This window comes from Asaia siamensis (assembly GCF_014635085.1).
In the GTDB taxonomy this organism is placed as follows: domain Bacteria; phylum Pseudomonadota; class Alphaproteobacteria; order Acetobacterales; family Acetobacteraceae; genus Asaia; species Asaia siamensis.
Map to the genome: position 1 here is coordinate 1 of NZ_BMCH01000010.1, position 57,256 is coordinate 57,256.

54 protein-coding genes and 1 tRNA gene (1 of these 55 cut by a window edge) are annotated in these 57,256 nt (G+C 57.9%); 26 read left to right on the forward strand and 29 right to left on the reverse strand.

The window, feature by feature from the left end; all coding sequences use genetic code 11:
* Window positions 1-102: 102 nt before the first annotated feature.
* From IEV53_RS14200 to IEV53_RS14225, 6 genes are all read right to left on the reverse strand, one after another.
* Window positions 103-309: a helix-turn-helix transcriptional regulator gene (locus tag IEV53_RS14200; RefSeq protein ID WP_188427494.1), complete on the reverse strand. Its 207-nt coding sequence runs from the start codon at window positions 307-309 to the stop codon at window positions 103-105.
* Window positions 310-444: 135 nt separating this feature from the next.
* On the reverse strand, window positions 445-1,605 hold the full coding sequence (locus IEV53_RS14205) for a hypothetical protein (RefSeq protein ID WP_188427495.1): 1,161 nt from the start codon (window positions 1,603-1,605) through the stop codon (window positions 445-447).
* Entirely contained in the window at window positions 1,589-2,755 is a 1,167-nt protein-coding gene (locus IEV53_RS14210) for a tyrosine-type recombinase/integrase (protein WP_188427496.1), read from the reverse strand. Before IEV53_RS14210 ends, IEV53_RS14205 begins: the two co-directional genes overlap by 17 nt.
* Before the next feature lie 349 nt (window positions 2,756-3,104).
* Window positions 3,105-3,659, reverse strand: coding sequence for a recombinase family protein (locus IEV53_RS14215; protein WP_188427497.1), 555 nt, complete (start codon window positions 3,657-3,659; stop codon window positions 3,105-3,107).
* Between the two features lie 145 nt (window positions 3,660-3,804).
* Entirely contained in the window at window positions 3,805-6,636 is a 2,832-nt protein-coding gene (locus tag IEV53_RS14220; RefSeq protein WP_188427498.1) for a TrlF family AAA-like ATPase, read from the reverse strand.
* A 438-nt stretch (window positions 6,637-7,074) separates the two neighbouring features.
* Entirely contained in the window at window positions 7,075-7,635 is a 561-nt protein-coding gene (locus IEV53_RS14225; RefSeq protein WP_188427499.1) for a recombinase family protein, read from the reverse strand.
* A gap of 199 nt (window positions 7,636-7,834) precedes the next feature.
* Here IEV53_RS14225 and IEV53_RS14230 point away from each other — a divergent pair, with 199 nt between their 5' ends.
* The 4 genes from IEV53_RS14230 (at window position 7,835) to IEV53_RS14245 (ending at window position 9,811) form a co-directional block, all read left to right on the forward strand.
* Window positions 7,835-8,467 (forward strand): hypothetical protein, encoded by a 633-nt coding sequence (locus tag IEV53_RS14230; protein WP_188427500.1) that lies wholly within the window; start codon window positions 7,835-7,837, stop codon window positions 8,465-8,467.
* A 71-nt stretch (window positions 8,468-8,538) separates the two neighbouring features.
* Window positions 8,539-8,931 (forward strand): hypothetical protein, encoded by a 393-nt coding sequence (locus tag IEV53_RS14235; RefSeq protein WP_188427501.1) that lies wholly within the window; start codon window positions 8,539-8,541, stop codon window positions 8,929-8,931.
* Window positions 8,928-9,278, forward strand: coding sequence for a hypothetical protein (locus IEV53_RS14240; protein WP_188427502.1), 351 nt, complete (start codon window positions 8,928-8,930; stop codon window positions 9,276-9,278). The genes IEV53_RS14235 and IEV53_RS14240 overlap by 4 nt, the downstream gene beginning before the upstream one ends.
* Before the next feature lie 14 nt (window positions 9,279-9,292).
* The gene (locus tag IEV53_RS14245) at window positions 9,293-9,811 is read left to right on the forward strand and encodes a hypothetical protein (RefSeq protein ID WP_188427503.1); all 519 of its coding nucleotides are present in this window, start codon (window positions 9,293-9,295) and stop codon (window positions 9,809-9,811) included.
* A gap of 8 nt (window positions 9,812-9,819) precedes the next feature.
* Here the strand turns inward: IEV53_RS14245 and IEV53_RS14250 are convergent, their stop codons facing one another.
* Together IEV53_RS14250 and mobC are read right to left on the reverse strand one after the other, a co-directional pair.
* Window positions 9,820-11,652: a relaxase/mobilization nuclease domain-containing protein gene (locus tag IEV53_RS14250; protein ID WP_188427504.1), complete on the reverse strand. Its 1,833-nt coding sequence runs from the start codon at window positions 11,650-11,652 to the stop codon at window positions 9,820-9,822.
* Window positions 11,649-11,951, reverse strand: a complete 303-nt coding sequence (gene mobC / locus IEV53_RS14255) for a plasmid mobilization relaxosome protein MobC (RefSeq protein WP_188427505.1) — start codon at window positions 11,949-11,951, stop codon at window positions 11,649-11,651. Before mobC ends, IEV53_RS14250 begins: the two co-directional genes overlap by 4 nt.
* Window positions 11,952-12,173: 222 nt before the next feature.
* On the opposite strand from mobC, the gene IEV53_RS14260 reads away from it, so the two are divergent.
* From IEV53_RS14260 to IEV53_RS14270, 3 genes are read left to right on the forward strand one after another with little or no spacing between them, the layout of a single operon-like run.
* Entirely contained in the window at window positions 12,174-12,764 is a 591-nt protein-coding gene (locus IEV53_RS14260) for a VOC family protein (RefSeq protein ID WP_229719921.1), read from the forward strand.
* Window positions 12,761-12,988, forward strand: a complete 228-nt coding sequence (locus tag IEV53_RS14265) for a hypothetical protein (RefSeq protein ID WP_188427506.1) — start codon at window positions 12,761-12,763, stop codon at window positions 12,986-12,988. Before IEV53_RS14260 ends, IEV53_RS14265 begins: the two co-directional genes overlap by 4 nt.
* Window positions 12,985-13,278 carry a DUF7673 family protein gene (locus IEV53_RS14270; RefSeq protein ID WP_188427507.1) on the forward strand — a complete coding sequence of 98 codons (294 nt, stop codon included), beginning with the start codon at window positions 12,985-12,987 and terminating at the stop codon, window positions 13,276-13,278. The genes IEV53_RS14265 and IEV53_RS14270 overlap by 4 nt, the downstream gene beginning before the upstream one ends.
* Here IEV53_RS14270 and IEV53_RS14275 read toward each other — a convergent pair.
* The 6 genes from IEV53_RS14275 to IEV53_RS14300 form a co-directional block, all read right to left on the reverse strand.
* Entirely contained in the window at window positions 13,215-14,705 is a 1,491-nt protein-coding gene (locus tag IEV53_RS14275) for a rolling circle replication-associated protein (protein WP_188427508.1), read from the reverse strand. The two genes, IEV53_RS14270 and IEV53_RS14275, sit on opposite strands and share 64 nt — an antisense overlap.
* Before the next feature lie 157 nt (window positions 14,706-14,862).
* A complete protein-coding gene (locus IEV53_RS14280; protein ID WP_188427509.1) occupies window positions 14,863-16,401 on the reverse strand; it encodes a tyrosine-type recombinase/integrase in 1,539 nt (512 codons plus the stop codon).
* A 90-nt stretch (window positions 16,402-16,491) separates the two neighbouring features.
* Window positions 16,492-16,582 (reverse strand) — tRNA-Ser (locus tag IEV53_RS14285).
* Window positions 16,583-16,599: 17 nt separating this feature from the next.
* Entirely contained in the window at window positions 16,600-17,244 is a 645-nt protein-coding gene (locus IEV53_RS14290) for a phosphoribosylanthranilate isomerase (RefSeq protein ID WP_188427510.1), read from the reverse strand.
* On the reverse strand, window positions 17,241-17,945 hold the full coding sequence (gene pyrF, locus IEV53_RS14295; RefSeq protein ID WP_188427511.1) for an orotidine-5'-phosphate decarboxylase: 705 nt from the start codon (window positions 17,943-17,945) through the stop codon (window positions 17,241-17,243). Before pyrF ends, IEV53_RS14290 begins: the two co-directional genes overlap by 4 nt.
* A gap of 42 nt (window positions 17,946-17,987) precedes the next feature.
* Window positions 17,988-18,329, reverse strand: a complete 342-nt coding sequence (locus tag IEV53_RS14300) for a LapA family protein (protein ID WP_188427512.1) — start codon at window positions 18,327-18,329, stop codon at window positions 17,988-17,990.
* A gap of 180 nt (window positions 18,330-18,509) precedes the next feature.
* Between IEV53_RS14300 and IEV53_RS14305 the strand changes: the two genes are divergently transcribed.
* The 6 genes from IEV53_RS14305 to IEV53_RS14330 all read left to right on the forward strand — a co-directional run bounded on the left by IEV53_RS14305 (window position 18,510) and on the right by IEV53_RS14330 (window position 25,590).
* On the forward strand, window positions 18,510-18,800 hold the full coding sequence (locus IEV53_RS14305) for a hypothetical protein (RefSeq protein WP_188427513.1): 291 nt from the start codon (window positions 18,510-18,512) through the stop codon (window positions 18,798-18,800).
* A gap of 154 nt (window positions 18,801-18,954) precedes the next feature.
* A complete protein-coding gene (locus IEV53_RS14310; protein ID WP_188427514.1) occupies window positions 18,955-19,455 on the forward strand; it encodes a protein-export chaperone SecB in 501 nt (166 codons plus the stop codon).
* Between the two features lie 18 nt (window positions 19,456-19,473).
* Complete coding sequence (locus tag IEV53_RS14315) at window positions 19,474-22,461, forward strand: glycosyltransferase family protein (protein WP_188427515.1); 2,988 nt, start codon at window positions 19,474-19,476, stop codon at window positions 22,459-22,461.
* Complete coding sequence (locus IEV53_RS14320) at window positions 22,454-23,845, forward strand: M20/M25/M40 family metallo-hydrolase (protein WP_371869893.1); 1,392 nt, start codon at window positions 22,454-22,456, stop codon at window positions 23,843-23,845. Before IEV53_RS14315 ends, IEV53_RS14320 begins: the two co-directional genes overlap by 8 nt.
* A gap of 33 nt (window positions 23,846-23,878) precedes the next feature.
* Window positions 23,879-24,862: a 4-hydroxythreonine-4-phosphate dehydrogenase PdxA gene (gene pdxA, locus IEV53_RS14325; RefSeq protein WP_188427555.1), complete on the forward strand. Its 984-nt coding sequence runs from the start codon at window positions 23,879-23,881 to the stop codon at window positions 24,860-24,862.
* Window positions 24,859-25,590 carry a pyridoxine 5'-phosphate synthase gene (locus tag IEV53_RS14330; protein ID WP_188427517.1) on the forward strand — a complete coding sequence of 244 codons (732 nt, stop codon included), beginning with the start codon at window positions 24,859-24,861 and terminating at the stop codon, window positions 25,588-25,590. Before pdxA ends, IEV53_RS14330 begins: the two co-directional genes overlap by 4 nt.
* Here the strand turns inward: IEV53_RS14330 and IEV53_RS14335 are convergent.
* Window positions 25,571-26,161 (reverse strand): hypothetical protein, encoded by a 591-nt coding sequence (locus IEV53_RS14335; protein ID WP_188427518.1) that lies wholly within the window; start codon window positions 26,159-26,161, stop codon window positions 25,571-25,573. The two genes, IEV53_RS14330 and IEV53_RS14335, sit on opposite strands and share 20 nt — an antisense overlap.
* Window positions 26,162-26,272: 111 nt before the next feature.
* A complete protein-coding gene (locus IEV53_RS14340) occupies window positions 26,273-26,752 on the reverse strand; it encodes a hypothetical protein (protein WP_188427519.1) in 480 nt (159 codons plus the stop codon).
* 162 nt (window positions 26,753-26,914) lie between these two features.
* On the opposite strand from IEV53_RS14340, the gene IEV53_RS14345 reads away from it, so the two are divergent.
* Window positions 26,915-27,139: a DUF3126 family protein gene (locus IEV53_RS14345; protein ID WP_188427520.1), complete on the forward strand. Its 225-nt coding sequence runs from the start codon at window positions 26,915-26,917 to the stop codon at window positions 27,137-27,139.
* A 214-nt stretch (window positions 27,140-27,353) separates the two neighbouring features.
* Window positions 27,354-28,502, forward strand: coding sequence for a glycosyltransferase family 2 protein (locus IEV53_RS14350; RefSeq protein WP_188427521.1), 1,149 nt, complete (start codon window positions 27,354-27,356; stop codon window positions 28,500-28,502).
* Window positions 28,503-28,530: 28 nt separating this feature from the next.
* Here the strand turns inward: IEV53_RS14350 and IEV53_RS14355 are convergent, their stop codons facing one another.
* Window positions 28,531-29,106, reverse strand: coding sequence for a DUF2939 domain-containing protein (locus IEV53_RS14355; RefSeq protein WP_188427522.1), 576 nt, complete (start codon window positions 29,104-29,106; stop codon window positions 28,531-28,533).
* Between the two features lie 210 nt (window positions 29,107-29,316).
* On the opposite strand from IEV53_RS14355, the gene IEV53_RS14360 reads away from it, so the two are divergent.
* The 4 genes from IEV53_RS14360 to pyk are packed head-to-tail and all read left to right on the forward strand — an operon-like array spanning window position 29,317 to window position 32,982.
* Window positions 29,317-30,093 carry a HesA/MoeB/ThiF family protein gene (locus tag IEV53_RS14360; protein WP_188427523.1) on the forward strand — a complete coding sequence of 259 codons (777 nt, stop codon included), beginning with the start codon at window positions 29,317-29,319 and terminating at the stop codon, window positions 30,091-30,093.
* A 2-nt stretch (window positions 30,094-30,095) separates the two neighbouring features.
* Window positions 30,096-30,470 carry a hypothetical protein gene (locus IEV53_RS14365; RefSeq protein WP_188427524.1) on the forward strand — a complete coding sequence of 125 codons (375 nt, stop codon included), beginning with the start codon at window positions 30,096-30,098 and terminating at the stop codon, window positions 30,468-30,470.
* A 49-nt stretch (window positions 30,471-30,519) separates the two neighbouring features.
* Entirely contained in the window at window positions 30,520-31,467 is a 948-nt protein-coding gene (locus IEV53_RS14370; protein ID WP_188427525.1) for an SH3 domain-containing protein, read from the forward strand.
* Window positions 31,468-31,509: 42 nt separating this feature from the next.
* Window positions 31,510-32,982: a pyruvate kinase gene (gene pyk, locus IEV53_RS14375; protein WP_188427526.1), complete on the forward strand. Its 1,473-nt coding sequence runs from the start codon at window positions 31,510-31,512 to the stop codon at window positions 32,980-32,982.
* A 167-nt stretch (window positions 32,983-33,149) separates the two neighbouring features.
* On the opposite strand, the gene IEV53_RS14380 is transcribed toward pyk, so the two are convergent.
* Window positions 33,150-34,031: a prephenate dehydrogenase/arogenate dehydrogenase family protein gene (locus IEV53_RS14380; RefSeq protein ID WP_188427556.1), complete on the reverse strand. Its 882-nt coding sequence runs from the start codon at window positions 34,029-34,031 to the stop codon at window positions 33,150-33,152.
* A gap of 2 nt (window positions 34,032-34,033) precedes the next feature.
* On the reverse strand, window positions 34,034-35,092 hold the full coding sequence (locus IEV53_RS14385; protein WP_229719922.1) for a lysylphosphatidylglycerol synthase domain-containing protein: 1,059 nt from the start codon (window positions 35,090-35,092) through the stop codon (window positions 34,034-34,036).
* A 255-nt stretch (window positions 35,093-35,347) separates the two neighbouring features.
* Between IEV53_RS14385 and hpnA the strand changes: the two genes are divergently transcribed.
* From hpnA to hpnC, 3 genes are read left to right on the forward strand one after another with little or no spacing between them, the layout of a single operon-like run.
* Window positions 35,348-36,349 carry a hopanoid-associated sugar epimerase gene (gene hpnA, locus IEV53_RS14390; protein WP_188427527.1) on the forward strand — a complete coding sequence of 334 codons (1,002 nt, stop codon included), beginning with the start codon at window positions 35,348-35,350 and terminating at the stop codon, window positions 36,347-36,349.
* Complete coding sequence (locus IEV53_RS14395) at window positions 36,346-37,500, forward strand: glycosyltransferase (protein ID WP_188427528.1); 1,155 nt, start codon at window positions 36,346-36,348, stop codon at window positions 37,498-37,500. The genes hpnA and IEV53_RS14395 overlap by 4 nt, the downstream gene beginning before the upstream one ends.
* Window positions 37,500-38,375, forward strand: a complete 876-nt coding sequence (hpnC, locus tag IEV53_RS14400) for a squalene synthase HpnC (protein ID WP_188427529.1) — start codon at window positions 37,500-37,502, stop codon at window positions 38,373-38,375. Before IEV53_RS14395 ends, hpnC begins: the two co-directional genes overlap by 1 nt.
* Before the next feature lie 137 nt (window positions 38,376-38,512).
* Here the strand turns inward: hpnC and IEV53_RS14405 are convergent, their stop codons facing one another.
* Both IEV53_RS14405 and IEV53_RS14410 read right to left on the reverse strand, forming a co-directional pair.
* Entirely contained in the window at window positions 38,513-39,694 is a 1,182-nt protein-coding gene (locus IEV53_RS14405; protein ID WP_188427530.1) for a pyridoxal phosphate-dependent aminotransferase, read from the reverse strand.
* Window positions 39,695-39,786: 92 nt separating this feature from the next.
* On the reverse strand, window positions 39,787-40,242 hold the full coding sequence (locus IEV53_RS14410; protein ID WP_188427531.1) for a cupin domain-containing protein: 456 nt from the start codon (window positions 40,240-40,242) through the stop codon (window positions 39,787-39,789).
* A 137-nt stretch (window positions 40,243-40,379) separates the two neighbouring features.
* On the opposite strand from IEV53_RS14410, the gene hpnD reads away from it, so the two are divergent.
* Genes hpnD through IEV53_RS14430 form a run of 4 tightly spaced genes read left to right on the forward strand, consistent with a single transcriptional unit; the run spans window position 40,380 to window position 45,190 of the window.
* On the forward strand, window positions 40,380-41,249 hold the full coding sequence (hpnD, locus tag IEV53_RS14415) for a presqualene diphosphate synthase HpnD (protein WP_229719923.1): 870 nt from the start codon (window positions 40,380-40,382) through the stop codon (window positions 41,247-41,249).
* 3 nt (window positions 41,250-41,252) lie between these two features.
* Window positions 41,253-42,539, forward strand: coding sequence for a hydroxysqualene dehydroxylase HpnE (gene hpnE, locus IEV53_RS14420; protein WP_188427532.1), 1,287 nt, complete (start codon window positions 41,253-41,255; stop codon window positions 42,537-42,539).
* A gap of 37 nt (window positions 42,540-42,576) precedes the next feature.
* Window positions 42,577-44,559 carry a squalene--hopene cyclase gene (gene shc / locus IEV53_RS14425; RefSeq protein ID WP_188427533.1) on the forward strand — a complete coding sequence of 661 codons (1,983 nt, stop codon included), beginning with the start codon at window positions 42,577-42,579 and terminating at the stop codon, window positions 44,557-44,559.
* Window position 44,560: 1 nt separating this feature from the next.
* The gene (locus tag IEV53_RS14430) at window positions 44,561-45,190 is read left to right on the forward strand and encodes a nucleoside phosphorylase-I family protein (RefSeq protein WP_188427534.1); all 630 of its coding nucleotides are present in this window, start codon (window positions 44,561-44,563) and stop codon (window positions 45,188-45,190) included.
* A 455-nt stretch (window positions 45,191-45,645) separates the two neighbouring features.
* On the opposite strand, the gene IEV53_RS14435 is transcribed toward IEV53_RS14430, so the two are convergent.
* From IEV53_RS14435 to IEV53_RS14470, 8 genes are all read right to left on the reverse strand, one after another.
* Entirely contained in the window at window positions 45,646-46,824 is a 1,179-nt protein-coding gene (locus IEV53_RS14435; protein WP_229719924.1) for a M20 aminoacylase family protein, read from the reverse strand.
* 135 nt (window positions 46,825-46,959) lie between these two features.
* On the reverse strand, window positions 46,960-48,318 hold the full coding sequence (locus IEV53_RS14440) for an NCS2 family permease (RefSeq protein ID WP_188427536.1): 1,359 nt from the start codon (window positions 48,316-48,318) through the stop codon (window positions 46,960-46,962).
* Window positions 48,319-48,414: 96 nt separating this feature from the next.
* On the reverse strand, window positions 48,415-49,656 hold the full coding sequence (locus IEV53_RS14445) for an alkaline phosphatase family protein (RefSeq protein WP_188427537.1): 1,242 nt from the start codon (window positions 49,654-49,656) through the stop codon (window positions 48,415-48,417).
* A gap of 61 nt (window positions 49,657-49,717) precedes the next feature.
* The gene (locus IEV53_RS14450) at window positions 49,718-51,829 is read right to left on the reverse strand and encodes an AsmA family protein (protein ID WP_229719925.1); all 2,112 of its coding nucleotides are present in this window, start codon (window positions 51,827-51,829) and stop codon (window positions 49,718-49,720) included.
* Between the two features lie 142 nt (window positions 51,830-51,971).
* Window positions 51,972-53,477 (reverse strand): glycosyltransferase family 2 protein, encoded by a 1,506-nt coding sequence (locus tag IEV53_RS14455; protein ID WP_188427538.1) that lies wholly within the window; start codon window positions 53,475-53,477, stop codon window positions 51,972-51,974.
* A gap of 60 nt (window positions 53,478-53,537) precedes the next feature.
* Window positions 53,538-55,340 (reverse strand): translation elongation factor 4, encoded by a 1,803-nt coding sequence (gene lepA, locus IEV53_RS14460; RefSeq protein WP_188427560.1) that lies wholly within the window; start codon window positions 55,338-55,340, stop codon window positions 53,538-53,540.
* Window positions 55,341-55,439: 99 nt separating this feature from the next.
* A complete protein-coding gene (locus IEV53_RS14465; RefSeq protein ID WP_188427539.1) occupies window positions 55,440-56,447 on the reverse strand; it encodes a peptidoglycan -binding protein in 1,008 nt (335 codons plus the stop codon).
* A 15-nt stretch (window positions 56,448-56,462) separates the two neighbouring features.
* Window positions 56,463-57,256 carry the 3' portion of a flagellar motor protein MotA gene (locus IEV53_RS14470; protein WP_188427540.1) on the reverse strand. 379 nt of this gene lie beyond the right edge of the window, so the window shows 794 of its 1,173 coding nt (coding positions 380-1,173); its start codon lies off the right edge, out of view; it ends in the stop codon at window positions 56,463-56,465.

The following is a 57,256-nucleotide window of genomic DNA, read 5'->3' on the forward strand; positions in this document are numbered from 1 at the left end:
AGATCCTTTTCGCGTTCAGGGACGCAAACTCAGAGAAAGGGAGAAATGTCTGGGAGGGCTGATCGGCGCGGCGTTGAACGAGGCAAGCGCCGCCTCAGGCTGTCAGCGGTAGGATTGGGTCGGGAGGCTCTGGAGCCAGTGCTCGATATCGCCGGAGCGCCATCGGACGCGGCCTCCGCCTACCATGATCGGCAGCGGGATCTGGGAGCGCTTCATCAGGCGATAAATGCTCGATCGGCTGCGGTAGCCCGTCATGCGGAGCACATCATCGATCGTGAGGAGGAAAGCATGGGGGCCGGATTTATGCATCGTGGTCTATCCTGTTTCGTTTGGAACGATGCCGACCCTATGAGGTGCAATCCGAGCTGTGTGAATTTAACCTTCCATTACCTCGTCAAAATAATAGTTAAATTATAAGTATTTGATTTTCAGATATTTTTTTGATTATTTTATCTCGCGAGAGCCGTTGAACCTGATGATTCCTTCATAAATCCAACCATAGTTTTTCTCGTTATGCACAAAGCCTTTTACCCACTCGGTCGATTGGGAGTCTGTATTTAGGCCCATTTCATTGATTCGGTTTTCAGCTTTGGCTTGGCTCAGTGCGGCCACACAGTCGGCAATCAGGCGACTTCCGACGGATCCGCCGTTCTCAGTGATCTTGGCGACCTCATGACAGGTTTGGAAGATGATCAGCCACTTCTCACGGTTTTCACCCGGCCACTTGCGTGACCGTTTTAATTGACGCGTTAAGTGAAGCCCTCGAAGGCTTTCAATCAGATCATTGCATTGCTCAGGAAAGATAGACCGAAATTCCTCAAGCAGCCTGCCTTCTCTCGTAACAATATCGCTGCCTTGAATTAATTCCGCAGCATAGGCGGATGATTCTATCGCCGTATCCGTGTCGCTGTGAGTTCCGTGACCTTCGAGTGCTACGTCCTCAAGAGCAATTTCAGTCGTCTCCTGCATGCCCTTCTGGACGTGTATCGAACCAATGTCTGGTCTATCTGTGGGATATTGACCACTAGGTATTTTGCGAACACGGATATCCCCAGAAAGCTTATCTCCAAATAGACACCAAAGCTCATGGCGTCGCTCTCTCACATCTGCTCCCCCGACAAGAAGCATGCGCCAAGGGCTATCCAACGGGTACGAGGGCATCTGCTTTCCGCCGATCGAAGCCTCCCACGAGCCATTTCTCAAGTCATCGAAAAGGCTCTCGATGACAGGGGGGATATTCCGATGTTCTGATAGTAGGCGCTTAGAAAGTGGAAATAAATATTGCGCAACTCTTCCGAAATTAAAGGAAATAAAGACCATGATTAAAAGGAAAAGTATAACAACTACGAAATATGGAGAAGAAATATTTTTGAATCTATTCTCCGTTAAGTGATCAATATATGCAAAAATAGAAAAAGACAGGGCGAATCCTAGAAAAATAGATACGGGAATATATTTAGATTTTAATTTCGTTATTTCTTTTAGTGTTTTTTCTGTGTATGTTTTTACAATCTTTTTCCCAGAAACAATGTCTCCCTGACCTACCCGCCTTGCAGCCTCGTTGTAGATATCATCTTCTTGATACTGATTATGCATGATCAGCATTTTCCGCTGTACCTGAGGCATAATCACCCCAAGCATCCATCATGACACGCCGTTTTTCTAACAAGTTTCCCCGGCGATAAGCGGCCTCAACTTTGTTTCCGATCGCATGAGCCAAGGCCATTTCGGCGATATCGCCATCAAAGGTGGTTTCTTCTGCAACCCAGTCGCGGAAAGACGATCGAAAGCCATGCGGAACGGCTTCGATCTTGGCGTCTCGACAGATTTTAGTCAGCGTCATATCCGACAGGGGCCTCGCCCCTCGTTGCCCTGGAAAGACCAGAGGACTCCGCGCCTCCCGATAGGTCGCAGCTTTCTGTAGCAGAGCAAGTGCCGGCGGCGAGAGGGGGATGACATGCACCCGGCCGGCCTTCATGCGCTCGGCCGGGATAGTCCAGAGAGAGTTCTCGGAATCAATCTCATCCCACGTTGCGCCCCGGATCTCGCCAGAGCGCGTTGCCGTGAGGATTGAGAGGGACAGCGCTAAGCGACCGATCGAATCACCGTCTTGGAGATAAGCCAGAAATTGCGGCACCTCAGCATAGGGCAATGCTGCATGATGAACGGGCTTGGATTTGATTCGCGGGAGAGATTTGTCCATTGCTGCGAGCGGCAACGGTAAGGTTCGGTAGCCTTTGCCAATAGCCCAATCCACGACGCTGCCAATGCGCTGACGGACCCGGCGCGCTGTTTCGGGCTTCTCAAGCCAGATTGGTGCAACAACATCGCGCGCATGGTGCCCGTCGAGCTCTGAAATGGAGAGGTCACCAATGATGGGAAAGGCATAGCGCTCCAGCGTGGACAACCACTGAGCGCGGTGTTTCTGATTTTTCCAGCTCGCCTTGTTCTCGGCGGAGACCAGAGAGACGGCTTCGCGGAATGTAGGAATCCCGGCCTCTTTTCGGCGCTCTGAGACAGGATCAATTCCGACCTCGACCTGCATCCGTGTTTTAACAGCACGCTCCCGAGCAAGAGCCAAAGGCACCTTCTTGACGCTGCCTAATCCGATATCCCGTCGCTTGCCGTTCTTCTGAACTCTGCAAACCCAAGATTTGCTGCCTGACGGCGTCACGACGAGATAAAGCCCATCGCCATCTCCGTAGCGTCCAGGCTCTTTAGTGGCTTTTACAGAGGTCGCTGATAACCGGCCCATCTATTCCCACACTCCATACCACGCGCGCTGTGGGATACGGTGCATTTTGATGAGTCGGGATGCAACACCAAATGAGAGGATATCCGCAGAAATCCGCTACTTGTGGTGCGAGTTCAAGCTAGATTGTAAAGGGGGGTGGCGGAGAGAGTGGGATTCGAATCGGTTCCGATTCGTTTTTTCTCCAGGTCACAAACTCGAAAAACGGCTGAAAACTGCGGCTTTCACAAAACCCTTCAAGTGGGTATGGGGTGGGAGTTTGGAGAAAGGTTGTGGGGAAATCAAGAGGTCTTTTTTGATGGTGGGGATTCTATCGAGTTTCCGAAAATCATGACCTCAATGCGCCACAACCTCAGGACGCTGTAACCCTTTGAATGGTTCTCAGGCCGACCCCATACTCTTTGGCTAAAGCAGTCCCGGTCTCTTCTCCGTAGCGTCTGCGGATAGCTTCCTGAGCTTGTCTGCTGAGCTTGGGTTTCCTGCCCATTTTGACGCCACTCTCCATGGCTCTCTTCCTGCCAGATTGGGTACGGTCGATGATGAGGGCGCGTTCGAACTCGGCGAAAGAGGCAAGGAGGTTCATCGTTAGGCTTCCCATCATGTCATCTCTGATGGTGCCAACCCCTTGGATGGTTATCGCGATACCCTGCTGTCTGATATTCTGGAGGACGGTCAGGATGTCGAGGGTGGATCTTCCGAGTCTGTCGAGCTTCATGACGACCAGTTCGTCACCTGTCTGGAGCTTCTTCAGCAATTTCGCGAATTGTGGTCTGTCGTCAGATTTCACGGCGCCGGAAATCTTCTCCTTGAAGATGTTGGTCCTTGAGACTCCCAAGGCCATCAAGGCGTCTTCCTGTTCCTGTAAATCCTGTCCTAAAGTCGATACTCTGCAATAGCCATATTTCATACAATTCCCCTTATAGTTTTGGCGGGGATTTATGGCGGTTCATTTTCGGCTGTTTTCTGCGGTTTTATAATACCGCCATATTTCCCAATCTATGGCGGTATTATAGCACAGTCTTAAGAAGGTATGTTGCTGAGCAAAAGCACGATCATTTTGCGTATTTGCGTGATCTCAAGGCGAAAGCGGACATACCACCTTCCATAATTTTTGTGATCTCGTCTCGAACAACTGGTGTTTCGATGGCGCCATCTATTTCTACTCTAATTTTGGCAGCGCTAGCTGGAGCTCGATCTTCAGGCGCAGTCGCTCTCATGACAATTATCTTGTCGGCGTCACCATTCACAACGAGATTTGAATTATGTGTGGCGAAGATTAGTTGGCGGGTGGTCTTTGATGTTCGAATTAAGCGCACAATTTCCATCATTACTCGATTGTCGAGATCATCTTCTGGTTGGTCGATGATAAGGGTTCCTGCTTCTTGCCGGAGCAGTAATCTTAATAATGCTGATGCTTGCTGACCTGGAGACGCTTTCTCGAATTGTATACTTTGGCCTTCATTTATGTACGTAAGTGTGATGCTGTCGCGAGGAGTTGCACAAATAACCGAGGTTAGTGTATTTTCATTGATATTAGAGTAGACCTTTGCTGCTTGTTGGTCTGTTAGTGTGCCTGCCCCATCAGAAAATACACGTTTGACTGCTTCCGCAATTGCGGGAGGGGCTTCGGGCGGACTGCCTGCCATAATTTTCAAATGGTATATCTCTAGAAGTTGCATGCACACTGTTTCCCAATTGGGAGCATCTACCTCCGCGTACATAGAAGCGACCCACTCCTTGCAACGTTCTTCTGGATCACGAAATCTACTGTTTTCCAAAAGTGCGCAGAGCGCTGCAATACAATCGGCTGGGCGTTTATCTCGAGAAGTACGTGCGTTTAACGCGCCGTCGGACTTCTCAGCAATTTGCATAGCAGAGCTTCTCAAAATCCCCAGGCGTTCGCCGACAAGTCGCATGAGTTCTTGTCTAGAGCTATCGAACTCTTCCTGAGCGAGGCTCTTATCCCGCACACTGTTAGCTGCCCGGGTTTGATTTTCGAGTGCTATCTTTAATTGTGAGGCTAGCTGCTCGTTTTCAGATATTAGCGCTTTATGCTGAAATTGGCGTGATTTATATTGCTCGTATTTGACATTGAAAGCAATCTTTTCTGTCGAAAACTGACTTTCGAATGCTTGTCTTACAGACTCAATGTTTCGCAGTTCTTGAAGGATGCCATCCGAGAACCCTTTTATTCTGTCCTGTAGCCCCCCGAGAGCCAAGAGCATCTGAGGTAGATTAGAAAACGGTAAAGTCTCATGTTCAGAGGTTATAAACTGGGGGGGGGTCCACTTGGAGATTCTTTCGATTTCTGCTGCTTGGGTAGAGATCGAGTTTTTGAGATCCGACAGATAATTTTGCCCCCGATCAAAACGCCTCGCATCTTCCATAGTGTCAATGTCTTCACGTTTAACGCCTTCTCTTCCGAGTTGGCTGGCGACCGATTCGATACGTCTTTGTAGATCGGATACTGTTATATCAGCATTTTCTAGCTCGACTAATGATTGCCAGTAGGATGCTAAGTTAATGATGGCAGCCGAAACTCGGCGCTTGGAACTGACGAGAGCAGAATCCAAGCGCTGTCTGGTCTCTATAGACTCGGCTGCGGCAATCATCGTGATGTTGTCGGCCGCCGTAGCGGGGTCTACCATAGTGGTGGACAACTCTTTTTGATGGAATGTCCGTGCAGGAAAGCGTTTCTGTGCCGAAGTGACAGTATAGTTTTCTGTAATTCCTGAGATTGTGACGGATATTTCTTCAGGCTTATCTCCACGCCTGAGCCAAATCTCTTGCACGCCTGAGCGTTCGATTGTCACGCGCACCCAGCCATTAGCTAGTGTATCGTGGATTAATGCAGCTTCGCGCTCACGACGTCGTGGCCCCTTGCTGTCGGAGCTGGTTCGATCATTTTCCGACTTGCCCAATCCAAAAGCAAGATATTCTAGTATGGCGCTTTTACCTGATCCACGTCCGCCAATGAAGCTATTGAATCCCTCATTAAAAACAATAGTTATTGGATCTGTGCCAGTCAGGGTCGATTTTACTTCAAGTTCAATTATCCGCTCAGAGGGGGTGTTGGGTCTCGAGTATGAAATGCGCGCCTCGTCGGCAAGAAATGCTTGCCTTAGTGCTTCTATCGAACGTTCGCCCAATCGCATCCAGCACTCATAAAGACCGAGCCGATCCCATGAGGCGCGTTTATTATCTCCAGTGACCACAATTGCCCTGCGTTTATCCCCCCAATCTGGTTGACGCCCTTGAATCTTGGCGAGAGTTCCTGCCGTTAGATCTTCGAACGGGCATTCGACGTACACAGCGTCGATGGGCAAATCTTTCGCTCGCGCAGCGAAACCTTGAGAGTTAAGCGATTTGTGCGCTGATTCATTGCTAAAATGAGGTAGTAAAATTAGATTCGAGGCGACTAATGTATCCTCTGATACACGCTCAAAGAGCTCGGCGACGGTAAGCCCGCATTCACGTGTCTGCGCTGTTTTTTCACTACTGTCAGCGCTGGCTGTCACTGAGCTCAGTTTAGTCAGAAATCTCTGAAGTATAGCATGGTCTGTATTCGGATCGAAAAGTGCCAAACATTGCACTGCATCTCGGCACGTCACCTCGATGCCCGGTAATACAAGCAGTCGTCCATCGGCCTCCGCGGCATCACGAATATACGGGAGGAATGCTATGTCATGATGGTCTGTTACAGCTACAATAGACAGAGAGCGCTCTATAGCGGCCGTCACAAAGCTTTGTGCCCAATCCCGCCGAGCTTGTTCACTCGCAGGATCTCCTCCTGGCAGTGCGGGTGAACCTGCCCACCCACGATCCCTCGGAGTATGGCATTGGAGATCGACTCGATGCCAAATGGCGCCAGGATGGGTAGACATTTTGATGCTCCGCACTTTCTCATGCAATGCGCTGTACTAAAGACTACAGTCTAAGACCGTGGCAATGGGTAGATGTTAGAGTCTGCTTGGAAAGTGCGTTTGAGTTTCTATAAATGGTCAAATGAGTCGTTTGGCTTTCGCGTGGAAGCATGAGTTGCAGTTATGTTGTGACGGTCAGCTGCACGATGGTTGCGCCGGGAATACTCATCAGGCGACTTCCCAAACAGGCTCCTAGGCGTCCCCTGCAGAAGGAGACCGCCAAGGTATTTCACCTCAATTGATCGAATTGTTGGAGATGAGAGTTCTGTATCTGAGTTCGAGCTTCAAACTAAGCCCGCCATTTTTCCGTCCCAAAAACACCTGTTTTGGGAATAGTCCATTTTTGCATGGCTGTGAATCCGGTCATGCACTTATGGGACGGGGTTTGTGATACGGTTTTCAGGAGTTCATCGCCCTCCATGCGGTCATCTTGGAGACGTGCAGGAGCTTCGCCACCTCTCGTGCTGACAGCCCCTGCGCCTTGAGGCGTCTGGCCTGAGCGAGGTCTTCCTCGGGCAGGGAAGGGCGCCTTCCTAGACGTGTTCCTTTCGCCTTTGCAGTCTCCAGTCCAGACAGCACACGCTCACGAATGATGTTGCGCTCGAACTCCGCAAAGCCTGCAAGAAGCAAGAGGAACAGCTTGCCTCCGGCGCCTGATGTGTCGATGCCGAGGTTGAGGATACGGACCGCCACGCCTCGCTTTTTCAGCACATCGATGAGAGTCAGCACGTCCAGTGCATTGCGCCCGAGCCTGTCCAGCTTGGCGACAATCAGCGTGTCTCCTGCATGAAGCTTTCGCACCAGTCGCTTGAGCGCCGGTCGTGTCTTCCATGAGGTCGCTCCCGAGATGGTCTCGGTTACGATGCTGTCTTCGCTCACGCCTTCACGGAGCAGGTCGCTCACCTGATTGTCTGTCTGTTGTCGCGATGTGCTTACCCTCGCATAGCCATATTTTCCCATATCCCCGTCCTGTCATTGCGGGACAGCTTTTCGGTACGTCTGCACCCGGTTTCGCCATCCTCCCATTATCGTAACAGAATCAGGTGTTTACGGGATATCCTGGGGGCAGGTTCAGCACTGCACAGGGTGTGTGACAGCCTCGTTCCCTCCGGAATGAGCGTCTGTTTTTCCCCTGTTTATCGGAGGGGATGCACCTGGCATGGATGTCGAGATTTTCGGTCGCAAGGTCTGGATTTACGGAATCCAGGGACGGGTCAGCGGTTTGCGGTCATGGACAGAGACCCACACCACAACCTCGGGAGGACAGGTCAGGGATTGCGGACCTGGCGGTCTTCAGGTGGATGCACCACGGGTCAATGTCCATACCACCCATCACCAGAGCTTCTGGGTCATCGCGCCCTCGGGCCGTGAGTGGCAGGGCAGGGGTAACTATCCCCTGCGAGAGGGGCAGGAAGTGCGTGTTCTCTGGGCGGGGCTCGATGGTCAAACCACGACGGGTCATGTCGTGATGCATAACCGGACGCTCCAGAAGTTCTGGACCAATCCGGTGGATTTACCTCGTGCGCTGACCTTCCATGGCATTAAGCGCCTGACCCTGAAATATCTCGCTGTGCTGGCTGTGGTGTTCGGCGTCTCGTTGTACTTTCCCCTCACATATAGCGACGCTGGTACTGGCGCCTTTTTCAAAGGTCTCTTCGTGTGTCTGGTTCTGGTCGCTATCGGCGCCATGCATCGCATGCGGATGATACGGGACAACCAGAGCGAAGCGCTCTCCGTCATTCAGAAAGCCGTCGCGAATGACCCCAAGCTTCAAGAGTCGCTCTCGGCCTGACGCACAGGGGTAGGCTTTGCCGTTCCGGCGCCTCGTCTTTTTCTTCCCCACCTCATAAGGACTGACATCTCATGAGACCTTTTGGTTCTCTGCTCTCTTTGCTCATGCTCGCGGGTCTCACGGCCTGTGCCTCTGCTGGTGATGCTTCCATGAAAAACCTCTCGGCATCGGAGGTCGATAGCGTCATCCATGATGGTGTCACGACTGGTGATGAGGTCCAGCGTCGTTTTGGTGCGCCCTCCGAAGTTTCTCAGGAGAACGGGGCGACCATCTGGAGCTACGCCTATACGTCTGGCCGGGAGGATAACCTTTCCCTGGCTCAGGAGGCTGTGGGTCTCGGTTTCATCGGCACACGGACCAATAATGAGAGCAAATTCCTCGATGTCACGCTGAGGAACAACATCGTTCAGTCCCATCGCTTTGCCGTCAAGCATATCAGCGGTGGTAGCGGGGTGAGACAATGAGCGTTTTCAGATATTCCCGTTTTGCTGTTGCTTCGGTTTTGCTCGGTCTGGCCTCCTGTAGTGGTGGCGCTCCATCCAAAGAGGAAGTCAAAGACTTTCTTATAGCTCAGCTTGTCGAGCAGGCAGTTTCCTTTCCATCCCTCAGTCCGGAAAAGAAGGCTGAACTGACAACCGCGCTCAAGAAGAAGACAGAGATTCAGGGGCTGGAATGCACAGCCACAAAAGGATTCAAGGATGTCTGGGATTGCACGATCAACGTTGTTGCCGGAAATGACCCGAGCGTCCTACAGTTTCGCTTTCACAGGGACCAGAACGGAAAGTTGGCAGGCCAGCAGAAGGCTGAGTAAATAGGAGATAGTGCATGAAAATAGTGAGTTTTGTGCTGACAGGCGTTCTGCTTCCCGTCGCCCCTTTCCTTTCTAGTGGTAAAGCCAGGGCGGATGATATCCACATGGCTCAGACCCGTTTCGGGCTGGCAGACGGATCCAGCAATGTTCTCAAAATCAATGGCCGTCTCACGACCCCGGAGATTGACGGCAATAGTGGCATGTTTGTCGAAAAGATTACCGAGGCCGATAATGCAGATTATCTGCTTGTGACAAGCATAGGAGGATCCGGCTGTCCTGCGTTTTACTCTTTCGTCAAGGTGACAAGAGATTCTGCAACCCCTACGGCTTATTTTGGTAATTGTAGTGACTTGCCAAAACGCAGTGTGGTGCCGGGAAAGAGCGTTACCTTGGTTTTTCCAGCCTATCGCCCCCTCCGTTCTACATCGGGAGGAGTGCCAGCAGAATCCTACGTCTACAGCCTCACGACGAATGTGCTTAAGAAGAATGGCAAGCCCATATCGACAGCCTGCAAGGGAGGAAAATGCGAGTAGTCTGCCTCTCACAGGGTCAAGGATGACGGTTGGTTCTGTCTGTTCCGGTTTTTCAGGATTGGCCTCGTTTGAGGTGGGTTTCCAAGACCGGCGTCTGGCATGTGAAGGGTATTTGCTAGACGTTTCATTGCTTCTTCTGGCCTCGTTTTTGCTATCAGAAGTAGCTCGACATCCTCTGTCCGTTTGAGGTGATCCATCAAACGGGCCATTTCGGCTTTCGATGTGAGGTAGGTTTTCACCTCCGGCAGGTTCATCCAGTCGCGGTGTTTGTGCTCGCGACTGCGGACAACCCAGTCCGCCATCCATTTCATCGCATATAAAAAATTGCTGTCATCGCTCATATCCAGCTTGCCGATATCGTGTCGGTGATAGCCGAGAGCGCTCAACGCCTCATCGAAGACAGCTCTGGCCTTGCGGGCTTCTGCTCTGTGCCATGGCGTCCACAAGGTGACACGGGCTTCTGCATCCAGCCAGTCCTGTCTCAATCCAGTCAGGCGCTTCTCATGGCCAGCTCTGATATACGCTGTATCACGCGATTTCGGGTCGGGATGAGGTTCGGCTGAGAGATGAGACCAGCGGGACTGGAAGCTCTCGGCCAGTTCGGTGAGCAGGTCAGCGAAACGCTGCTGGCCATGCAGTCGGTCGCGGAGTTGCTGTTCCTTCTCCGCCTGGGCCTCGTTGAAATCGATGACGGCCTGCACCTCTGATTGTGTCATGCCCTTGGTGATGCTGGCGCGTGTCTTGAGGGAAGATGCAGGTATGGCTCCAGTCCCAGCGACACTCCGAGTGTTAGCGCCGGTTCTCAGGACAGGCCCTGATATTTTTCTCTCTTTTGCTGGTCCAAGAGCAGTGCTGACGGAATCCTCAGAGGAGTTGCGTGGGTCCGGTGAAGGTGTTCCATCCTCATCAGCAGAGGGGTCAACGGGGGGTTCCCCCTTGCCGGTTGGGTCTCGTGATGTGTCACGAGGGCCAGGGCTGGCTATATCTTCCTTACTTCCCTGACGTATCGCGCTCTGTTCAGGTGTTTCGTGGCCAAGAACGAAGGCGCTGAACTCTGATTTGCGAACACCCAGCAAGCGGGAGAGTGAGCCCACGATGACGCCCTGCTCGTCTTTCAGCAGCACCACGTTGGGCTTTTTGTCTCCTGCCATCAGAGACCAGCCTTGTGAGGATATCGCACTCTGGAAGGCTTGCCAGTCTGTGCTTCCGGCATAGAGGTCACGCAGGACATATTTGATGTCGAAGGGGCTGGCGCCCTGTCTCTGACAGCGTCTGGATTGCGGGTCCGAGAGGACGGAGTTTGGAAGAGCCCCCTCACAGAGCACCTGTAATCTCTCGCGGTACTCTTCCGGGACTGCGTGATACACGGCCAGGTTGTGGCGTCCCTTGGTCAGCTCCAGCCCGTGCTTCAGTTCGAACAGACGGGCGACCTTCTCCTGTCTTTCGTAGCGGTGCGACACATCCAAAACCTTGCCTGTCTCCGGGTTCGTGGTGCGGACCAGAATATGACAGTGGCGGTTATCGGCCTCGGTATCGTGACGTGTCTTGGTGTGGATGACCGCAAGGGCAACATCGGACGCTTTGAATCCGAACTCCTGCGCCAGCATGGTGATGCAGTCTGCGAACTGCTCGGTCGTCAGTTTCTCGCGGGATGAGAGCTGGAAGTGCTGGACAGCATTGACGCGACCGAAAGCCGTGGCATCCGCGATGCAGTCCTCGATATCCTGTCGTCTGCCCTTCCATACGTGGATGCGTTCATTGTCGCCGGTCTTCTCGACGAGGTGATGATAGATGGCGCCGGAACTGGATGCGGTCTTGATGGGGTTGCTCTTGAGTATCATCTGACCCTCCCCAGCACGCGATTGATGCGGGCTTTGAGGTCATCAAGCTCAGGAAGCTTGGAGGCGATCTCCACCTGTTCGCCAGTATTCAGACGTTTTGCAATTTGGTTGAGGTTATTCCCTATGGCAGAGAGTTCCTGACGCAGGGCCAGAAGCTCCTGTGCAATCGAAATCCCTCCAGCCAGTTCGTCCAGCAGAACCCTGCGACACCAGACAGACAGTCTGCGTGGTCCTGCGATACGTCTTAATCTCTCCTGTTCCTCCGGACTGATCCGAATATGCACTGTTTCAGTTTTCATGATGCCCCTCGCGCGCGTGAGTCATTGTAGCTTGGGGAGATGCAGGGGAGAGAAAATCTCCTGGTGGCGTTATTGGGATTTCAGGGGCGGCATGAAGTAACTATATATACAGATTTGAGAAAATGAGATAGTTTGAAATCACCAAAAATAAATACTTGACAAAATACATCATATTGGCTATACGTCTTCTTGCCGCACAAATCGCGGTGAAGCACAGGAAACATGAAACATTATGGAAAATTAATAAAACAGCTCGAACTTACCGAAAAGAATGTAGTCGAGAGAAAGAAAGCCCTTGGAACGACAAGGCATATAGGCAATGCCTCTCTGTCAGTGACAGAAATCGAGCGCATTGTTTCCCTCATCAGGGCAGACCTGAAGGGACAAAAGTTTGCGACAGCAAAACGTGCGAATGCATATGCTGAAACTCTCAGAAAATCCGCGTATCTAAGAGATGCGAACCCTGCTCATCTGCTGAGCTTCTTTGTGGATTCACAGATTCCAGCAAGTGAAGTCAGTGCATTTGGCTGGGAGCAGGAAGATAGCAATGCCGAGCTTAAGGGCTTCGGAAATGCGCTCTTTGTCGCGCTGGGATTGCTGGTTTTTCGTGATTGGGAGCGTTATCACGGCCATAGCCTGGATTGTGAAATCCGGTATGTGCAATGGTTCGCCCGCTTTGCGCCAGATGAGTTCAATGCAGGGGCGTCGATTGCCTTGCATGCCCATTTCGATCTCGGGTTCTCGCTCCTGGCAGAGATGAAGGGCAAAAAACCTCTCCCTTGGTCTTATGAAGGACAGGGAGGCCAGCCATGACCCATCATGAAATTGCTATGGCTCAACTGGATGTGGCCAGCAGATTTGTCGAGTGGAGGATTTCCGCTCTGGATGCTCCCCTGAAAGCCCTGCAAGAGCAGGGCGATGAGGAAGGAGCCCAGGTACTGGTGGACCGACTCTGGATGCTGAAGAATCGCCTTCAGAGTATCGAGGATGTCGTAACGGTTTTGGAGATCATACAGGAAATGGGAGGTATGCCATGATTAATTCAGACGCCTTCAATCATCTCCTGAAAATGGCTCGTGGTACCAGCCGTGGCGAAATGATCGCTCGCGATTTCCTGCTCTGGTGGTGGAATGAACAGCTTTTCGGGGTGTTCGATTTTCATCGTCTGGTTCACCTCGATGGTGAATCATTCAAGGCTGTTATGGATCTTTCGCGGGAGATCTTTTCCTCGCCGACCACCTATCCGTCTTTAGGCTCCGAGGCTTACGGCGCTTTGCGCGAGCTTGTAGGCTGGGAGCTGGAACGTCGCAATCGCCTGAAGTCCTGATAGAATGGCCCTCCTGCACCTCTCCCCAAAAGGACGGGTGCGGGAAATATTTCCCGCAGGCTGGTCAGGGATATACAGTGCTTTGCCTTCTCATGAGGAGGAGGTTGCCCTCTGGAGCCCGTACATTCGCAAGGCAGACCGCAAGCTCGAACACCTTCTTGGTTCTTATATAAACAAGTTGGAACAGGACCAGAGTGAGAGACTGTGTTCTCCTGCTTCGGCGCCTTTGAAATCATGGAATCCCTGGGTGTGTTTGTCTCCCTGAAATCTTTCACGACCCTGAAATGAAGGGTATGCAGGAACATGGTTTGCAGTCTCTGGATATCACTTTCGGCATAATGGAAATCAGGATGGCGAGCTGACAGCCTGTTCAGTCTCTCATCAGCAAACCCACGCAAAAGCAGGAGAACAGCCCCGCCTGATGTCTTCTGCTTCATCAGTTGTCTGGCTCTGCTGACACGCCACTCAGAGAGAGCGCTGGTGTCCTTGCCCTCGTACACTCCCCGGTAACGGCGCTTGATGTCTTTCCTCAGTCCGATGAACGTCAGGCTGGTTTCAGGCTTGCCATGGTCCTTGGTCGTGTAACGCGAGGCTCTGGCGACATCACGGATATCCTTGATGGCTTCATTGCGTCTGTCGCATTCGTTGGGGAACGCATCGAGTATCTCTTCCTCGGCCCATGTCCTGTGTTCGGGTGAGACATAGAGCTGGATATGATAATGCGGTGTTTCATCTTCATGCAGTTCCAGCGCTGTCATGCCCAGCAGGAGAATATCCCTGTCCCGGGCTTTGCGTCTGACACGCTTCCAACGCCTGCTGATTTCAGTCTTGGCCTGTTCGTAGGAGCAGTTGCGGTATTCCCCCGGCAGAGTGAGGGTCAGGAACAATCCGGCGTGGTTGAGGAAGTTGACTGCGAGGTCGTGGATGCCATCTGCTATGGCAAGATTGACCGCATAGCTCTTGCGAAGATGGAACTGGCGCAAATCATGAGCTGACAGGCTTCGTTCTGGGTGTTCTGCATCAGGGATGATGATGAAGCTTTTGGCGCTTGCGGTTCTGGCGTTATCGAAGTCCTGCTGAACCTCGTCGTGTTCAGGATGCAGGCCAATGACCCTGCGGAGATTGCGCCGTAACCTGTTGGCCTTGCGTGTAAAGACACGCCCGGTGATTCGTCTGAGTTCCTTCAGCTCGGCGTGAGATTGAGAGAGGAGGTCGAAGCCTGAAACCAGGTCGTCTGGCTGTGTTTCAACCCATGCGATGACCTCACGGGCGACCTGTTCGGCTTCCTCAAAACAGGTAAGAAAGACGCAGTTTTCTGCGGTTATTCGTGTGATTTGGTCTTTGTAGAACCGATGCAGGGGATACAGCTTGCACCAGATATCTGGCCTGTCAGCTCTGATATAACTCTCTATCTCTTCATATTGCACATCATCCTACGCATTCCCCACGCAAAGCCCGGAGATGCGATAAATGATGTATACTGTCTGTCAGCGGTGCAAATCATAGCGTTACTCCTTCGTACAGCCGGTCTGGGTTAATTTATGGCTGTAGGAGGGAGTATAGCACCCAGATAAGCGTATTTGTTTATATGGTGAATATTTCAATCGGGTACCGGATGTTTTCCACGACCTTGTGGAGATTTTCGGTGTCGATGCCTGAAAGGTAATTCAATGTACCCATGGATTTATGGGAGGCTTCGTGCCCCAGCAGAGCATCAATCCACACCTCTCTGATGTCTGCTCTGACATTTCGTAAACGTGTCGAGACTGTATGGCGGAAGCCGTGAAACGTTACGGCTAGAGGAAGGCCAAGACTGGTTTTGTGTTTCGAAAACTCATTGGCAAATGTTTGGCCACGAGAGCGAACATCTGACCCTCTCAGTTCGGAGAAGAGATATTTCTCACCCTTCTTCATGTAATCCATTATGCCGAATCTCATCAGCTCTGAATGAACCGGGACGACCCGTATGCCTGCCGGAGTCTTGGGCTTCCATCCGTCGTCATGAGGGCCAATCACAAAGCAGAGGATGCCATCTTTCTCGATAATATCCTCGTTGCGGAGGTTGGCGATTTCTCCGAGTCGCATGCCGGTGTAGAGAGCCATCGTCACCATGCCCCGAAACGTTCTTTCGCTGATGGCGGTTCGTTCCCATCGCGTTGTTATGAGGGTCGTCAGTTCCTGCTCTGTCCAGGCGCGCCGGATAACCTTCTGGGTTGTATCGAAGTCCCAACCTTGCCACGGGTTGCGTGAAACAACCTCACGACGAACCAAATCTGCCCATGCCGGAGAGATGCGGGAGAAGTGATTTTTCACGGTTTTGGGAGCAATGGTTTCCAGCTCTTCGCTTAGAACCCTGTCAATCTCCTCCTGAATGGAGAGACCTTTGCGCCCTCTGCCATGAACGGTGGGGAGGGAGAGAAGCGCATCCCTGAAATCACCCACGGTGCTTCCGTTGATGTCTCGGACATCCATATCACCAAAGCAGGATATGAAGAGTTGCAGGGTCTTCTTCGCGTTTTTGATGGTATGACTGCTGACTTTCTTACCCTCAAGATGTTTGGTCACGACCGTTGAGATGGGAAGCTTGGCTTTGCGAATCCCTTTGGGGCGCGTTTCTGGCTTTTCCTCGGGTAAGGCGGGAGGCAGAGGCTGTGCGGTTGGTCTGGCAATCTCGGAGATGATACTCTTGAGGTCATCAATCCGCTCTTGAAGCATGTTTTCACGAAGGCTCACACGGATAGCGTGAAGGTCCAGTATCTTCGATAGCTCTTCATAGGCAGAGACCATCTTGTCTATCTGGTTTTTGGATCTCGTGTGATCCTGAAGTCTTTGAAGCAGATGCTCGGCGCGAGCAAGTTCGGCTTCCTTACGCTCTGCGAGAAGTATGGCCTCATAGGCTTCTGCCTGCTCTTTCAGGAGCTGAGCGACTTCAGCGGGAGTCATAAAGAGGGCTCTCTGGAACAGGATTGATGTCTGCCCATAAAGGTAAGACGCACGTCCTTTGGCTGTAAACCTCTCGGCGGTATGAAGGCTGAACCAAAGCTCACGCTTGCCCACCACGTCGCGTATTGCGACCGGGACCACCCTGCGAAAATGGTAGTGGCTTTTCACAAGACGAAGCAAACACGCTTCTCCAGAATGGAGAAGAGTTTTGGAGAAAACCCGCTCTCGCATATGCGAGTGGTATAATTTTCTTGTTTTTCAAGGGGTTAGTGGCGGAGAGAGTGGGATTCGAACCCACGGTACGCTATTAACGTACACACGCTTTCCAAGCGTGCGCCTTAAGCCGCTCGGCCATCTCTCCAGCGCGGGCGGACCATATCAGTTTCTGTCTGGCGCGCAAGTGCTTCTGGCATTTTTGATGAAGTTTCGGATCATGGCGGGAGATTTGCATCCCGGCGCCGTTTCCACGCCTGACGAAACATCCACAGCAGGGGCGTGGCTGGCGGCGATCGCCTGGGCGATATTGTCCGGGTTCAGGCCACCCGCAAGCATCCAGGGCAAGGGGGCGTGCCAGTTCCGGAGCAGGGCCCAGTCGAGGCTGATCCCGTTGCCGCCGGGGCGTGATGCATTGCCGGGCGCGCGCGGCTCTATCACATAACCGTCGAGATCCGCGTCTTTCGGAAGATCATCCCGACTTTCGACAGCACAGGACAGCCATACCGGCAGACCGAAACGGGCTTTGATAGCGCGCGCGCGCTCCGGCGTGTCGTATAGCTGCAGGATATCGAGTTTGACCGTCGCAAGCGTTTCGGCAATCTGCGCATCACTGGCCTTGACGAAAAGACCGACAATCCTGGGGAGAGCGCCTTCGTGCGAGGCGATCAGCTCTGCAGCGTCTGTTGGAGTCACAAACCGTGGTGACCGCTCGAAAAACACGAAGCCAATCCAGTCGGCTGTGGCGTCGCAGGCTGCCTTCAGCCCCGCACCATCAGTCAGCCCACAGATCTTGACCCCAGTCTTCATGCGGCGGCGAGTTCTGCCTGAATGGCCGCAGCCGCCGTAGCAGGATCGGCCGCCTGGGTGATCGGACGCCCGACCACAATCCAGTCTGCGCCGGCCTGCGCGGCCTGGCGCGGGGTCATGATGCGCTTCTGATCATTCGCGTCAGACCCTGCGGGGCGTATGCCCGGCACGACCAGAACAGGCGCTTCACCAAGCGCGTCGCGGAGCGGGGCAATTTCCTCGGCTGAACAGACCAATCCGTCTGCGCCTGCGGTCATGGCCAGGCGCCCGAGACGCACAACCTGCTCGCGCGGCGTCGTGGGAACACCGATTTCGCGCAGCCCCGCTTCGTCGATGCTCGTGAGTACCGTCACGGCAAGAAGGATAGGGCGATGCAGGGGCGGATAGGCAGCGTCAATCGCCTGACGCGCCGCACGGATCATGGCAGAGCCGCCGCTGGCGTGGATGGTCAGCAGGGAGGCACCGATCGGCGCGAGGCTGGTTAGGCCCTTGGCAACCGTATTGGGAATGTCATGAAGTTTGAGGTCAAGAAACAGCGTGCGCTCGCCCGCTACACTGCGCACGGCAGAGAGACCCTGTGCGTAGGTAAATTCCATACCCAGCTTGATGGCATCGACCGTGCCGTCGAGTTTTTCTGCCCAGTCACGTGCCTGGTCGAGATCCTGTGTGTCGAGGGCGGCGATCAGGCGGGTGCGCTTCATGGTCTCTCTTACTTGAACGGATGTGGTGATGGAAAAGTAAAATCAGGGAGCAACGGGCGTCGTGGCTGGGGCTTCATAGGGGGCACGGCTGGGGTCGGTTGCCACGGTCAGGCGGTCGATGCGCTGATGCAGGTCAAGCACCTGGCTTTCGAGCGCACGCACCTGCTGCTCGGCCTTTCTGGCGCGTGAGCGCTGCTTGATCTCGCCGATGAACATCACGAAGCCGCCCAGAAGGAAGCTGGCAGCGCCGACGCCAAGAACCAGCATGCCGACCGAAAACTGCCAGCCATAGGAAACCACCCAAAGCGATTGCGGGTCGGGGTTGCTCAAAGCAAAGGTAATGAGAACGACAAGAAAAACGACGATAACGAGTAAGCGCACCATCGGAAAGACCTCACTTCAACGGGTTATCGGCGCAAGAATTTCGAGCCGTAGACTGATCGTATCGCCTTACCCCGGGTTCCGATAAGCGGCAAGGTTTGTTGCTTTTTCTTGACGCTGGGTTCCGAGACGTGATCCGTTCATGGTCATTTCCGCCCCGTGATCAGGGAGGTCGTGCCCCTCATGTCGCAGCTTCTGATGTTCCGACCGCCTCTGCCCAATGCCGATCGGCTCTGGGCCGTCATTGCCTGGCAGGGGCGTCGCAGCCGTATTGCCAATGTACATGCCAGCCACGAGGCCGCCGAGGCCGATTGTGCCTGGCGTAGTCGGCAGGTGCATGAATACAGACACTTCCTTGTATCCGAGCAGAAGGCGCCTTTGCGCTATGAATTGAGGCAGATCGCGCGGGCCGAAATACCCAAAAGCTGGTCTCCTCTGCCTGCGCTGGGTTTTCTGCGTGGGGCCGGTTTCTGACGGTTGATGACCGCCCTGTATTAAATGATGAGCGTGATCGTCGTTTTGCCTGCTTTGGCTGGTCTTGTCCGGCAAGTCATGACACAAGCATTGGCGCTGTATGCTTTCGATCCGAAAGCATCGCTATGAAAAGATATCGAGGGAACGAGATTTCATGTCGGAACAGGAAGACACGGGCAAGGCCGGCCGCTCGGATCGGGTTGCACTGGAAACATTGCTCGTCTCCGGCACGCAATACCTGAAATCCTCCAGCATTGCTTCTGTCGGGGCTCCGGAGGTGTTCTATAATCTGCCTCCTCGTCCCCATGTGGGGCTGCGTATCGACGTCAATGCCCGGCAACTAGGCGAGGATCAGCCGAATTTCGAGGTCAGCCTTGTCATCCAGGGCATTGGCTATCGCACGCCGCCTATGCCGGAAATGCCCGAGCCTGAAATTCTCTATAAAATCGATCTGACCTATTCGGGTCTCTTCGCTCTGCAGAATGCCCGTCAGGACATGATCGAGACGCTGCTGCTCGTCGAGGCACCACGCCAGCTTTTCCCGTCTGCGCGTCATCTTCTTCTGAACCTGATCCGCGAGTCCGGTTTTCCGGTTGCCAATATCCAGCCCGTCGATTTCAACGCCCTTATGCAAAGCCGACGGGCAAAGTCCTGACGCATCGAGGCCGGTAAGATGACCGTGATATCAGAGACCTTGAGTGCGCTCGGACCGGGTGAAGAGCGCGAGACCCGTACACCGCTCTGGGCCGTTTTCGACCCTGTCTGGTATCGGGCACGCTACGGCCAGGCCGTGCTCGACATGATGGGTGCCCTGCCTGACGATCGCGGTCTTTTTGAATTCTGGCAGCGTGACGGCGCGCGCTATGCGCAGTCGCCGAACCGGTATTTCGACGAAATCTGGTACCGGCGGGTCAATCATGATGTCGAGACTGGCATCAGGATGGGTGTGTTCGAGTCCGGCTTCCAGCATTACTGCGAGACGGGTCACAGGGGACGCTCCTGTCACTGGCTTTTTTCGGAAAGCGACTATTTCCATCTCAATCCCGACCTGACGCCCGCCCTGGTGCGGGAAATGGGATACAGCAACGGCTACGATCATTATCTGGAAGAAGGGCAGCTTGAGCGACGCGTCAGCATGCCCTTCTTCGTGCCGGACATGCTGCGCGCGGAGTTGTTCCAGCAGCGCCTGCCATTCGACCCCCAGATGGGGGAATTCACGCGCCTGATCCTTTCGCAGGATCTCAACACGTCGCGTTGCTCCTGGTATTTCGATCCGGTCTGGTATCTGGCGCAGTATGAAGATGTGGCGGCGAAGATCGAGAGCGGTGAATATGTGTCGCCGCTTCATCATTATCTGTCCAATGAAACGCCAACGCATTTCAGCCCCAATGCCGCTTTCAATGAAGGCGAATATCTTGAGCGCTATCCCGATGTGAACGACCAGGTGCGCGCCCGCTCACTCCGTAACGGGTATGACCATTTTGTCCGTTACGGTCTGTTTGAGGGGCGGAGCCCGGCAGATGGCATTTCCCTGCCATGCACAGTGCTCAACGGATATGTGCCAACATGGCGTAGCATCTGCGACAACGCCTTTATCGACCTCGTGAAAAACGGGATGGCGCCTGTTGAGGTGCCATCAGAGAGCGAGCCCGCGCTTCGACAGCTCGCCCATCTTCAGGCATTGCGCGCCGATACCCTCATCCCGCTTCTGTCACGCTCGCCGCTCGACTTCCGTTATGTCGGCACACCGGATCTGAGTGTCCTCATTTCGCCTGCGGCCAGCTTTCTCGCGGTGCTGCAGACTCTGGCGTCGCTGCATGAGGGTAATCGCGGAACGATGCAGGTCGTCCTGCTCGATCGGGGCGCGAGGGACGAAACCGCCGAGATCGGACGTTATGCCTATGGTGTCGAGCGCGTAACCTTTGCGTCTCACTCCCTGCAGGACGGATGGCAGCGTGCCGTGCCTCAGCTGGCTGCTGCGCGTGTGCTGCTGATCGAGGCCGGATGCCATCTTTTTTATGGCTCGCTGGATGCAGCATTGGCGCGCCTTGATCAGGACGGTGCAATTGCTGTTGCGCCGCAGGGCCTTGGTCTTGATCTGCGGGTTGCCGAGGCAGGGCTTTCTGTCGCGCGTGACGGCAGTTGTTCGGCCTATGGTGCCGGCAAGGATGCGTTTGCGCCTGAAGTCGATTTCGTTCGGCCCTGCGATACGGTCGGAGGGGGGGCGCTGCTCTGCTATACTGACGCGCTGCGCAACCTGCCGTCTCATCGCCCGGAATTGCAGACTCTGCGCCAGCGAGAGTCCATCTGGGCGGCACTCGGGTTGAGCCTGCGTCAGGCGGCACCGGCAGGGCGTCTCTATTACGACCCGTCTTTTGTCGTGCGCCTGCCTGATCGTGAAGGAGTCCTGTCTTCGGTCACGGCAAGAGAGGCTCTGGTTCTGCGCAGGTATTTTGCCGAGATTCTGCGCGGCAATCTGCCTCAGGCGCCGCAGAACGCCGAAATTCTGCATCGCTCGTCGCGTTGGGGCGATCGTATTCTGCTGCTGACCCGTGATGGTGCGCCAGAGAAGATGTCGCAAAGGCTACGGCTGAGGGCATTGAGCGAAAGCTTCGTTGACCTTGGTCTTCAGGTCACACTCTTCGTTCTGACGAAAGAGGGGGAGGCCCGGTCGTACCTGAGGCAGGAGATGCCGGAATCCGTCGAATTCCGCACAGGCTCGGTCGACGCTCTTGGAAGCCTGATCGAGCAGCGTGTCCGCGGGTTCGACCGGATCTGGATCTGTGGTGGCCATACCTTGAATACGGTCTTTCCGCTTCTGAGCGACAAGGCGGGATTGCTGCCGGAAGAGCGGGTGACGCTTGATCTGCGCGAGGTCGAGGCTTTCGAGCGCGAGAATGATCTGCACATTCCCGGCAGGAAGCTTGTTGTCGATGACCCCGCCTTGCAGGAGCAGCTTCTTGCCGAAGAGCTTGCCCATGCCTGGTTCTGCCAGGATATCGTGGTCCAGAATGACGGCCAGGCGGCTTTGCTGCGCGAGGCCGGGCTCGTCGGTCTGACCATTCTCGGCGATGAGGTTACCGTACAGCCTGAAGGCAGCCCGATTGGGCGCGACTTTGGGGACAGGCACGATCTTTTATTCGCGGCCCAGCCTGCTACGGCGCCGGGATATACGCAGAGTTTTCTCAAATGGTTCGTGCGTGAGGTGTTACTGCGCCTTGAAGGGCGGTTATCAGAGCCCGTAAGGCTCATTGTCGCCAATGGATCACTGCAATCGTTCGATCTGTCGATGATGACCCATTATCGGCAGATAGCACCGCTCGTGGCAGGGCAGCTGCCTTTTGCCGAACTGGCCTCGACCTGTCGTGTCCTGATCGCGCCTGATGAAGGCAGCGGTCAGATTGCGCTGCAACGCATCGAGGCGGCTTCCTGCGGATTGCCCTGCGTCGCAGAAGGAGGAAATCTGCAGGAGCCTCTGAACGTCGAACGCGATGCCGGACGGTTTGCAGATGCGATCGTCAGTCTCTATCAGAGTGAGGAGACGTGGCGTCAGGCGTCCGAGGCGGCAATGAGCCAGGCAGCCCGGATGAGGGCTGTCTATCGCCGGACCCTCGCCCGTCTCGTTGGGCAGAGTGTGGTAAAGGAGAGTGCGGGTGACTGAAAGCACGGAAACGGTACTGGCGCGGGTCGATCAGGATCTCGACAAGAGCCTCGAGCGGCTGTTTGCCTTGCTGCGCATTCCCAGCATTTCGGCTCAGCCCAGACATGCCGGTGACTGCCGCAAGGCAGCGGAATGGGTGCGTGACGAACTTACGGCGCTCGGTTTTGCAGCAAGTCTGCGCGAAACGCCTGGCCACCCGATGGTCGTCGGGCATGATGAAAGCCCGGCAGAGGGGCTCCATGTCCTGTTTTATGGCCATTATGATGTGCAGCCGACCGATCCGCTTTCGCTCTGGAAGAGCGATCCGTTCGAGCCGTCGATCACGACCGAGGCCGATGGTCGCAGAATTGTCGTGGCGCGCGGCGCCTCTGATGACAAGGGCCAGTTGCTGACCTTCATTGAGGCCTGCCGGGCCTGGAAGGCCGTGCACGGCACGTTGCCCGTCCGGGTCTCTATCCTGATCGAGGGGGAAGAAGAGAGCGGCGGCGCCAATCTCATGCCTTTCCTCAAGGCCAATGCAACGGAACTCAAGGCCGATGTGGCCCTGATCTGTGATACAGGCATGCCCGATCGCAAGACGCCCGCCATCACCACGAGCCTGCGCGGCCTTGTTGGGGAAGAGGTCGAGATCGTCTGTGCAACGCATGATCTGCATTCGGGCATGTTCGGCAATGCAGCACGCAACCCCATCGAGCTGCTTTGCAAGGCGCTGGGTAGCGTACGCGACGATTCCGGCCATGTGACCCTGCCTGGGTTCTATGACAATGTCGTTGTGCCATCCGACACGGTGCGGGCGCAGTGGCGCGCGATCTTTCCGGATGACTCCGCAACGCTGGCTCCTGTCGGGTTGTCGCAGCCTGCGGGCGAGGCCGGGTTTACAGCTATCGAGCAGATCTGGGCGCGCCCGAGCTACGAGATCAACGGTATATCAGGCGGCTATGAGGGCGACGGGTTCAAGACTGTTCTTCCCGCCAAAGCCATGGCCAAGGTGTCGTTCCGACTTGTGCCGGGGCAGGATCCCGAGGCCATTCGCGCCGCTTTTCGTGCCCATATCCGCGCTGTTCTGCCCGCTGATGCCAAGGTGAGCTTCACCGAGCATGGCGCATCGACCGGCTTTGCTGTGCCGGAAGATGGCCCTCTTCTGCGCACTGCGCTCGATGCGTTGGGTGAGGAATGGGGGGTGCCAGCCGTTTCCATTGGCTGCGGCGGTTCGATTCCGGTCGTGGCCGAGGTGAAGGAGGCGCTCGATATGGACTCGCTTCTGGTCGGTTTTGCGCAGGATGACGACCGTATTCACTCGCCCAACGAGCAATATGGAGTGGAATCCTTCCATAAGGGCATTCGTTCCTGGGTGAGAATTCTGGACGCGTTTTCCCGCCGGTAAGTTCCGGTTTCGACGTGTATGAGGGGCGTCATGCTGCCTGCACTCACCATGGGCGATCCCGCCGGGATCGGCCCTGAACTGACGGTCCTGGCCTGGAAAGCCCTGCGAGAGCAGGGTGAGGCCTTTCTTTGGGTCGGTGATCCTGCCCTGCTTGCGCCGCATGTGCCGGTACAGATCGTGCAGAATGCCCATGAGGCTTCGGCTGTGTTTGCAGAAGCGCTTCCCGTTCTGCCGATCACCCTTCCGGTTCCTGTCGTGCCAGGTCAGCCGGACGGGGCACTGGCAGGTGCGATTATCGCCTCGATTGAGACAGCCACGAAGCTTGCCCTTTCAGGGGTGGTATCGGCTGTCATTACCAACCCCATCAGCAAGATCGTGCTCAAGGAAGCGGGCTTCGGCTTTCCCGGCCATACGGAGTTTCTGGCATCGCTATGCGGTGTGCCGGGCGAGGAAATCATGATGCTTGCCTCGCCACGTCTGCGCGTGGTGCCGGTTACGGTGCATGTGAGCCTGCGTGAGGCGCTGAACAGCCTTTCGAGCGAGCGGATCGTACAGGTAGGACGTGCACTGGCTGTTGCGCTGAAACGCGATTTCGGCATGGAGGCGCCGCGTATCGCCGTGGCCGGTCTCAACCCTCATGCGGGTGAGGGCGGCGTCATGGGGTTTGAAGAGCGCGACATGATCCAGCCTGCAATCGACGTACTGCGTGATGAGGGGATCGACGCGACCGGCCCTTATCCACCAGACACGCTTTTTACCGATCTGGCGCGGCCTCTCTATGATGCCGCCCTGTGCATGTATCATGATCAGGCCCTGATTCCATTGAAGACACTGGACATGGCGACCGGGGTGAATGTGACGCTCGGCCTGCCGATCATTCGCACATCGCCCGATCACGGCACGGCTTTTTCGATCGCGGGCAAGGGTGTTGCCGATCCGGCCAGCTTGCTCGCGGCGCTGCGTATGGCGCGCGAATTGGGCGCCCGGCGCGCCATGAACAAGGGAAAGACATCATGATCCGACTGGGTGTGAATATCGATCATGTCGCGACCGTGCGTAACGCGCGTGGTGGCACCCATCCCGACCCGGTAGCAGCAGCCCTTTTGGCGGCACGTCATGGCGCCGATGGCATTACGGCGCATCTGCGTGAAGACAGACGGCATATTCGCGATGAGGATATGGCGCGGCTGCGCGAAGGGCTTTCAGTGCCCCTGAACTTCGAAATGGCGGCGACGGAGGAGATGGTGACGAAAGCCTGCGCGCTTCGCCCACATGCCTGCTGTCTGGTGCCTGAGCGCCGAGAGGAAGTGACGACGGAAGGCGGGCTGGATGTGGTCGGTCAGCAGGCCGATCTGCAGGTAAAAATTGCCCGTCTGAGAGAGGCTGGTATCCGCGTCTCCCTGTTCATCGACCCTGATCCTGCCCAGATCGAGGCGGCTGCGCGTATCGGGGGGCAGGTTGTCGAGCTACATACAGGGGCCTACGCGCACAACCCGGACGAGACGGAACTCGCGCGTCTCTATGATGGCGCTCAGGCTGCGCAGGCACGTGGGCTTGAGCTCCATGCCGGCCACGGGCTGACCTACGCCAATGTGGGGCGTGTCGCCGGACTGCCCGGGCTGCGCGAGCTCAATATCGGACATTTCCTGATCGGGGAGGCGCTGTTTGTGGGCCTGCCCGTGGCAATCTCGCGCATGAAGCAGGAGATTGCTACGGGCGCCCTTTTCAAGGCCTTGGGACGATAACCGGCTTGGTGTCGTCGGTATAATTGGGCACCGTCTCGGCGGATTGCTTGTTATAGGTGGCAGCGGTGCTCTGATTGGGGGCACGCGGTGAATGGAAGGCGGAAACCGGACCAAACGGCCCGCCGCTGACCTTGCGCATGCTGGCCTCGGGCTGGCGGGCGCAGCCACGGGTAATGATCGAGCAGATGCCGTCAGACCCGATTATCTCATCGTCATCGCCCGCATAATGCACCTCAGAGACGCGCTCATGATCGAGGCGAATGATGGCTGTGCAGGTCGTGCCAGCACCGCCCAGCGTAACCTGGGTCATGTTCAGGATCTGCTGAACCGGAATGATGGTTGAATCACTCGCGGTCGGCAGATTCATTTTCGACGTGTATTGATAGATCTGCGTCGTATCGTTGAGCACCTTGGTGGAACTCGGAATGCCGGCACAAGCCTGCAGATCGTTCGATGTCATGCCGATCATCGCGATCTGGGCCCGATGGGCTTCACGTGAGTCGAAATAGCCGCAGCCGGAGAGGCTCAAAAGCGCAATGGCGCCTGAAGCGATACGCAGGGTGGAAGGCAAAGAAATTCCTCAACGCGAAGAGTGTCACAGATTCGTGATTTCGAATTTATGACAAAAACAGCCCGAAACTGAAGAAGTTCTCTGTGCCTTTTCTAAAAGATCGTTTCAATCTCAGGAATGTAACCGTAACGCCCTGAGACAATCCTCGCGTTGCAGGGCATAGACGATGTCATGTGTCGCCAGCAGGGCGGGCTGAAGCTGGTGCTTCCAGCGGGCTTCGCCTGCGCCGCAGATAGCCCGGCCCGAATAGGGGCTGTGGGAAACGGGGGAGAGGGCTGCAAGCCCCGCAAGCGTGTCTTTCTGCAGACGCTCCCTCAGCGCCTGCTGCATGGAAGCTTTTTCATATTTGGGCGTGTAATCGAGCAGCGCACGCAGCGTCGCCGAACTCAGTGCCGGGTCATTGGTCGCAACATCGCTGACGACACGCGACCAGTTATGATCCAGCGTCAGTCGCCAAGCGACAGCACGCGGACCATCGCTCGAGATCTGACGCGACAGGGCGGCACTGAAATGCGACGGGGCCGCCCCCGCGAAGGCGATTTCCATCGGTGCCACTACGAGAGCAGCAAGGGCCAGCAGAAAGCGAAGCATGATTCTCCCACAGGCAATCTTTCTGAAGCTCGAAGGCTGCGAAGGAATCATGGCAGCAGAATGGCCGATTTTTTGCGAAAAGTGCAGGCATCCTAAAGGAGGTTTCGCAGGGAGGCAGGATGCTCTACAGATCGCTCCAGCTTTCAAAATCCAGGAGTGATCATGGCCACTATCCCTGCTTCAGAGCTGACCCGTCTGCAAACGACGCTGCGTCGCCTGCTCGGCTCACCCAAGCTGACCGTCAACCCGCCGGCACGCGCCGGTCACACGGTTGAACTGGCTGTCAATGACGAGGTCATTGGTACGGTTCATCGCGATGATGACGAGGGCGAGGTCTCCTACGCCATCCACATCACGGTGCTTGAAGAAGATCTTCCCCCGGCCTGATGACCGTTGCTGAAGGGGCGCTTTCTGTACCAGCCGTTGCAGGCCGATGCAGCAGATGCCCGTTTCGGCCTGTCTGAACTGCGAGCTTTCCCCGTCACCCCACGCCTGGATGGGGCTGGCAGGGAACAGCCTGAGGCGCCGTCATGGCAATCGTGACTTCCGGCGCTGTAAAAAGCGCCGGATTGCGGTCGGCGTGAACAGGGAGAACGCCTTAATGAGCAAGGCCCCAGACGCGAAAACCGGCACAAAGGCTGTTTCTGCCAGAAAATCGTCAGGCAGAGCGGCCCCGGCGAAGGCCCCGACCCGACCTGCAACAGCAGAAGATCGCAAAACCGTTGCGGTAATCATCCCGTTCTATAATGGCGCCCGCTACGTAGAGCGCGCCATACGCAGCGTTCTGGCCCAGACAGTGAAGGCCGACGAGTTTCTTATCGTCGATGACGGGTCTTCTGAAGAAGAATCTTCCCGCTTGCAGGCCATTGCTGCGCGCTATGATGTGAGCGTGCATCATAAGGAAAACGGCGGACAAGGGAGCGCCCGTAATCTTGGCGTGTCTCTGACGCAAGCAGCCTTTATCTGTTTTCTCGATCAGGATGACTTCTTTCTCAAGAACCATATCGAGCTGCTTCTGGGGCATATTCCCAAGAACGACCCGCATTTCGGCTGGGCTTATGGCGACTTGATGGAGGCGGACGGAGACGGCTATATCATCGCCACCTCGATTGTTACCCGACACAGCAAACACCCGAAATACTCGATCGAGGATCTGATCGAGCGCGATATGCATATCCTGCCTTCAGCGTCGATCATTGGCCGCGAGGCGTTTGAAGCGGTCGGAGGGTTCGATCAGCAATTCATGGGTTATGAGGATGACGATCTCTTCCTCAGGCTGTTTCGTGCCGGCTTCACGAGTTACTTTTTTCCGCAGGCCGTTACGGTCTGGTGCATCAACAAGAACAGCACGTCCTACAGCATTCGCATGAGTCGCAGCCGGATGTTGTACATCCACAAATTATGCAGACTTTTTGCCTCAGATCCCGAGCGGCGTGCGATCTATGTGCGCGACCTTCTTTTTCCCCGGTTCAGCAATCTGATTGCGGGAGAGGCCTTCAAGTCGATCTATTTTGCGCGTTACGAGCATGAGATCAGAATGGCGCAGCATCGCGATGAACTGATCGGCATGTTTGATGAGTTCGTGGGCGTCATGTTCAGCCATACGCGTCTGCGCATTGAGGATCGTGTACGTTTGCGCCTGCTCCAGCTTTGCCTGCACTCGAAGTCACGCAATGTGCTGGTACTGCCTTACACTATTGCCAGAGTGATGCACCGGTTTGGTCTGGGGTCCACGCGCCGCAAGCTCTGAGGAGGCAGCGCATTTGACCGCAGGGAAATCAGATGGCTTTCGGAATATCGAAGCCGGTGATTTTCCAGCGCCATTGTTCGAACTTCATGTGCACGATCGTCGGTCTCTGGCCGGGCGCGGTCACCAGACCGGCTTCAAAGCGCAAGGGCGAGACAAAATGGGCCGATAGGCGGGCGTAAAGCTGTCTCAGACTAGAAACAGGAGCCGCTCGGGGGGTGTCGACCATCTGCGACGCCATGGTCATCAGCAATTCCGGTGTCAGCCGCGTATCAATGGCGTGAGAGACGGCATTGCTGGCAAAGGACGAGCCGAAATCCGGGAGGTCGTCTGCTGCTGGCGGCGGCCCGATCAAAGCGTCAATCGCTTCGGCCTTTAGATTGGTGCTTAGCGCGCTCCAGTCGATATGCTGTGAGAGAGTGATTGTGTCGTGGCTGCGCAGCGCCGAGGAGAGAGACCAGAGCGCGAGATAGGGGGAGAGAGCGTAGATGCAGGCCAGCGCGACAAAAAGGGCCCCCATGATATGGGGCATACGCTTGAATGAGGGCCACGTCAGGCGCTCCGAGAACGCTGCAACTTCGTAGGGGACTCCGGCGGGGTCTCTCATGGCGTTTCTCTTAATACTGGCAAAAGGGACATGAACGCACGACCACCGTGCGTCTTAATCGATCAAGCCGGCAACAAGCGTCGTTCCGGATGGCAGAAGCCTCTGTTTTCTTCGACGAACGGTACTATGTTATGGGAGTGGACAGGCTTTTGTCATCTAAATCCCGAGAGCCAACGAAGTTTTCTCTGAGAGTCGGATTTCCTTTGCATCATGTCGCCCGATTTGCCTGATCTGACCTTCACCGATGATGCCCTGAGCCGTTATTCGCGGCATATTCTGCTGCCGGAAATAGGGGCGCTGGGGCAGGCACGTCTTCGCGACTCGTCTGTTCTGATCATTGGGGCTGGTGGGCTCGGCAGCCCGGTCGGGCTTTATCTCGCCGCTGCGGGTGTCGGGCGGATCGGTATTGTTGATGACGATCATGTCGAGCTGAGCAATCTGCAGCGTCAGATCCTGTTTGAAACCGGCGATGTCGGTCAGGGCAAGGCCGATCGCGCCGTCTCGCGTCTTTCTGCGCTCAACCCGGAAATCGAGATTGTACCCCACCCTGAGCGGGTGACTGAAGAGAACCTGCCGGATCTCGTCAGGGCCTATGACCTTGTCTGTGACGGCAGTGATAATTTCCCGACACGCTATGCTGTGGCCGATTGCTGCTGGGCATTGGGAAAGACACTCGTCTCCGGGGCTGTGCAGCGTTTCGACGGAACACTTTCGACCTTTGTGCCCGGTCGGGGTCGCCCCTGCTATCGCTGTTTGATGCCGGATGCAGAACAGAGTGAGGCTTTGAGCTGCGGCCAGGCAGGAATCTTCGGTGCCGTCACCGGGGTTATCGGCTCGCTGATGGCGATTGAGGCGCTGAAGGAGCTGCTTTCCCTCGGGCAGGGGCTGAGTGGCCGTGTCTTGGTCTGGAGCGCACTCAATGCGTCGTTTCGGAGCTTCGATCTGCCGCCGGACCCTGAATGCGCCTGTTGCGGAGGGGAGCGCTGACGATGCGCGTGATGGGAATCATTCTGGCCGATCGCTCTTTCGAACGGGCTCATCACGCGTTTGTGCTCGCTGCGGGAGCGCTGGCTCTCGGGCGCGATGTCGTCCTGTTTGCCGGGGGCTTGAGCGTCGAGGCGCTGCGCCAGGACTGGTCTGCACTGGAGGGTGTGGCGCTCGATACACGGTTCCAGGAGAGGGGGATCGCAGGGTTCGAAACCCTGCGATCCGCCGTTTTCGAGCTTGGCGGCGAGGTTCTGGCCTGCGAGGCCGGGATGAAGGCTGCCGGTCTGACTGTTGAGGATCTCTGTGCCGGGACGCGTATCTGTGGTGTGACAAGCTTTCTGGAGCGCACAGCTGACGCTCAGATTTTGAGCCTGTAGCGCGGTCGCCCTCTTGCCCGAAGCGCCACAACTTGGCACCCATGCACCCATGAAGACATTCCGCATCGTCTACGGCATCGGGCTGACGATTCTGCTGCCGTTCGGCGCGCTGGCAGAAGCGGCGCCACAGACGACAAAATACCCTGCACATCACCATAAACATGCAACCTCTTCTGCCGCTTCGGCCAAGGCTGCGGCGGCTGAGACAGGCGCCCATCACAAGAAGGCGGCCGGCAGGAAGCATAAATCTGCCCATGCCAGCGAAGGGACACGCGTCGCGAAGTCTCACGCCACTGGCAAGCATCATGCCCGTGCCGCTGTCGCAGCAGCAGGTGTTGCGGCTGGTGCGGCTGCGGTTGCAGCGCAGCCTGTGCCGCCTTCTGCCGATGATGCCGCCGCAGCGGCTGCCGCACCCGACGCGCCCCCGCAGGACAAGGGGACCAATACAGGCCTGCCGCTGCCCCGCTTTGCCGCGATGCGTGCAGACAAGGTCTTTATGCGCAAGGGGCCGGGACAGCGCTATCCGATCGAGTGGGTCTATCACCGCCGCGGGCTGCCTGTTGAGGTGGAGCGCGAGTTCGACGTCTGGCGTCTGATTGAAGACTCGGATGGCATGAAAGGCTGGGTGCATCAGGCAACGCTGGTCGGCCAGCGTACCTTCGTCATTCCCGGTCAGCCGCCTGAGGGTCATGCTGCGGCTGTGGGCGAGGCCTCGGCCAAATCGGGCGATGTGATCGGCAAGGCCGATGCGCGTGTGCTGGGCTATGTGCCTGGCGAAAGCGAGGCGCGCCAGCGTCAGGGCGATACGCTGCTTTACAGCCAGTCTGATGAAAACAGTGCCATCGTCGCCGTCCTGCAGCCGGGAACCGTGGGGACGCTCAAGCTGTGCCCTCAGGGTTCGACATGGTGCAAGGTGGTGGTCAAGGGGTATACGGGATGGCTTCCCAGACGTGTGTTCTGGGGGCTGTTGCCAGGAGAGACGCTTCAGCCTAGCTGAGGCTATGATATGCAACGTGCAGCAATTGGATCGGAGATCAGTATGACATCCTCACCTCAGGCAGCTTCGGCTCAGGGCACGGGAGTGAAGAAAGAGGCCGAACAGCGCCGCACGAAGATCGTTGCGACCCTCGGCCCGGCCTCCTCCACGCATGAGATGATCCGCACACTGGCTCTGGCCGGCGCTGACGTGTTCCGTCTGAACTTCTCGCATGGTTCGCATGAAGACCATGCCAAGCGTCATGCCACCATTCGCGACGTCGAGGCCGAGCTTGGTCGCCCGCTCGCCATTCTGGCTGACATGCAGGGTCCGAAGCTGCGCGTTGGCACGTTTGCCGATGGCAAAGTGGAGCTGATTGAAGGCGCCCGTTTCCGCCTTGATCTGGACCGCACGCCCGGCGACGCCCGCCGCGCCTGTCTGCCGCATCCCGAAATCATGCGTGCTGCCGAGCCCGGCAGCCGCCTGCTGCTTGATGATGGCAAGATGCGTCTGCGTGTCGTGTCCTGCGACGAGACGCATATGGAAACCGAAGTCGAGGTCGGTGGCTGGCTGTCCGAGCGCAAGGGCGTGAACGTGCCTGACGTCGTGCTGCCCATTCCGGCCCTGACCGAGAAGGACCACAAGGATTTTGCCTTCGCTCTCGATCTCGGTGTCGAGTACGTGGCGCTTTCCTTCGTGCAGCGTCCTGAAGACGTGCAGGAAGCCAAGGACATCGCCAAGGGCCGCGCCTGGATCATGACCAAGCTCGAGAAGCCGCAGGCCATGGAGCGTCTGAGCGACATCATCGCGCTGTCTGACGCTGTGATGGTGGCTCGTGGCGATCTGGGTGTCGAGCTTCCGGCTGAGGAAGTGCCGATCGAGCAGAAGCGTGCGATCCGCGAAGCCCGCTTCCAGGGCAAGCCGGTGATCGTTGCCACGCAGATGCTGGAAAGCATGATCACCTCGCCGACACCGACGCGTGCAGAAGTGTCTGACGTCTCCAATGCCGTGTTTGATGGTACGGACGCTGTGATGCTCTCTGCCGAGAGCGCAGCAGGCAAGTACCCGCGCGAAGCTGTGGAAGTCATGGCTCGCGTGACGCGTCGCGTCGAGAACGATCTCGAATGGCGCATGCAGGAAGAGGCCCTTCGTCCTGATAGCGATGGCACGACCGGTGGCGCCATTGCAGAAGCTGCATGGCATGTTGCGCAGTCCGTCTCGGCAGCGGTCATCGTGGTCTATACGCAGAGCGGCCGTGGTGCGCTGCAGATTGCCCGTGAGCGTGCCGATTGCCCGGTTCTGGCCCTGACGCCGGATGATGAAACCGCGCGTCGCCTGAACATGGTCTGGGGCGTCCGCGCCATGTCGGTCGGTCAGGAAACGCCGGTCTATGGTGTTGAAGGCGTGGTCGATCAGGCTGTCGGTCTGGCCGTGTCGGAAGGCTATGCCGAAAAGGGCGACAAGCTGGTTCTGCTCGTTGGTCTGCCTTTCGGCCAGCAGGGTTCGACCAACACCCTGCGCGTCGTCACCATCTGAACGTGTTTCCGGCGGGGTACAGCCCCGCCAGTGAGCCCTCGGTAGAGGGTTTCCAAAGGGCGACGGCCCTTTGGCGGGGAATGGGGCAACGCCCCATGGCTGGGGCGGAGTAACTCTCCGCCTCTCGCAAAGGCGCGAACCCCTCCCTCTTCAGCCTTGCTGAGAAATCAGGCCTGCCGGTTTTCGATCAGGCTGCGACGGATGCGCCGGCCACGCGAGATCGTCTCGACAATGGTTTTCTCGTCGCCCTTGCGTATGGCCTCTGCCATGGCGGCGGCATCCTGACTGAAACGATCAAGTACGCTCAGCAGGGCATCGCTGTTGTTCAGGAAGATGTCGCGCCACATGGTCGGGTCAGAAGCCGCAATGCGGGTGAAATCCCGAAAACCCGAGGCGGCGAAATCAAGCACTTCGGCGCGCATGTCTTCCGCAAGCGTATCGGCGGTACCGCAGATGGTGAAGGCAATCAGATGCGGCAGATGGCTTACCATGGCGCAGATCGTGTCGTGATGATCTGTATCCATGATGCGAATGCGCGCCCCCATGGCGCGCCAGAAATCCGCGATGCGGTCTATGGCCTCCTGGGGGGCATCCCCTGACGGGGTGAGCAGGCACCAGCGATCTTCGAAAAGCGTCGCAAAGCCGGCATCTGGGCCTGAATGCTCCGTGCCCGCCATGGGGTGGGCCGGTACATAGGCGATATCATCGCGCAGATGAGGGGTGAGAGCCTCGACAACGCTGCGGCGCGTCGAGCCCACATCGGTCAGAATGGCGCCCGGCTTCATATGAGGTAGGATGCCGGCAGCCACAGAAGCAATAGCCCCTACGGGAACGCAAAGCATGACGCAGTCGGCGTTTTCGACCGCTTTTTGCATATCGTCGGTAACGATATCGCCCAGATCGAGCTCGCGTATCCGTTCGAGAACAGCGGGGTCGCGGTCAGCCACGACGAGCCTGTCGACCAGACCGAGGTGGGCGCGCAGGCGCCGCAGGACGGAAGAGCCGATCAACCCCGGCCCTATGACGCAGAGCGTACCGAAAAGAGGCATCGTCATGATGCTTCGCTCCCGGTGGCGTTGTCGCTGTAATCGAGGGTTTCGCTGGCCTTGGCTTCATGCTTGCTGGCACGCAGACGGCGCATTTCGGAAATCTGCCAAAGCGCCATGACAGGAATACCGATCGCGATATCCCGCCCGCGGCGCAGAAGGGAGAGGCCAAGAGAGATTTCGGCTTCGATACCGAAGAAATAGCCGAGAGCGACATAAGCCGCCTCCTGCACGCCGAGCGCGGCAGGCACGAGGAACGAGGCCGACATGATGCCGCACACGACACCTTCGATGGCGACTGCGCCGATATAGCCAATATGGGCGCCGAGCAGTTCCAGCGACAGCCAGGTAACGCCAGCGCCACCAAGCCAGCACAACAGATGCATCATGGCGCCGCTTGCGATGCGAGCCGGGCGGGCCCAGAGCAGGTCGAGCTGCCCCTGAAAACTGTCCATATTGTCGATCAGCGTCGTGCGCCAGCCTTCGGCAATATGACGCCCAAGGAAGCGTGCGGCATGATGAATGGCCACGCCGCCGCGCTGCTGGGTCCAGATGAAGCCTGCAATGCCGAGGGCCAGCAGGGCCATCCCTCCCAGAACGGGCCAGGTGAATTTATTGGCGCCGGTATGGGAGAAAAGGCATGCCAGAGCGATGACGACAAAGACGATCTGGCCCAGCACCTCGGTCGTGATGTCGACAATATTGGTCGCAACGGCAGCAGGCCATTGCAACGGGCCGAGCTTGCGGCTGAGGGTGGGCATGCTGCAGGTGGCGCGAATGCCGATCACCATGCCGCCGAGCTGGGAAAAGGGCAGGCAGTTTCCTGCGGCGTCACGCACAGCGCGTGAGGCGATGGTTCTGAAAAGTCCGACTTCTGGACAGGCGAGATACCAGGACGTTCCGAGCCCGACATCGACCAGCGCCTGACCGGCAACCATGGCCAAAAATCCGCCGACTCCGATACGCTGCATGGCGGTGAAAACATGACCGATGCCGAGCCAGGCCATGATCCCTGTCAGCAGAGCGAGGCCGAGCAGGGAGAGGATGAAGGTCAGGGTTTTCAAGGCCAGTCTTGTCCGAACGACGCAGGGTTGCGAGGGCCCTCATATGGCCAGGGAAAAGGGCAGATGAGGTTTCTGCGGCATTTTCTAGAATATGTCGCGCTGTCGAGTGTTCGCGGCTGTCTACACCAGACAGTCTGCTTTCGCTACTCCAAGGCGGAACATGACGAAAAAGCCATCACCCGCAGGTTGCTTGTCCTTCCGTGAACGGTATGGTGCGATATCAATTTGCAATAAACGTGAGCATCAAGGCCTATCATGAGCGAATACACGCTGATTACCGGGGCAACCGGTTTTGTTGGCTCGGCAGTCGCGCGTATTCTCAAGCAACGGGGTCACAGGATCAGGCTGCTGGTGCGCGCAGGGGCTGATCTGTCAAATCTCGAAGGACTGGACGCCGATCTGGTGATCGGTGATCTCACCGCGCCTGAGAGTTTCGGTCCGGCTCTCGCCGGGTGTCGCTATCTTTTTCATGTGGCCGCCGATTATCGCCTCTGGGTGCCGGACCCCGCTGTCATGATGAGGGCCAATGTCGAGGGCACGCGTCGGTTGATGATGGCTGCGCTCGATGCTGGTGTGGAGCGTATTGTCTATTGCTCGTCTGTTGCCGCCCTCGGCCTGACCAAGGATGCGACACCGGCGAATGAACTTACCCCTGTCACCGAACACGACGTGATCGGGGTCTATAAACTTTCGAAATACCGGGCCGAGCAGGAAGTGCTCAAGCTGGTGCGCGAGCGTGGCCTGCCTGCGGTGATCGTCAATCCGTCCACACCGGTAGGCCCGCGTGATATCAAGCCTACCCCGACAGGTCAGATGATTGTCGATGTCGCCTCTGGCAACATGCCTGCCTATGTCGATAGCGGGCTCAACATCGTGCATGTCGATGACGTGGCCGAGGGTCATGCCCTGGCACTGGAAAAAGGCGTGATTGGCGAGAAATACATTCTCGGTGGCGAAAACTACATGCTTGGCGATTTCTTCTCGCTGATCAGCGAGGTTGCCTGCGTCAAGCCGCCGCGTATCCGTCTCAGGCAGTCCTGGCTGCAGCCTGTTGCCATCGTTTCGGAATGGCTGGCGCGCGGTTTTGGCATCGAGCCGCGCGTGACGCGCGAGACACTCGCCATGTCGAAGAAAAAGATGTTCTTCACCTCTCTCAAGGCCCAGGAGCAACTCGGTTATGCGCCGCGTCCGGCGCGCGAGGCTGTGGCAGACGCGATAACCTGGTTTCGCGAACATGGGCGGATCTCTACGAAATGATCAGAAATCTGATGGCCGTCTCTGCGCTGGCGGCTTGGGGCAAGCTGCTTTTTGCCCATGGCCGTTTCTGGCGTACAGGCACCAGGCTGACCCCGGTTAATACGGTATCGGCCAGTGTGTGGCCGGATGTCGCTGTCGTCGTGCCCGCCAGAGATGAAGCCGAGTCGATTCAGCCATGTCTCGCGACGCTGCTGCAGCAGGATTACAAGGGCAGGCTGAGTGTCATTGTGGTCGATGATGGCAGCACGGATGGTACGGGCGATCTGGCCCGTCAGGTGCCCGACCCGCATGGTCGCCTGACCGTTGTGACCGGGCGCGAGCGACCGGAAGGCTGGAGCGGCAAGCTCTGGGCGGTGCATCAGGGTGAGATGGTCGCGCGCGAAAAGGTGGATGCAGACGGATTCATTCTGCTGACCGACGCCGATATCCTGCACTCGGCCCTGCATCTCGAAACGCTGGTCGAAAAGGCGCAGCGCGACGGGCTCGATATGGTCTCGGAAATGGTGGTGCTGAACTGTGAAAGCGCCGCCGAACGCCTTCTGGTGCCTGCTTTCGTCTATTTCTTCGCGATGCTCTATCCGTTCGAGAAGGTCAATGATCCGGCTTCCGAAGTGGCTGGTGCAGCAGGCGGTACGATTCTGGTGCGTCGTGCGATGCTCGAACGTATCGGCGGCGTCGAGACAGTACGCGGGGCGTTGATCGATGACTGCTCTCTGGCGTCTGACATCAAGCGGGCTGGGGGCAAGCTCTATCTTGGCCATAGCACGCTCGCCTGGTCGATCCGCCCCTATCGCGGTGCGGGCGATATCTGGCGCATGATCGCGCGCACGGCCTATGTGCAGCTGCGTTATTCGCCGGTCATCCTGCTCTGCACGATAATCGGCATGGGGCTGGTCTGGTTGGCACCTGTCTATTTTGCGCTGTTCGGTCGCGGGCGGGTGCGCGTCATGGGGGGCGCCTCGCTGTTTCTGGCTATCGTCTCCTTTTTGCCAACACTCTCACGGTTCAAGCTTTCGCCCTTGCGTGCGCTTGCCCTGCCGGTTGTGGCGGCGTTCTATATGGCGGCAACCATCGGGTCTGCGGTCGATCATCATCGCGGACGCGGCGTTCAGTGGAAAAGCCGCTTTTACACCGAGGAGACCCACGCCTGATGAACGCCATCAGCAAGACCATCGACCCGGTCTGGGGCGAGTCTGACGTCACCTCGCCCAAGGGCGCAGGCGACGAGAATTTCCCGGTCGGGTCTCTTCTGTTCGCGAGAGCGAACCGGGCGCATGTCACGGCCTATTACAATTTTGCCCGTGTCATCGACGATATGGTCGACAACGCCACGCTTTCTGCCGACGCCAAGATTGCAAGGCTGAAAGGCATGGAGGAGGTCATTCGCGGCGAGCGCGAGGCGCCCCATCGTGCCGATGCGCAGACAGCCGCGATCCTGCGCCGCCATTTGCTTCAGACTGGCGTGCCGCTCGAGACTGCGACCGATCTGATTACAGCGTTCGTCCAGGATGCGGTGAAGAACCGTTATGGCAACTGGGACGAGTTGCTGGGCTATTGCCGCTTTTCGGCCAATCCGGTCGGCCGTTTCCTGCTGTTACTGCATGGCGAAAAAGTCGAGACGCTTCCGCTTTCCGACGCGCTTTGCAGTGCGTTGCAAGTGCTCAACCACCTGCAGGATGTGACGGGCGATCTGAAGACTCTCAACCGTTCCTATCTGCCGCAGGATATGCTCGATGCTGAGGGCGCCAAGGTAGAAGACGTGCTTCTGGCGCGCAGCAAGCCCGGGCTACGGCGCGTGTTCGATCATCTGCTCGACGAGGTCGATCATCTGAACCGTGAGGCTTCTGCCCTGCCGGGTCTGGTGCGCGATCGGCGTATGCGTGCCTATTGTGCGGTCGTGGTGGCGCTTTCGCAGCGTCTTGCCACAAGGCTGCGTCGTGAAGATCCTGTGGCGGGCCGGGTCAAGCTCGGTCGTGCTGACGGAGTGCTTGCTTTTGCCAAAGGCGCACGGGCACTCATTGGTTGAAAAAAGGACCGATCCAGCCTCGCGAAAGGTGGTCGGTCCGTTTCTTCTTCCTCAAGGCCATGCTGGGCGTTGAGGGGAAAAACCGCGAAGGGAGCTGCCTCCCTTTGCGAATGCGGGGCCAGCGCCCCGCCTGATGTTCAGGCCACAATCTGGTCGAGGGCGGCGCAGAAGCCTTCCATTTCCTTTATCGAGCCAACGCTCACGCGCGACATGGTCGGCCAGATATCCCAGTTGCGGCCGATTTCGACCTTTTTGGCGGCGAAGGCCGTCTTCATCTGGGCCGCAGGCTTTTTCCAGTCCACGAGGAACATATTGGCCTGACTGCCGGGCACGATGCGGATATTGCGCTTGGCAAGGTGATCGAAGGTCATGCTGCGTGCGGCGATCATCTCGTCGCGTCGTGCCTTGATGGCATCGGCCTGGGTCAGGCTGACAGCACCCGCGGCGAGCGCCACGATGTTGAGCATGGAGATCATGTTCGGGCCGTCATAGCGCATCATGCGCTTGTGCAGGTCCGGCCGGGCGAAGGAGAGGCCGAGACGCAGGCCAGCCATGGCGAACATCTTCGAGAACGTGCGCAGAACGATGACGTCCTTACCCTGCTTGACCAGCGAGATCGCGCTGGGTGCGCCCGAGAAGTGGATATAGGCTTCGTCAACGATGATGACCGAGCCGGCAGGCTTGTTGTCGGCCAGCCAGGCGATATCTTCCAGCGGTGTGACGGTGCCGGTCGGGTTGTTCGGGCTGCAGATGTAATAGGCGCCTGCATTCGGGTCGGCCTTGAGCATGGCGCGCACGTCGGTAGCATAGCCGTTATGGGCCGAGAGCGGCACGCGCGTCAGCTTGATCTTCATCCAGTCGGCCGTGCGCCAGGCGGCTTCATAGGTCGGGTTGGCCGTTACCAGACCGCGTTCGGGCGAACAAAAGGTCACGACCGAACGGCAGAGCGGGTCGCTGGAGCCGGGCCAGGGCAGGATGTGCTCTTCGGAAATGCCCTCGACTGACGAGGCGGTACGCAGCAGGGTCGAGCGCAGGTGGTCGGGCTCGTAGCGGTTGCCATAGGGCACCTGAGCCTGGCCTGCCGTGACGGCAGACGGGAAAGGGCCGGTCCAGCATTCGTTGCTGCCGATACGGATCATGTCGGGATGGCCCACAAACGGGTCATCACCGGGTGCCTTGATGGCGGCAAAAGCCGAGGAGCTGAACTGGGTCAGGGCGGCGCTCATGCCGAGCAGGCTCGTCAGGCGGCCAAAATGGCGGCGTGAATATCCACGTTCCAGAAGATCTTCTTTGGCTTCCTGGGTGAGTGGCGCGGTCATGAGCTTATCTCCGATGGGTCAGATGACAGCAAGGAGACGGTCATTCGTTTCGAATGTCAAATCATTTTCCACACGAAATTTCGTGCTTTTTATCAGTATTCTTTCTTTTCACCCTTGAGCGGGATTGAAGTTGGAAGATTATTGCCGCCAGCATAGGTCAGAAGCAAGACTGTTGCCGTATCGCCTGAAACGCCACGATGGGCGTCATCCATGCTCTCGGCAAAGGCCTCGCCCTGATGGAAGGTGTGACTCGCCCCGCTGACCTTGTCTTCAATCGTTAGCTGGCCTTCCAGCACATAGCCGACATTGGGAATGGGATGCGTGTGCCAGGGCAGGGCCGTATGGGGCGGGATGGTCAGTTTGATCATCATGAGTGTGGGCTGACCTGAGGGATAATGCGTATAGGCCTTGCCGTTCCATGAATGGTCGGCCTTGAGCAGGTGATCGGCATGGGCGGTGGCCGTCTGCTGCGCATGAGCCTGGCCAGTGAGACCTGCACCCAGCCCCAGGGCGAGCGTGCCAAGAGCGAGAGAGTGTGAGAATCGCATGATGTGTTTTCCTTGTTGCGGAGGGGCCCCCTCAGGGGAGCGAACAGGGTCAAAACGCCCGTGGCGCGGGCCGGATTTTGCTGTTTGATTTTTTGCAGGTAAAAGGCGCAGCTCTTGGATGATACAGGGATGAAGCGGTGAGCGGGTTTCGACAGGAAGCGGTGCTGGGCTGTGCCTCGGCCGATCTTGAGCATGTTCATGCCATTGTAACCCGCGCTGGCACGTCGTTCGCCAAAGGAATGAAGATTCTCCCGCCGGAAAAACGCTACGGTATGTTTGCCGTCTATGCGTTCTGCCGCGAGGTGGATGACATTGCCGACGGGGATGTTCAGGTTCCGGATCGTCTCGAGGCGCTCAAGGACTGGCACAAGCGGATCGACCGCCTTTACGAGGGTGAGACCCAGGACGGGCTCGATCGGGTGCTGGTTGCCACCATCGTCCGTTTTGGTCTGCGCAAGGAAGATTTTGCCGCCGTGATCGACGGCATGGCGATGGATGCGGCAGGCCCGATTGTGGCCCCCGACGAAGCGACGCTCGACCTCTATTGCGACCGCGTGGCCTCGGCGGTGGGGCGACTTTCGGTACGCGTCTTCGGCGATTCCTCTCCTGAGGCCGATCGGGTGGCGCATCACCTCGGGCGTGCGCTGCAGCTTACCAATATCCTGCGTGATGTGCAGGAGGATGCTGACAGGGGGCGTCTCTACCTGCCGCGCGAATTGCTGGTGCGGTACGATGTGCCGCTCGACCCGCAGGAGGCGCTTTATGCGCTGGGGCTCGACCCGATGGCCCGTATCCTAGCAAAGCGCGCAGCCGATCATTTTCGTGAAGCACGTCGTGCCATGAAACGCTGCGACTCCGTGGCCATGCGTCCGGCGCGTATCATGGCGGCGTCGTATCATCCGATCCTGACGGCGCTGCTGCGTCGCGGCTGGCGTCACCCGGACGTGCCGGTGAAGATCAGCAAGGCCGCCCGCATCCTGCGTTCCCTTCTCGCCTATTATCGCTGATCCATGACCCATGTTCATATCATAGGCGGCGGTCTGGCCGGTCTTTCCGCTGCGGTCGATGTCATAGGGCGGGCGCGTGTCTCGGTTTATGAAGCAGGCCCTGCCTGTGGCGGGCGGGCGCGTTCCTATTACGACAAGGCGCTCGATGCGCGTATCGATAACGGCAACCATCTGCTGCTCTCGGCCAACAAGGCGAGCTTTCGCTATCTTGGCCTGATCGGTGCCGAAAAGACCCTGATAGGTCCGGGGGCGCCGCTATTCCCGTGGTTCGATCTTTCGACCAACACGGGCTGGACGCTTCAGCTGTCGAAAGGGCGCGTACCGTTCTGGGCGTTTTCCAGACGCCGCCGTGTGCCGGGTATGAAACTCGGAGAGCTGGCGATGCTGGGGCGCCTGTTGAAGGCGGGGCCGGATCAGACGGTCAGTGCGTTTCTGGGCGAGGGCATGCTGACCCGCAGATTGCTGGAGCCGTTTGCGATTTCGGCGCTCAATACGCCACTCGAGACGGCAAGTGCTGCGCTTCTGGCAGCCATCATGCGAGAGACCCTGGCTCTTGGCGGCACGGCCTGCTGCCCCTGGTATCCAGCTGAAGGCCTGTCGGAGAGCTTTGTCGATCCGGCGATTGCCCATCTCACGCGGCTTCAGGGCGAAGTGCATTGCGGCACCCGTATTGCCGGGCTCGATGTGCAGGATGGACGTGTTGTCGGACTGAAAAGCGGCAGCGAGACCATTGCGATCGGGCCGGAAGACAAGGTGGTGTTTGCAGCCCCTTCGCCTGTGGCGCGCACGCTGCTCGAACCGCATTTGCCCGATTTCACGGCGCCGGATGCCTATGAGAGCATCATCAATGTTCATTACCGCCTGCCGGGGCCTGTCACGGCGCGTGGCATGCTGGCCAAGGTCGGGTTCGTAGGGCTTGTCGGGGGTGTTGCGGAGTGGATCTATCTCAAAGGAGAGATTCTTTCCGTGACTGTAAGCGCGGCAAATCGTTATGCTGCGCGGGATAATGACGAGCTGATTGCGACAATCTGGTCGGAAATCCGCCAGGCTGTCGGGCCGGTTCTTGTCGAGACCTTGCCTGAGGCTGTGCCGCCTGTGCGTCTGGTGTGTGAAAAGCGGGCGACTTTTGCCGCCACGCCAGCGCAGGATCGGCTGCGGCCTCAGGCAAAAACGGGGCTGGCCAATCTGGCACTTGCCGGAGACTGGACCCAGACGGGTTTTCCCTCGACCATTGAGGGAGCAATACGCTCGGGCTCGGAGGCCATCAGGGCTCTGGGTCTGTCACATTGATATCGAGACTGTATTTTAGAAAGGACAAGGGCGGGCAATGTTGATCTATTCCGACGTTCTGGAGCGCCATGAGACCGGAATTCCGGCCGAGGCGGATATTGGCCAGGTGCGTCAGGCTATCGATTCCGCCCATGCCGCGCTTGCCAACAGGCAGAATGACGATGGCCACTGGGTGTTCGAGCTCGAAGCCGACGCCACCATTCCGGCCGAATATGTCCTGCTTGAGCACTACCTAGACCGGATTGATGAGGAAAAGCAGGCGCGTATCGGCGTCTATCTGCGTCGTATCCAGGGCGCGCATGGCGGCTGGCCGCTTTACCATGATGGCGGTTTCGATCTTTCCGCTTCGGTAAAGGCGTATTTCGCGCTCAAGGCGATCGGTGATGATATCGACGCGCCGCATATGAAGCGCGCACGTGAAGCCATTCTTGATCGTGGCGGTGCGGCACGGACAAATGTCTTTACGCGCATCCAGATGGCCCTGTTCGGCGAGGTGCCCTGGCGTGCCACGCCGGTCATGCCGGTCGAACTGATGCTCGTGCCCAAGGCAGCCGTGTTCTCCATGTGGAACATGTCCTACTGGTCGCGCTGTGTGGTGGCACCGATGCTGGTGCTGCGTACCCTCGAGCCACGTGCCATCAATCCGCGCAACATCCATATCCAGGAATTGTTCGTCACCCCGCCGGAAGAGGTGAAGGACTGGATTCGCGGGCCTTATCGCTCTGTCTGGGGGCGGGTGTTCAAGCAGGTCGATACGATGCTTCGGCCGATCGAGCATCGTTTCCCACCAGCCTTGCGCAAGAAGGCCATCAAGGCGGCAATCGACTTTATCGAGCCGCGTCTGGGCGAAGGCGGGCTCGGTGCCATTTATCCGGCCATGGCCAATGTCGTGATGATGTATCGCGAACTCGGCGTGCCCGATAACGACCCCCGCGTCGAACTGGCCTGGAAGGGTATTCAGGAACTGCTCGTCGAGAAGGAAGACGAGACCTATTGCCAGCCATGCGTCTCGCCTGTGTGGGATACGGGGCTTTCGGGTATCGCCATGGCGGAGGCCGCCTCCGGCCCGGATGCCACACGTCCGAAAGAGACGCGCGAGCGCCTGCAACGCAGCATGGAATGGCTGCGCCAGCGCCAGATCCTGAACGTCAAGGGCGACTGGGCCATCAACTGCCCCGATGTGCGGCCAGGTGGCTGGGCTTTCCAGTATGAAAACGACTATTACCCCGACGTGGATGACACGGCGGTGGTCGGCATGCTGCTCAATCGTGAAGATCCGGAGGGCAATCGCGAGGCAATCGCCCGCGCCCGCGAATGGATCGTCGGGATGCAGAGCACCAATGGCGGTTGGGGCGCCTTCGATATCGACAATGATCTCGATGCGCTGAATCATATTCCTTTCGCCGATCATGGGGCGCTGCTCGATCCGCCGACGGCGGATGTCTCGGCGCGCTGCGTCTCTTTCCTGTGCGAACTGGGCTTCCCTGAAGACCGTCCCGTCATCGAACGGGGTCTTGACTATCTTCGTCGCGAGCAGGAGGCAGAGGGCTGCTGGTTCGGGCGCTGGGGCACGAATTACATCTATGGCACCTGGTCGGCGCTTTGTGCCTTCAATATTGCAGGTGTACCGCACGACGATCCGGCTGTGCTGCGGGCAGTGGCCTGGTTGGAAAGCACGCAGCGTGAAGATGGCGGCTGGGGCGAGGATTGTGCCTCTTATGAAGGGGCAACGCCTGGCGAATACGATATGAGCCTGCCGACCCAGACGGCCTGGGCGGTTCTGGGTCTGATGGCTGTCGGGCATCGCGAGAGCAAGGCGGTCAAGCGTGGCATTTCCTATCTCGTCTCGCAGCAGGACGAGAAAGGCGAATGGCAGGAGAAGCCTTACAACGCCGTTGGTTTCCCGAAGGTCTTCTATCTGCGCTATCACGGTTACAAGCAGTTCTTCCCGCTCATGGCGTTGTCGCGCTTCCGCAATCTGGGACTGAGCAATTCTGGCCGGGTCGAGCACGGTTTCTGATATGCTTGGCGTTCTCGTCGGGCTGAAGGCCGAGGCGCGCCTGATACGGGCGCGTCGCCCCGATGCGATGGTGGCTATCAGCGGCGCCAGTGCTGCCGGGGCGCAAGCAGCCATTGCGCGTCTGCTGGAAGCCGGGGCAACCCGTCTTCTGTCTTTCGGCTGCGCCGCCGGGCTGGCGCCCGATCTGATGCCGGGTGCCCTCGTAATTCCACAATGGGTGCTGGTGAACGGCTCGCGCATCAAGACCGATGCGGTGCTCTCGCGTGAATTCGGCGTGGGGGAGCCGGGTGTCCTGCATGGCGGCATTCTGCATAGCGACGGGCTTGTCGCGACAGCTGCCGACAAGGCTGCCCTTCATGCCCAGACCGGCTGTCTGGCCGTCGATATGGAAAGCGGGTTTGTGGCCAATACTGGTCTGCCCTTTGCAGTCCTGCGTGTTGTCTGTGACGATTCAAAGCGCGATCTGCCCCCCGCAGCGCGCGATGTCCTAGCAGAGGGGCGGATCTCGCCCTTCAAGCTGATACGCAGCCTCGTGCGTCAGCCGGGTCAGATAGGCGATCTGATGGCGCTTGGCCGTGACGCCAAGACAGCACGCGACGAGATGGCCCGGTTTCTGGGTCGTTCAGCCTGAACCATATTTACCGGTAAGCACGTACTGAGGAAGCGGTCGGATCTGCTCGATGGCGTCTGAATCGGCTGTTTCGACGCATGGCATTCATTACCATTTGTCCAGGACAAGGGGTGGCATGTTACGCAAAGTGAAATTTTCGGAAAACTTCGTAATGAAGGTGTGATACCGGGGAAGTTTTGCATCACGCTCCCGGTATCACAGTTATTATGGACGATAATACTGTGTTTAAAAATAGGCAGAGACTGCCTGTTAAAAAATATAATATGTTTTTCCTTCTTTGATTTACTCGCAATCCCGACCGGTCAGGCTGCCTGAACATGGCAACGCAGGGGCGAAGCCCGACCGTGCGGCATGTGTCTGAAGCGCGGACCGCCTTCGCCTGTCTTCCGGTCATTCTGACGGCTACGCCAATACGGGGCTATAGCCGTCAGAGGCCCTGTGGGTGTCAGGCTGGCTCAGCGTGAAGGGGCGAGATATTTCTCTACCAGCCCGACGAAAAGCGCCGCACCGGGGATGATGTTGGCGTCATTGAAGTCGAAGCCGCCATTATGCAGCGGCGTGCCATTGCACCCTTCCGTACCATTGCCGACAAACCAGTAGCAGCCATTGGGATGAGCCTGCAGCATGAAGGCGAAATCCTCGCTGCCCATGAAGGCAGGGCTGTCATGGCAATGATCGGCGCCGACGATTTCGGCGGCGGTCTCGCGGGCGAAATCGATCGCCTTGTTGTCATTGACCAGAACCGGGCTGCCATTCTCATGCTCGATCGTGGCCTGGCATTCGAAGGTGAGCGCCGTATTCGTGGCGATGTCGCTGATCCGGCTCAATACGAGTTTGCGCACCTCATCGGTCATGGTGCGGACGGTCAGAAGTAGTTCGCCCTCAGCCGGAATGACATTGGCCGCGCGCCCGACATTGAGGGCGCCGATTGTCACGACAGCCGGGGCGAAAGGGTCGACATTACGCGAGACGATGCTCTGCAGCGCCATGACGAGCTGGGCACAGGCCAGAACCGGGTCCCTGGCTTTCTGGGGCATGGCACCATGGCCGCCCTTGCCTTTGATTGTGATCTTGACCGTGTCAGAGGACGCCATGGCGGCGTCCTTGTGGAAATAGAAATTGCCGCTCGGGAAGCCGGGCATGTTGTGCTGCGCAAAAATGAGATCGCAGGGATATTTGTCGAACAGGCCGTCATCGATCATGCGGCTACCGCCACAGAGCAGTTCTTCTGCAGGCTGGAAAATGAGGTGGAGTGTCCCGTCGAAAGGGCGTTTTTCGGCAAGATATTTCGCTGCGCAGAGCAGCATCGTGGTGTGTCCGTCATGGCCACACATATGCGAAACGCCTTCCTGGGCGCTTTTCCAGGGGAGGCCGGTCGTTTCCACAATTGGCAGCGCGTCCATTTCGGCGCGCAGGCCGATGATTTTCTTGCTGCTGCCTTTGCTCAGCGTGGCGACAAGCCCCGTGCCGCCGATGCCGCGCTCGATGGTGTAGCCCCATTCTGTCAGCTTCGACGCAACGATATCGCTGGTGCGTTTTTCAGTGAAGCCGAGTTCGGGATGCGTATGCAGATCGTGGCGAAGCGCGATGAACTCGTCCTTGAGCGGGGCGAGTTCGTTCAGAAGGGATGACACGGGTGCAAGCCTCATTGCTGTTGATGAAGGGCTCCAGGCCGGGAGCCCTTACTTGCCTGTGTCAACGACCCTGCGTCGCTGTCGTTACCGCGACCGCTCTTCACAACATGACGAGCAGGTTCTCGCAGGGGAGGGTCAGCCCTGCCCGAGCCCGGTCTGGCTGATCAGGAAAAGATAGAACAGGAACACGGCGTCCAGCCCCAGCACCATCGGCGTGAGCCGGACGAACTGGCGCGTGACCAGCAGCATCAGCGAATAGAAGAGCAGACCGAGCGCGAGGCTGATCATGAAATTACCGGTTAGCACGGCGATCAGCAGCATGAATGCCGGGGTGAGAAGCGCCTCCTGCGAGCCATTGGCGGCCTGACCCAGAGCCGAGAGCATGGAAAGTCCGACGAGAATGAGCACGGGCGCCGTGGCTTCCGGGGGGATCATCACGATAAGCGGCCATAGAACGGAAGATGCGGCAAAGAGCAGGGCGACAATGAGCGCCGTAAGCCCCGTCCTACCCCCGGCTTCCACGCCGACAAGGCTTTCGACATAGGCCGAGACGGTGCTGGTGCCGAGCGCCGAGCCGATGATGCTGGCCGAGCCATCGGCAGCGAAGGCAGCGCGACCGAGAAGGGTGGTGCCGTCAGGCTTTGTGAGCCGTGCCCGGTTGGCGACACTGTACATCGTGCCGGTGGCGTCAAAGAAATCGCTGATCAGGAAATAGAGCGTGATCGGCAGCAGCAATTCGAGATGTGAGAAGAAATCGCCGAAATTGAACGGAAACAGCAGATGGGTCGGGTAGTGCGGCCATTCCACGACATGCTGCGGCAGGCTTGCCACGGCATGGCCGTCCTTGTGGACGAAGAGGCTGACCAGTGTGACGGCCAGAATGGCAATCAGCATCCCTGCCGGAACGCGCAGGACAATGAAAACTCCGGCAAGAAACAGACCGAACAGGGTGAGCAGGGCAGAAGGATCGCTCAGGCTGCCGAAATGGAAACCATCAGGCGCAGCCACGGCCAGATTGCCCGTCACCATGCCGAGGCGGGCGATGAAAATGCCGATGGCAATCTGAATGCCCAGCACAATGGGCTCGGGAAAGGCCTGGATGATCTTGTGCCGCAATTTCGTGACAGAAAGGGCGGTAAACGCGATGCCGCCGATCAGAACGATGGTGAAGGCCGTACGCACATCGACATGCATCTGATTGACGACGATCTGGGCAAAGATCGCATTGCTGCTCATGGCCGGAGCCAGGGCAATAGGCATGTTGGCAAACAGCGCCATGAGCAACGTGCCACAGACAGCCGCTGCAATGGTCGTCATGATCATGTCATGCGACGCAAGCCCCGCCTTGCTCATGATGGCCGGGTTGACCGCCATGATGTAGGCCATCGCGCCGAAAGTCGTGAGACCTGCCAGAATTTCACGCTGAACGGTCGAGCCTCTCTGTCCGATCTTGAAACGGCGATCCAGCCAGGAGGAAAGAGGAGAAGAGGTCACGTTTGGCGGGCTCCGGGCAGGAAAGAGACGTGGCGTCGTTCTAGGTGGGGAGGGCCCGTGCCGACAAGGGTCTTGAGCCCCTGATCGCCGACTGACTCACTGTATGGCGCGATACGTGTCGCGCAGGCCACCCTGAAGCGGGGTGAGCGAGCCATCATTGTTTTCGGGCAGCAGACCGAGCAGCATCATGAGCAGCGGGTAGACATCGACGTTATCGATGGCTGGCAGGGTCTTGTGCGGCGAAAAGGCGGGGCCGGACGCGATGAATGTGGCCATCATGTCAGGGGCGGCCATGTCATAGCCGTGCCCTCCGGCAGAAACATGCTCGTGCGGCTCGCGCGTGAGGGTCCAGCCGGTTTCAGCGAGGCAGAGCCATGCCGGAACGCGCGGGTTACTGCCGTAATGCAGCCTTTCGGGAATATGTGCTTTTGGCCAGCAGGTGACGTGGTCATGAGGGATGGAGAGCGCATGGGCGAGTTCGCGCTCATGACCCGGCACGGGGTTGATTCCGGCATAGGGACCTGACGTCACGATCTCCATGGCATGGGCCGGGGCCAGACTGGTCAGGGGAATGACTCGTTGAGGGCTGAGGGCTGCCATGCCGTGATCGGAAACGATCAGGATATTGGCAGCCACATGGCGCTGGGCGAGGCCTCTGATCAGACCGGCCAGTGCTGTATCGACCTGCTTTGCCGCTGCGCGGGTTTCAGGCGCGAAGGGGCCGTATTTATGGCCTGCATGGTCCACCCCGTCGAAATAGAGCAGCGAGAGTGCAGGGCGCTTGTCGACCGGACGGTCGAACCAGGACAGCACGGTATCAACCCGCTGGGTCGGGGTGCGTGAGGCATCGAAATGATACCAGATATCAGGGCGCGTATTCAGGATGGGCACGTCCGAGCCGGGCCAGAACATCACGGCAGTCATGAGCCCATGAACCTGGGCTGTGACCCAGGCCGGTGTGCCATTATCCCACCAGCGCGGGTCGTCGAGCCCCGTCTTCTTGCCGACACTGAAGATTTCGCCCGGAATATCAGGATCGATCATGGTGTTGCCGATGACACCATGATGGTCGGGGCGCAATCCGGTGACCAGCGTATAGTGATTGGGAAAGGTGATGGACGGAAAGGATGGGCGCATCGGGGCGAAAACCCCCTGATCGGCCAGCGCATCGAGTGTAGGGGTGTCGCCCTGACGCAACGTGTCGGGCCTGAAGCCATCTATCGACACCATGATGACGGGGGGCAGGCCTGAAGCTGTTTCAGCTTTCGGGGCCACAGGGCCGGTTTCACAACCGGTCAGACACAGGGACAGGATCAGGATAAAAGGGAAGCGCGCCATCCTTTCAGACTGGCAGGATGGCGCTTGCGGATCAATCGTCTTGATGGGGCCTGATTGCCGGTCAGTTCTGCTTTTTCAGACGCTCCTGCCAGACCGAATGGACCTGCTTGCGGCTGAGGGGTTTCTGCGACACGGCCTTGCCGTGCGGCGTGGGCTGGACACTGGCTGCGCCACTACCCGTTGTGGCACCCGGCTTGACACCAGCAGCAGGTGCCGTGTTGGCCTGGGTCAGGGCATCTTCACAGGCGCTGCCCTGACCGACACCGAACTGGATGGTCGGTAGCAGCACAGCTGGCGGGAAGGCAACAGCGAGCCCGGCTGTCGCGGCGGCACGGCCAATAATTTCCGCACCCGGCATGATGGTAGGGCTCTTGAGGGGGCCGGTGATGTTCACACGACCTGGCAGTGAGAGCACGTTGAACGACGTCGAGCGTGTGGTGACGTGATAGTCGAGCGTCTCGTTTTTCAGATTGACCGTACCACCGCCAAGAGTGCGGGTATTGTTGGTCATGAGCAGAAGCGAATTGGTGCTCAGAATACCCTGACGCAAAGGCATGTCAGCAATGAAGCACTTCAGGTCGGAGCGGGTGGGAATGCCCAGCGCCGAGAGGATGGCACTGCCGATCTTGAGACCCATGAGGTCGGGCAGCAGCGCCGAGACATCGCCGCCATGATCGACGACCAGTGTCACGCCGCCATTGCCGTTACCCAGCAGGGTCGCGATGGAGTTGCCCGTTGCCGCCAGAGTGATATGGCCACCCAGTGTGCCCTGACCCTTGAAGGTGGCGGTGGCTTTCATCAGGCGCTGGATCGACAGGCGTGAGACATCGACCTTGAAATGCGTGTCGAACTGGCCGTTCTTTGCGGGGTCGAGTGCGCCGGACAGGCCAAGCGTGCCGTCGCCAACCGCAAAATTCAACTTGTTGATGGTAATGGCGCCATCCTGGACCGCAATATCCGCGAGAATGTTGTCGAGCGGCATGTCCTTGTTCTCGATGCGGTCGCCCTTATAGACGAGATGCGCATTGACGGCGTTCAGCTTGGGGACGTTGATCGGCTTGTCAGGCAGGATACGGTTGCTTGTCGCAGCCTGCTTGCTCTCTTCGTGACCTGGCTTCGCACCGATGAAGCCACCGAGATCCTTCAGATCGACATGATGCGAATACAGATTGGCGTCGACCGTGATCGGCTTGGTCTGAGGATCGACAGCGATTGTCCCGCCGATATCCGATGACCCCATCTTGCCCGAGAAATTGCTGAAGCGGATATGGGCGCTGGTATAATCGAGATTACCCGAAACGCTGTAGGAGGGCGTCTGGGGAATGGGGATGCCGGTCAGACCGTAAAGCAGGGACATGTCCGGCCCAGCAAAATGCAGGACGAGTTTCGTGCCCTTGAAATGCAGCGGGTCATCAACCGAGCCACGCAGCGTGACATAGGTGGGACCGTTTTCAAGGCGGGCATCGATCGGATACGGGCGTGTTGAATTGGTAAGCGTCAACAGGGAGCCGCCGACGATATGCCCGGTGATCGGGGCCTGTGCGTAACGCCCCTTGAGGTCGATAACGATGCTGCCATCCTGATCACCCTTCGGCGGGGTCGTATGCAGCAGCACATGCATGTCGGTCTTGAGCTTGGCTATCGCGATGCGGATGTCGCCATTGGTGATGACTACATCGCCGATTTTCGGCAGGGTGCTGGGCTGGGTATTGCCCTGCGGTGCCGGCTCGGGCTTAGCATTGGGATCGGTGAAGCTGTAATTATTTTTGCCGTTGGCGAGGGCTACGATATCGCCTTTTGGTGTATCGAGCGCAATCAGCGGAATTTCCAGCCCTTTATGGGTGATATAGCGCCAGACATTGACCGAGACAGTCGCTTTTTTCGCACTCGCGAAAAGCTCTTTCTCTGAGTCGAAGCCTTCGGGCTGATGAATCTGGAGATCATCGACCGATACGGTTGTTGTCAGACCCAGACGGACATGAAGATGGGCGATCGTCACGGGGCGATGCAGCGCGGCACTGGCCCGTCGATTGACCAGAGGCACGAACCAGTCCCAGTTCCAGAGCAGGATCAGAAGCACCAGAAGAATAGCCATGCCGCCTGCCGTGGCGGTCAGCACACGGCGCACGGGACGTTTGGGCGGCGCTTTCGGTGAGGTTCCGTTTTGTGCCACGAGCGCTGCCTTTCTGCTGGGATCTGTCTGGTAGGGAGGTTAGCCGGACGCACCCTGTCCTGCCTCTGGCAGGAGCAAGGGTGCTGGTGCCTCCTCGGCTGTCATTCTTCCTTGAATACGAGAATGTAAGGGAGGAGTTCCGTCAGGCCGCGGCGAGCCAGAGGGGCACGAGCCCGGCATAGCGGATTTCAAGCATGCTTCTTGCGTCTGGCGTGAGGTGGGCGATGGCGCAGGCAAGAGCATCGGCGTGCGGCGTGCGCATCAGGTCCAGACCAGTCACAAAGTCCCGCAAGCTGTTGCCTCGGCTACGCAGGGCGAAATAGGGGCGCAACCTCTCGGTCAGGGCACGATCAGGCTGCACGAACTGGAGCACGAGGGGCATTGGCGCCGCCGCATTCAGGCCGAGAACGCCATCGAGATCCGGGCCGAGTCCGGAGCTGCCCTGAAGGGCAAGAAGGCGGCAGGACGTTCGTGCAGGATCAGCGGAGACATCATCATCTACCTGCACGGGCAGCCAACGTGTCAGCAGGGCGCCTGTCGCGATGAGTGGCGCCTCGCCCTGGGGCAGCATCAGAAACCCCTTTGAAGGGGTTTCGGGCTCGGCTTGCTGATCGATAACCAGCCAGACAGGCAGTGTTCCTTCCGGCGAAGCGTTGGACGATATGAAGACGAGGTTGTTCTTGTCCGTGTCGTAAGCGAGCCGTTCACCGGCACTGTTTTCGATCTGCGCGTAATTGAAGCGTGGCGCCGTCGCGATGCTCTCACGCTTTCGGATGGTGAAAACAGTTTCGGGCAGGAAGCTCGGGCTGAAGGCCTCGATATCCTGTCTTACACGCCAGAAAAATGCGTCCAGTCCGGCGCGGGCGATGCGCGCTGCATGATCGCGCGTCGCAGGCAGAAAACGGCTGGGCGCGAGATCTTCCTCATCGTTGCGGTTGAAGTGCGACCAGAGATCGGGCGGTGTCACACCGGCAGGAAGTCGGGCAATGCGACGCGTGTAATGCGTCATGTTGCGCGCGACATAGTGCAGAATGCGGGCGCCATCCCAGGTCGGTGCTGCGGCCGGGTCATAAGGCGCGCCGGAGGCGGTGACATGACGGCTCTCATCGAGGGCATAGTGGCAGCCATCGAGTGCGTGGTTCTGAACCGCCTCCGGTCGCACAAACCGCTTGCCGAGCGCATGATCGGCAAAATCCAGAGGCGCGCGACGCGTATAGGCGGCAACAGGTGCATGGGCTGTGCGGGCTATATGATTGTTGGAACCGAAGATCGACCAGTGCAGCATTATGGCGTCGGCATCTGCAAAGCGATCGAGATAGGCGCCGATCGTGTCTTCCCTTTCAGGATAGACATATTCATCGCTCTCGAGGCAGATCACCCAGTCAAAGCGCGAACGGCAGGAGGCAATGGCCTGACTGAACGCAGCAGAGCGGCGTTCAGCATAGTCGATACCGCTCCCCGCTGGCGCACGCTGGGCCTCGATCGGATAGAGGCCAGCCGCGCTCTGGACGATCTCCCATGTGCCGTCAGTCGACTGATCGTCGATGACGATCAGCGCATCGAAGCCCAGAGCCAGGTGATAGGCCATCCACCAGCCGATATCGTCAGCATCATTCTGGACGAAAAGGACGGCTGCGGTAGAGGCCATATCGGGAGGGTCCTTCTTGTTTTTGCTTTTTGCCCTGTCGGGTGGAGACGAGGCGTCAGGTCAGTCCATCTTCAGCGCGGCGAGGAAGGCACTCTGCGGAATTTCGACCTTGCCGAACTGGCGCATACGCTTTTTGCCTTCCTTCTGTTTTTCCAGAAGCTTGCGCTTGCGCGAGATGTCACCGCCATAGCATTTGGCCGTCACGTCTTTCGAGAGGGCACCCAGCGTCTCACGCGCAATGATGCGTGAGCCGATAGAGGCCTGGATCGCGATCTTGAAGAGCTGGCGGGGAATCAGATCCTTGAGCTTGCCGCAAATGGCGCGCCCGCGTGTTTCGGCAACCGTGCGATGCGCGACGAAGGCCAGTGCATCGACTGGTTCCTGGTTGACGAGGATCGAGATGCGCACGAGGTCGCTCTCTTCATAGCCATCGATCTGATAGTCGAAGCTGGCATAGCCGCGTGTCAGTGACTTGAGGCGGTCGTAGAAATCGAACACCACTTCGTTGAGTGGCAGGCGATAGACGGCCATGGCGCGGTTGCCGACATAGGTCAGATCCATCTGGATGCCGCGTCGCTCGCTGCAGAGCGTCAGCACGCTGCCCAGATATTCGTCCTGAACCAGAATGGTCGCCTTGATCCACGGCTCTTCGATCTTCTCGATCTTGCCGGGGTCGGGCATGTCGGCAGGGTTATGCAGATCTTCCTGCGTGCCGTTGGTCAGGTGCATCTTGTAAACGACGGACGGCGCGGTTGCGATCAGGTCGAGATTGAACTCGCGCGACAGACGCTCCTGGATGATTTCCAGATGCAGCAGGCCAAGGAAGCCGCAGCGGAAACCGAAGCCGAGAGCCGCCGAGGTCTCGGCCTCAAAGTGGAACGAGGCGTCGTTGAGACGCAGCTTGGCGAGAGAATCACGCAGCTTCTCGAAATCATCGGCATCGATGGGGAAGAGGCCGCACCACACCACAGGGATAGAGGGCTTGAACCCGGCCAGCGGCTTTTCGGCAGGCAGGCGATCCAGGGTCACGGTGTCACCCACGGCCACATCGGCCACGGTCTTGATGGCGGCGTTGATATAGCCCATCTCGCCCGGTCCGAGCGAATCGACCGCCGTCATCTTGGGCAGGAACACGCCAACCTGATCGACATGATAGGTGGAGCCGGCCTGCATCATGCGGATCTTGTCGCCGCGCTTGAGCGTGCCTTCCATGATACGGACCAGAATGATGACGCCGAGATACGGGTCGTACCAGCTATCGACCAGCAGGGCCTGAAGCGGCTTGGTGGCATCGCCCTTTGGCGGGGGCAGACGCGTGACGAGCGCTTCGAGAACGCCTTCGATGTTCAGGCCCGTCTTTGCCGAAACTTCGACGGCATCATCGGCGGGAATGCCGACGACTTCCTCGATCTGGGCACGCACGCGCTCGACATCGGCGGCAGGCAGATCGACCTTGTTAAGAACTGGGACGATCTCGTGATTGGCGTCGATGGCCTGATAGACATTGGCCAGCGTCTGGGCTTCTACACCCTGAGACGCATCGACCACCAGAATGGAGCCTTCGCAGGCGGCAAGGCTGCGGCTCACCTCATAGGCAAAGTCGACATGGCCTGGCGTGTCCATGAGGTTCAGGATGTAGGTCTTGCCGTCTTTGGCAGGATAGGTCAGGCGCACGGTCTGCGCCTTGATGGTGATGCCGCGCTCCTGCTCCAGCTCCATATTGTCCAGAACCTGCTCTTTCATCTCACGAGCCGTGAGCGCACCGCAGGCCTGGATCAACCGGTCAGCCAGCGTGGACTTTCCATGGTCGATATGCGCGATGATCGAGAAATTGCGGATCTGGGAGAGGGGCGTGCCGGTCATGGCGCGATACATAAGCGATTGCGCCGTTCTTGTCATTGGGGAGAAACCGGCACGATGCGATTTCTCCCCGATGTTTCAAAGGCGCTTCGGGGCGCCTGATCAGCGATCCGTCAGGCGAAATTCGATACGCCGGTTGCGGGCGAAAGCCGCTGCCGTATTGCCCTGGTCGAGGGGCTGGTAATCGGAGAATCCTGTTGCGGCGAGATGATGCGGATCGACGCCTTCCTTGACCAGCACCTTCACCACTGTGATGGCACGCGCGCTCGACAGCTCCCAGTTGCTCGGGAATGCGGTATGGATAGGCTGCTTGTCGGCATGGCCGTCGATACGCAGGATCCAGGGAATATCTTTCGGGATCTGGCTCGAAACCTGCTTGAAGGTATGGGCCAGGGCCGCAATTTCCTTCTCGCCTTCCGGTGTCAGCTCGGCGCTTCCCTGAGGGAAGAGAATGGAGCTCTGGAAAACGAATCGGTCACCGACGATTTCGACGCCCTTCTGGTTTTTCAGGATATCCTGAAGCCGGCCGAAGAACTCTGAACGATACCGCTTGAGCTGGTTCACCTTGTCGGCGAGGGCCACGTTGAGCTTGTTGCCCAGATCGGTGATCTGCTGGTCGCGTGCAGTCACATCCTTTTTCGCGATATCCAGGGCCTGACCAATGGCGAGAAGCTGCTGGTTGAGCTGCTCAAGCTGTGATTTGAGCTGGGCGATGGTCGCCTGATCGGATTGCGTGGCCTGACCGGCGGCGGCCAGTGCCTGCTCCTTTTCGGCGATTGTGCCATTCAGCGTGGCGAGCTGCTGGGTCAGGACGTCAGCCTGGCGTTTGGCGCTGTCGCGATCGGTCGTGAGGCTGGCCACCATGGCGTTGAGCTGGGTGTTCTTGTCCTCGCTCATCGACAGCGTGTGCTGAAGCGCCGCCAGCTGCTGGCGCAGCTCATCCAGCGAGTGGGTGCGCTTGCTGAGCGCCACGGACAGGAATTGCTGGCCGAGAACGAAGACCAGCAACACGAAGGTCACCACCATCAGTAGGGTGGAGAGCGCATCCACATAACCGGGCCAGGCATTGAGTTCCCCACCATGGGAACTGCGTCGGGAGCGTCGTGCCATGAAAGCCGCCTCGCCTTACTGTGCTGCCGGAGGAACGGCCGTGCCGCCATTGGGGCTCGTTGCCGCAATGGTGCGCGCCAGAACGCGCAGGTCGTTGCGGATTTCGCCAGCCATCTGGGCGCGGCCGCTATGCAGTTCGTCGATCAGGCGCACGATATGCCCCTCGATACGACCGAACTGCTCGCGGCTGTCTTTCGCGTCGTTGAAGGCCGCTGTGCCTGGTGTGGCAGCCTCACCGACATGTTTGAGGAACGGGCCGAGCAGGGCCTGACCTTCAGCCACACGATTCATCATTTTCTGGTTGGACTGAAGCAGATCGGTCATGGCCTTGAGGCGCTCCTGCAACCCGTCCATGACCTGAAGCTGCTGCATGCGGCTTTCCTCGCTGCGCGAGACGACATTCTGCAGCGTTTCGAGATTTTCAGCCGTCTGCTCAAGCAATGCCTGTACGTAGGCCGGGACAGAGGCATCGCCCCCTTCGATCAGCGCGCCACCCTGCTTGGTGATGCCGACCAGCCATTCCTCGACCTCGTTGAAAAAGCGGTTCTGGGCCTGACCGGCATTGAGGTCGAGAAATCCGAGGATCAGTGCCCCGGCGAGGCCAAACATCGACCCTGAGAAGGCGGTGGACATGCCCTTGAGCGGTTCGGCCAGGCCCGTCTTCAACTGGCCGAACATGGCATCGAGATTGCCGTCACCGACACTCATGCCGCCGATCACACCCGCAATGGAACTGACCGTCAGCAACAGGCCGTAGAATGTGCCAAGCAGACCGAGATAGATCAGCAGGCTGGTCATGTATCGTGAAA

Coding starts and splice junctions, on each gene's coding strand:
- IEV53_RS14200 (WP_188427494.1), bottom strand. CDS start 309: ATGCATAAATCCGGCCCCCATGCTTTCCTCCTCACGATCGATGATGTG.
- IEV53_RS14205 (WP_188427495.1), bottom strand. CDS start 1,605: ATGCTGATCATGCATAATCAGTATCAAGAAGATGATATCTACAACGAG.
- IEV53_RS14210 (WP_188427496.1), bottom strand. CDS start 2,755: ATGGGCCGGTTATCAGCGACCTCTGTAAAAGCCACTAAAGAGCCTGGA.
- IEV53_RS14215 (WP_188427497.1), bottom strand. CDS start 3,659: ATGAAATATGGCTATTGCAGAGTATCGACTTTAGGACAGGATTTACAG.
- IEV53_RS14220 (WP_188427498.1), bottom strand. CDS start 6,636: ATGTCTACCCATCCTGGCGCCATTTGGCATCGAGTCGATCTCCAATGC.
- IEV53_RS14225 (WP_188427499.1), bottom strand. CDS start 7,635: ATGGGAAAATATGGCTATGCGAGGGTAAGCACATCGCGACAACAGACA.
- IEV53_RS14230 (WP_188427500.1), top strand. CDS start 7,835: ATGGATGTCGAGATTTTCGGTCGCAAGGTCTGGATTTACGGAATCCAG.
- IEV53_RS14235 (WP_188427501.1), top strand. CDS start 8,539: ATGAGACCTTTTGGTTCTCTGCTCTCTTTGCTCATGCTCGCGGGTCTC.
- IEV53_RS14240 (WP_188427502.1), top strand. CDS start 8,928: ATGAGCGTTTTCAGATATTCCCGTTTTGCTGTTGCTTCGGTTTTGCTC.
- IEV53_RS14245 (WP_188427503.1), top strand. CDS start 9,293: ATGAAAATAGTGAGTTTTGTGCTGACAGGCGTTCTGCTTCCCGTCGCC.
- IEV53_RS14250 (WP_188427504.1), bottom strand. CDS start 11,652: ATGATACTCAAGAGCAACCCCATCAAGACCGCATCCAGTTCCGGCGCC.
- mobC (WP_188427505.1), bottom strand. CDS start 11,951: ATGAAAACTGAAACAGTGCATATTCGGATCAGTCCGGAGGAACAGGAG.
- IEV53_RS14260 (WP_229719921.1), top strand. CDS start 12,174: ATGAAACATTATGGAAAATTAATAAAACAGCTCGAACTTACCGAAAAG.
- IEV53_RS14265 (WP_188427506.1), top strand. CDS start 12,761: ATGACCCATCATGAAATTGCTATGGCTCAACTGGATGTGGCCAGCAGA.
- IEV53_RS14270 (WP_188427507.1), top strand. CDS start 12,985: ATGATTAATTCAGACGCCTTCAATCATCTCCTGAAAATGGCTCGTGGT.
- IEV53_RS14290 (WP_188427510.1), bottom strand. CDS start 17,244: ATGAAGACTGGGGTCAAGATCTGTGGGCTGACTGATGGTGCGGGGCTG.
- pyrF (WP_188427511.1), bottom strand. CDS start 17,945: ATGAAGCGCACCCGCCTGATCGCCGCCCTCGACACACAGGATCTCGAC.
- IEV53_RS14300 (WP_188427512.1), bottom strand. CDS start 18,329: ATGGTGCGCTTACTCGTTATCGTCGTTTTTCTTGTCGTTCTCATTACC.
- IEV53_RS14305 (WP_188427513.1), top strand. CDS start 18,510: ATGTCGCAGCTTCTGATGTTCCGACCGCCTCTGCCCAATGCCGATCGG.
- IEV53_RS14310 (WP_188427514.1), top strand. CDS start 18,955: ATGTCGGAACAGGAAGACACGGGCAAGGCCGGCCGCTCGGATCGGGTT.
- IEV53_RS14315 (WP_188427515.1), top strand. CDS start 19,474: ATGACCGTGATATCAGAGACCTTGAGTGCGCTCGGACCGGGTGAAGAG.
- IEV53_RS14330 (WP_188427517.1), top strand. CDS start 24,859: ATGATCCGACTGGGTGTGAATATCGATCATGTCGCGACCGTGCGTAAC.
- IEV53_RS14340 (WP_188427519.1), bottom strand. CDS start 26,752: ATGCTTCGCTTTCTGCTGGCCCTTGCTGCTCTCGTAGTGGCACCGATG.
- IEV53_RS14345 (WP_188427520.1), top strand. CDS start 26,915: ATGGCCACTATCCCTGCTTCAGAGCTGACCCGTCTGCAAACGACGCTG.
- IEV53_RS14350 (WP_188427521.1), top strand. CDS start 27,354: ATGAGCAAGGCCCCAGACGCGAAAACCGGCACAAAGGCTGTTTCTGCC.
- IEV53_RS14355 (WP_188427522.1), bottom strand. CDS start 29,106: ATGAGAGACCCCGCCGGAGTCCCCTACGAAGTTGCAGCGTTCTCGGAG.
- IEV53_RS14360 (WP_188427523.1), top strand. CDS start 29,317: ATGTCGCCCGATTTGCCTGATCTGACCTTCACCGATGATGCCCTGAGC.
- IEV53_RS14365 (WP_188427524.1), top strand. CDS start 30,096: ATGCGCGTGATGGGAATCATTCTGGCCGATCGCTCTTTCGAACGGGCT.
- IEV53_RS14370 (WP_188427525.1), top strand. CDS start 30,520: ATGAAGACATTCCGCATCGTCTACGGCATCGGGCTGACGATTCTGCTG.
- pyk (WP_188427526.1), top strand. CDS start 31,510: ATGACATCCTCACCTCAGGCAGCTTCGGCTCAGGGCACGGGAGTGAAG.
- IEV53_RS14380 (WP_188427556.1), bottom strand. CDS start 34,031: ATGCCTCTTTTCGGTACGCTCTGCGTCATAGGGCCGGGGTTGATCGGC.
- hpnA (WP_188427527.1), top strand. CDS start 35,348: ATGAGCGAATACACGCTGATTACCGGGGCAACCGGTTTTGTTGGCTCG.
- IEV53_RS14395 (WP_188427528.1), top strand. CDS start 36,346: ATGATCAGAAATCTGATGGCCGTCTCTGCGCTGGCGGCTTGGGGCAAG.
- hpnC (WP_188427529.1), top strand. CDS start 37,500: ATGAACGCCATCAGCAAGACCATCGACCCGGTCTGGGGCGAGTCTGAC.
- IEV53_RS14405 (WP_188427530.1), bottom strand. CDS start 39,694: ATGACCGCGCCACTCACCCAGGAAGCCAAAGAAGATCTTCTGGAACGT.
- IEV53_RS14410 (WP_188427531.1), bottom strand. CDS start 40,242: ATGCGATTCTCACACTCTCTCGCTCTTGGCACGCTCGCCCTGGGGCTG.
- hpnE (WP_188427532.1), top strand. CDS start 41,253: ATGACCCATGTTCATATCATAGGCGGCGGTCTGGCCGGTCTTTCCGCT.
- shc (WP_188427533.1), top strand. CDS start 42,577: ATGTTGATCTATTCCGACGTTCTGGAGCGCCATGAGACCGGAATTCCG.
- IEV53_RS14430 (WP_188427534.1), top strand. CDS start 44,561: ATGCTTGGCGTTCTCGTCGGGCTGAAGGCCGAGGCGCGCCTGATACGG.
- IEV53_RS14445 (WP_188427537.1), bottom strand. CDS start 49,656: ATGGCGCGCTTCCCTTTTATCCTGATCCTGTCCCTGTGTCTGACCGGT.
- IEV53_RS14455 (WP_188427538.1), bottom strand. CDS start 53,477: ATGGCCTCTACCGCAGCCGTCCTTTTCGTCCAGAATGATGCTGACGAT.
- lepA (WP_188427560.1), bottom strand. CDS start 55,340: ATGACCGGCACGCCCCTCTCCCAGATCCGCAATTTCTCGATCATCGCG.
- IEV53_RS14465 (WP_188427539.1), bottom strand. CDS start 56,447: ATGGCACGACGCTCCCGACGCAGTTCCCATGGTGGGGAACTCAATGCC.